The sequence below is a fragment of the Streptomyces sp. NPDC031100 genome, from assembly GCF_055570785.1.
This window is the reverse complement of record NZ_JBVIGN010000002.1, coordinates 504,946-561,991: the sequence shown is the minus strand read 5'-3', so window position 1 is coordinate 561,991 and position 57,046 is coordinate 504,946. Positions and strand designations below refer to the sequence as shown.

The window sequence follows — 57,046 nt, the reverse complement described above, 5'->3', positions numbered from 1 at the left end:
AGGTCGAACACCCGCAACCCCTTGTAGGTGTCGGCGACATAGAGCAGGTTGCCGTACCACATGATGCCGCCGGCGTGCTTGTGGATGGGCTCGAAGGAGTACTCCCCCGTGCTGGTCTTGACCGGCTCGACCAGAAGGATGTGCCGGTACGTCGGCGTGGTGGAGGTGGTGTAGTCGACGACCGTCAGCCGCAGGCCCTTGTCGAGCTCGTAATGCGCTCCGCTGTCGGGGTTCGTCTCGAAGTACCAGGAGACGAGGACGACCCTGTTGGTGCCGCCCGCCGGGTAGAGCCCGTTGCCGTAGGCGTCGGCGCTGGTCGTGACGCCTTGCGGGATCCAGTAGTCGACCGTCTGGTCGCCGCTGTCCCAGGTGAATCCGGTCGAGAACGCCTGGACGGTGCTGGGGGCGCTGGTGAGGTGGGTCGCATTGCGGTTGGTGTCGGCTATGACGGTCGTCACGTCGACCTTGGTCAGCTTGGTCGCCAGACCGGCGTTCAGGTCGGCGAACTCGCCGTGACTGTTTGCGGATCGGCTGGTGAGGCTGAACTGTCCCGCGTCGATGGTGGCCGCCTCGGCGGCGGTGGGGGCCAGCAGGCTGCTGCCGGCTGCGACGAACGGCGCGGCGGTCAGCCCCTTGAGAACAGTTCTTCGTGTCATGGTCATGGGGCGGTAAACTATGTGTAACCGATCAAGCGGCACAACCTGGCTTACCTGCACCTCGTCGCTTGTCCGGACAAAGGGCCGAGCGCCACGGGCGTGAATCCAGCTCAACTCCCGCCCGCGAAGTGCTCCCCCACCAGCTCCTGCACCACATCCAGGTCACGGGCGATCAACGCCTCCAGCAGAGCGGTGTGCTCCGCCGCGTCCGCCACCAGCTCCGCCCGGCCGTGGCGCACCGGTCCCCCGACCAGGGGCCACTGCGAGCGTCGGTGCAGATCCTCCGCGATCTGGACCAGCTGCTCATTGCCCGACAGGGACAGCACCGCCCGATGAAAAACCCTGTCGGACTCCGCGTACGTCGCCGCACAGCCGGAGGACGCGGCGCGTACCGTCGCCTCCGCGAGGGGCCGGAGCTCGGCCCACCGCTCGACCGGCACCGTACGGGCCAGCCGCAGCATCACCGGCACCTCGATCAGCCCCCGCACCTCGGCCAGCTCGGCCAGCTCCCGTGTGCCCCGCCGGACGACCCGGAAGCCGCGGTTGGGCACGACCTCGACGGCGCCCTCCAGCGCGAGCTGCTGCATGGCCTCCCGCACCGGTGTCGCCGACACCCCGAAGCGCTCGCCGAGGACCGGCGCCGAGTACACCTCGCCGGGCTTCAGCTCGCCCGCCACCAGCGCCGTACGCAGCGCGTCCAGGACCTGCCCGCGTACCGAGGAGCGCTGCACGACAACCCGCGGCTGCGGGATCGGCCGCTCAGCGTGCGTGTGCTCACCCCGCGCGCCCGGCACGGCCGCGTCCCGCTCCCGGGCCACGGCCACGTCCGCATCCACCGCGCGCTGCTGCTGCGCCGGCACCCGGGGGGAGCCCTGCACGCCCTGCTTCACGGGGGTCCTCCTCCGGCTTGTCGGCACATGGGTCATTAACGGCGGGTTGTCACTTGTCCGTCAAGCACCATAGGCGCACAAGGCGACAGTTCAAACTCCCCCAAGGCTAAGTAAGGTTAGCCTTCCCTTTTCAGCCACCTGCCGATCACCGTTCCGGGGCCCACTAAGATCATCGGAATCGAGCCGTCCCCGCCGGACAGGTAATTCACAACTTCCTCACGCGCCTCAGGAACTTTCCGAGGAACCATCCGTGCGGGTAGTCTTATTCGAACTCAACTCCCGCCCCTCAAGCGGCAGTTCGAGCAGAACGCCGCCCTGGGCATCCCCTTGCACTTCCTTGGCGGCCTCTTGCCCCGAAACCCCCTGAGGGCCGTCGGGTGTGGGCCACTATGGCGGGCGTTACGCCCTATCCCAATGCAAGGGACCCCTGATGAGACTGACCGACATATCGCTGAACTGGCTGCTTCCGGGCGCCGTACTGCTCCTGGGCATGCTGGTCGCGGTGGCGGTGCTCGCGCGCGGCAAGCGCTCCTCCGGGGAGAACGCGAGCAACGACGATTCGTGGGAGCGCAGCGAGGAGCGCCGCAGACGCAAGGAGGCCGTCTACGGCACCGCCTCCTATGTCCTTCTGTTCTGCTGTGCGGCGGTGGCGGCGGCCCTGTCCTTCCACGGCCTGGTCGGCTTCGGCGAGCAGAACCTCGGGCTGACCGGCGGCTGGCAGTACCTGGTGCCGTTCGGACTGGACGGCGCGGCGATGTTCTGCTCCGTCCTCGCGGTGCGCGAGGCCAGCCACGGTGACGCGGCCCTCGGCTCCCGCATCCTCGTGTGGCTGTTCGCCGCGGCGGCGGCCTGGTTCAACTGGGTGCACGCACCCCGGGGCGCCGGCCACGACGGCGCCCCGCAGTTCTTCTCCGGCATGTCCCTGTCGGCGGCCGTGCTCTTTGACCGCGCGCTGAAGCAGACCCGCCGGGCCGCCCTGCGCGAGCAGGGTCTGGTGCCGCGCCCGCTCCCGCAGATCCGCATCGTGCGCTGGCTGCGGGCGCCCATCGAGACCTACCGGGCCTGGTCGCTGATGCTCCTGGAAGGCGTGCGCAGCCTGGACGAGGCCGTCGAGGAGGTCCGCGAGGACAAGCGGCAGAAGGACGAGACGCGGCAGCGGCGGCGCGACCAGCAGCGCGTGGAGCGCGCTCAGCTGAAGGCGATCAGCCGGGGCCACCGCGGCTTCGTCGGCCGGAGCGGACCCCGGCAGGTCGAGGTCCAGGCCATGGAACGCGGCCCCGCCCAGGCCACCGCGGAGCCTGCCATATCGGCGCCGGAGCAACTGCCCGTACGCTCTCGGCCCTCCCTTCAGCCGGCCCGCAGGGGTACTGAGCCGGTCACCGTCGACCTCACCGCGGAGGACGACACGATGGCCCTGCCGCGCCTTGAGTCGCTCGAACGCAAGCTGAAGGACCTGGAGCAGCAGTTCGGCTAGGACGTCCGGCCGGGCTCAGGCTCATCACGGGACGGGGCGTGACCCACGCGGGTCACGCCCCGTCCCGTTTCCGTGTCCGTCCCGTTTCCGTCTCGGCTGCCGCCCGTCTCACGCGGCCTCGGCGCCGAGTTCGAACCACACCGACTTGCCCACCCCGTGCGGCCGTACGCCCCAGGCGTCCGCGAGGGACTGCACCAGGACCAGCCCCCGGCCGTGGGTGTCCTCGCCCGCCTCCGGCGCAGCGAGGCGCGGCCTGCGGGCCACGAAGTCCCGTACCTCCACGCGCAGTCCGCGCGGTGAGACCACGGCGATCAGGACGGCGTCGTCGTCGGTGTGCACGAGCGCGTTGGTGACGAGTTCACTGGTGAGCAGTTCGGCTATCTCCGAGCGGCCCGGCCTGCCCCAGTGCCGCAGCAGCTCGCGCACCTCCCGGCGGGCCTCGGGCACCGCCCTGAGGTCCGCTCGCCCCAGCCTGCGCCTGAGCTGGGGCGGGTGCGCCCGTTCCGTGATGGTGTCGGCCTTTTCCCCCGCCTTCGCCGGACGGGCCCCGATGGCCACGGGACCGCCCCTTCGTGCCTGCCTCTTCATGACCCCCGCCCGCACGCTGCTTGGCCCTGCCCCTCCTGGTCGAACAACTTCACGGGAATCCATGCCCAGCGAGTCCGGGGGCAGTCCTGGAGACGGGCGGACGACCTCCTTGGCCGAGAATCTGGCCGGAAAGTCCCCCCTCCCGATTCATGGCCTCGGGACGTTCCGCAGGTTGGAGCGGGCCATCTGGAGCATCCGGCCGACCCCGCCGTCCAGCACGATCTTCGAGGCGGACAGCGCGAATCCGGTGACCATCTCGGCGCTGATCTTCGGCGGGATGGACAGGGCGTTGGGGTCGGTGACGACGTCCACCAGGGCCGGACCCTTGTGCTTGAAGGCGTCCTTGAGCGCCCCGGCGAGCTGCTTGGGCTTCTCCACCCGCACCCCGTGGGCGCCGCAGGCACGGGCGACGGCGGCGAAGTCGGGGTTGGTGTTGGCGGTGCCGTACGAGGGCAGACCCGAGACCAGCATCTCCAACTCGACCATGGAGAGCGAGGAGTTGTTGAACAGCACGACCTTGACCGGCAGGTCGTGCTGTACGAGCGTGAGGAAGTCGCCCATCAGCATGGCGAATCCGCCGTCCCCGGACATGGAGACGACCTGCCGGCGCCGGTCGGTGAACTGGGCGCCGATCGCCATGGGCAGCGCGTTCGCCATCGAGCCGTGCGAGAAGGAACCGATGATCCGGCGGCGGCCGTTGGGCGAGATGTAGCGGGCGGCCCACACGTTGCACATGCCCGTGTCGACGGTGAACACCGCGTCGTCGTCGGCGACTTCGTCCAGCACGGCGGCGACGTACTCCGGATGGATCGGCACGTGTTTCTCGACCTTCCGCGTGTACGCCTTGACCACGCCCTCCAGCGCGTCGGCGTGCTTCTTCAGCATCTTGTCGAGGAAGCGCCGGTCGGTCTTCTCCGTCACCCGCGGGATCAGACAGCGCAGGGTCTCGCGGACGTCGCCCCACACCGCGAGGTCGAGCCGGGAGCGGCGGCCGAGGACCTCGGGCCGTACGTCGATCTGCGCGATCTGCACGTCGTCCGGCAGGAAGGCGTTGTACGGGAAGTCGGTGCCGAGCAGGATCAGCAGGTCGCACTCGTGGGTGGCCTCGTAGGCGGCGCCGTAGCCGAGCAGTCCGCTCATGCCGACGTCGTACGGGTTGTCGTACTGGATGAACTCCTTGCCGCGCAGCGCGTGCCCCACGGGCGACTTGATCCGCCCCGCGAACTCCATCACCTCGGCGTGCGCGCCGGCCGTGCCGCTGCCGCAGAAGAGGGTGACCCGGCCGGCCTTGTCGATCATCTCCACGAGCCGGTCGATCTCGGCGTCGCCCGGCCGGACGGTGGGCCTGGAGGTGACGAGGGCGCTCTCGGGGGCCTTGTCCGGGGCGGGTTCGGCGGCGATGTCGCCGGGCAGCGAGACCACGCTCACCCCGCTCTGGCCGACCGCGTGCTGGATGGCCGTCTGCAGCAGCCGGGGCATCTGCTTCGGGCTGGAGATCAGCTCGCTGTAGTGGCTGCACTCCTGGAAGAGCCGGTCCGGATGGGTCTCCTGGAAGTAGCCGAGGCCGATCTCGCTGGAGGGGATGTGCGAGGCGAGGGCGAGCACCGGGGCCATGGAGCGGTGGGCGTCGTACAGGCCGTTGATCAGGTGCAGGTTGCCCGGGCCGCAGGAGCCGGCGCAGGCGGCCAGCCTGCCGGTGATCTGGGCTTCGGCGCCGGCCGCGAACGCGGCGGTCTCCTCGTGGCGTACGTGGATCCAGTCGATGGCGGAGTTGCGGCGGACGGCGTCCACGACCGGGTTGAGGCTGTCGCCGACGACACCGTAGAGGCGGCGCACGCCGGCGCGGACGAGGATGTCGACGAACTGTTCGGCGACGTTCTGTTTGGCCATGGCTGTCGTCTGCCCCTTCGCTGTCCCGGAACGCTCCCCTCCCGTTCCATCAATCCACAGGGGCCGCGGTTACGCCTCCCAAACGGCCGCCGCCGTGCGGTCGTCGGCGTAGCCCTTCACCCGCACCTGGGTGTCCCCGAGGAAAGCGGCGAGGCCGGGCGGGGTACGGCCGGACCAGCGGCGGGCCAGGTAGGCGCAGAGGGCCGGCTCGCCGCGCAGCGGGTCGGCGAGGCCGCAGGTGCCCATCACCAGCACGTCACCCGGGCGGGCTACCGAGGCGCGGAAGCGGAAGGGTTCGCGGGGCGGCTCGGGGGCCGGCTCGTACGGGCTCGGCGGGGTCGGGATGCCGAGGTCCATGGTGAGCCGGTCGCCCTCGGGGGTCTCGGAGGGCGCGGAGCCGAAGCCGAGGACCGGTTCGCCGGTGGTGTCGGCGGGCGAGACCTGCGGCTCGATGTCCTGCCACTCGCCGTCCCGCAGCCGGAACAGGCCCCCGTCGCCGACGCCGAAGAACACGCGGGTACGGCAGTCGGGGTCGGCGGGCAGCAGCAGGCAGCGCAGGCTCGCCGTGTACTCCTCGGGGTCCAGGTCCTGCTCGACGGCGCCGGCGCGCAGCTTGCCGAGGCTGCGGTCGGTCAGCCGGTGCAGCCCCGACTTCAGGTCGCCGCGCCGGGCGGCCCGGATGTCCGCGGCCAGCCGCTGATGGGTACGGCCCACGGCCTGCCCGATCAGCTCGCACGCCTCCGCCGCCGCCAGGTGCGCACCCGGCGTGGCCCGCGCGCCTGTCGCCATGGCGACGAGCACCAGCGCGTGCTCCCCCGTCCCGAAGCGGGCGGTGAGCAGCGCGTCCCGCCGCGGCTCCCCCCGGTAGCGCGCCGAGTCCCCGCGCAACGACACGGCCCGCAGGGTGCAGGCCCCGTACCGGGCGCCGTCCAGCACGGTGTCGGCGACCAGTTCGTCGAGCAGATCGGGGTCGGCGGGGGGCAGAGCGGTGGGCTCGGGGTCGTAGGTGGGCGGGCCGGAGCCGACGTAGTCGAGGGAGGAGAGGAGTGGGGACGGTGGGGAGGGCGGGGGTGCGCCGGAGTCGGGCGGTGCGGTGGGCGCGGCGGGCAGGGCCGCTTCGCCCAGGGCCTCCCTCGGGTCCCAGGACTTGCCCGGTGCGGGTGGCCACACGCCGCGCGGCTCGGGCTCGGCGACGGGCGCCTCGGTCCGCTCGCCCCCGGCTCCGTCCGGCGCGGGCGGGAAGGTGAAGGGTGCCTCGGGCTCGGCGGGCGCGGGTTCCCAGGGGTCGCGTTGCCTGCGGGGTGTGCCGCGTGAGGTGCCCCGGGACGGCTCGGCGGGCTGGTCGGGCGGCGTCGACGGGCTCGGGGCGCGGGGAGAGGGCGGCGCCGGCGGGCTCGGCGGGGTGGGGGCGGGCGGTGGTGAGGCGGCGCGCTGGGGTGGCACCGCGGGCTCGCGCGACGGCTCCTGGCGCGGCCTGCGGGGCGTCGTGCCGCCGATGGGCCCCGTGGTCCTGCCGATGGGCTCGGCGGTCTCACCGGTGGGCCCGGCGGTCTCGCCGATGGGCTCCGCCGTCTCCCCGGGCCGCCCCGCCACCGCGTTCTTCGCCGAGGTGAAGCGGTCGTCCAGGCTGTCGGGTGCGGTCGTGGGGCCCGTGTCCTCGGTCGAGTCGTCGTACAGCTGCCCCCACCAGTCGTCCTCGGGACGGGCGGGCCTACCCCCCTGCTGGCTCATGCCCCTAATTGTCCACCGCACGGGCCGCGGGAAAACGGGGCATCAGGAAATTCCGGCGCACGCGGCCCCCTCGAACGACAGGGCGGGGGATAGCGCGAACGGCCGTACGACAGGCGGTTGATGGCCGCCGGGCGGCCCCACCCCCCACGGGAGGGCCGCCCGGCGACATCCGAAGTGACCCGGCCCCGCATCCCCTCGTGCGCTCGCGCACGTACGGGCCCGGGTCACCGTCTCGCCCGACCGGGTCGCCGAAAGCGCCGGCCGAATGGCCTGATTGTGGCTTGGTTTCCTGGGAGGCGGCTGTGGACCGTGAGCACGGTCCCGCGTCCTTCCGCGGCCCCACCTTGGCAGACCCACCACCGGTACGGCGATGATGTACGGCGGCGGGTTTGCGCCGTGGCCGGTTTCCGCCAGCCCTTCGCGCGTGGACGGCTTGTTCTCAGGGGAGGGGCACAGGCAGATGCTGGCAGCGATAGGCCTGGACGAGACGCACGAGTCGGCGTACCGGGCGCTGGTGTCCGTGGGCGCCGCCGAGGTGGCCGATCTGGCGCGCCGTCTGTCGCTGGCCGAGCCGGACACCGAGCGTGCGCTGCGCCGGCTGGAGCGGCAGGGCCTGGCCGCCCAGTCCCCTGCGCGGCCGGGCCGCTGGGTGGCGGCCCCGCCCGGGGTGGCGCTGGGCGCGCTGCTCACCCAGCAGCGGCACGAGCTGGAGAAGGCGGAGCTGGCGGCGGCGCTGCTGGCCGAGGAGTACCGGGCGGCGGCGGGCGAGCCGGAGGTGCACGACCTGGTGGAGGTGGTGACCGGCGCCTCGGCCGTCGCCCAGCGCTTTCTCCAGCTGCAGCTGGGCGCCGCCGAGGAGGTGTGCGCGCTGGTCACCGGCAACCCGGTGGTGGTCTCCGGGACGGAGAACGACGCGGAGGAGCAGGCGGCCGGGCGCGGGGTCCGCTACCGGGTGGTGGTGGAGCGGTCGGTGCTGGACCTGCCGCACGGGCTCACCGAACTGGCGGCGGCGCTCGGCCGGGACGAGCAGGTGCGGGCGGTGGACCGGGTGCCGACCAAGCTGGTGATCGCTGACCGTTCCCTCGCCATGGTGCCGCTGGCCTCCCGGACGGCCGGGCCGGCCGCGCTGGTGGTGCACGCGAGCGGTCTGCTGGAGCTGCTGGCCGGGCTGTTCGAGTCGGTGTGGCGGGAGGCGCTGCCGCTGCGGCTGGGCGCGTCCGGGGTGACCGAGCAGCAGCCCGACGGTCCGGACGCCACCGACCTGGAGGTGCTGTCGCTGCTGCTGGCCGGGCTCACCGACGCGAGCGTGGCCAAACAGCTCGATCTGGGCCTGAGGACCGTGCAGCGCCGGGTGAAGCGGCTGATGGAGCTGACGGGTGTGACGACCCGGCTCCAGCTGGGCTGGCACGCCTACGAGCGGGGCTGGGTGTCCCGAGAGGGCTCCCTGTGACCTGCGGTGTCCTTCCGCCTCCGGCACTCTGGGCAGATGGGAGCGTGGGAACTCCTGCCGGTCGGCGTGGTGCTGGTGCTCGGCCTGTGCGGAGTGCTGGTGCCCGGCGTGCCGGGGTCGTGGCTGGTGTGGGCCGCGATCCTGTGGTGGGCGCTGAAGGACCCGCGCCCTGTGGCCTGGGGGGTTCTGGTCGGGGCCACCGGGGTGCTGCTGCTGTCGCTGGTGGTGCGCTGGGCGCTGCCGCCGCGCCGGCTGCGGGCGAGCGGCGCCACGCCCCGCATGGGCGTCTACGCCGGTGTCGGTGCTCTCCTCGGCTTCTTCCTGATCCCGGTGGTGGGCGCGCTGCCGGGTTTCATGGCCGGCATCTATGTCCACGAGCGGCTCCGGCTCGGCGGCCACGGCGAGGCCATGGCGGCCCTGCGCACGACGATGCGGTCGGGCGGCTCCAGCGTGCTCGCCGAACTGTTCGCGTGTCTGCTGATCGCGGGGGCGTGGCTGGGGGTGGTGCTGTGGGGCTGACCTGCCGGACGGGGGCGGGGCGGGCCGGGGGTGGCTGACGGTCAGCCGACGGCCGGGGCGGGCCCGGGGGTGGACGACGGTCAGCTGGCGGCCAGGGCGGGCCCGGGGTGGATGAGGGTCAGCCGACTGGCGAGGCGGGGCCCGGGGGGCTGACGGTCAGCCGACAGCCGAGACGGGACCGGGGGGCTGACGGTCAGCCGACAGCCGAGACGGGACCGGGGGGCTGACGGTCAGCCGACAGCCGGGGCAGGACCGGAGGTGGCTGACGGTCAACCGACACCCGAGACGAACCCGGGGTGGATAAGGTCAGCCGACAGCCGAGGCGGGGCCCAGGAGTGGCTGCTGGTCAACGGACTGCCGAGGCGGGACAGGGGGGCTGCCGATCAACCGACCGCCAAGGCAGGACCGGAGGCGGCTGACGGTCAACCGACACCCGAGACGAGCCCGGGGTGGATGAGGGTCAGCCGACAGCCGGGGCAGGCCCGGAGCGCCCGGCGGTCAACCGACCGCCGAGGCGAAGCCGGCGGTCGCCGTCGGTCGGCCCGCCAGGGCTCGGGCCACGGTGGCGGCGATCGCGCTCATGCCCGCGTCGTTGAAGTGCAGGTGGTCGCCGGGGTCGTAGCCGGGCAGGATCTGCTCGGGGGCGGACGGGTCGCGGACGGCGGCGTCGGCGTCGGCGACCGCGTCGAAGGCGCCGCCGGTGCGGATGAACACGTTGACCTGCTGCCGTACCGCCTCGCGGGCCGCCGTGTAGGCGGAGAACCCCCGGTACGGGGTCAGGGTGACACCGATGACCCGGATGCCGCGGGCGTGGGCGCGGGCGACGAGGGTCCGGTACGCGGCGGCGAAGGCGGCGGGGTCGTTCGCCTCGGGGGTGCCCTTGATGTCGTTGATGCCCTCGAACACGATCAGGACCCGGGCCCCGGCCCGGTCCAGGGCGTCGGCGTCCAGGCGGGCCAGGGCGCTCGGTCCGGTGCCGTCGCGCAGCAGACGGTTGCCGGCGATGCCGGCGTTGAGGACGCCGATCCGGTCGCCGCGCAGGCGCTGGGCGAGCAGGTCGGGCCAGCGGTGGTTGGTGTCGGGGGTGGAGCCGTTGCCGTCGGTGAGGGAGTCCCCGAAGGCGACCACGCTGCCGGCGGCGGGGCCGAGGACGTCGACGCCGGTGACGTAGTACCAGGAGCCGATGGCCTTGGTGTACGCGGTGCCGTCCTCGTCGGCGGCGTGGACCGCGCCGACGAGGGCCACGTAGCTGGTCTGCAGGGCGGTGCGGTGGTTGGTGGCCGGGCCGGAGTCGACCGGGGTGAGGACGGTGACCAGCAGGTCGGCGGCGGCCGGTACGGCCAGCGGAACGGGGTCGGTGAGCAGGTCCTGGCCCGGCGGGACGGTGGCCGTCGGGGCGCCGTCGAAGGTGGCGATGTGCAGGGTGCCGGGCACGGCGTCCGGTCCGGCGGCCCGCCGCAGCGCGACGGTGACCGCGCCGAGTCGGAGGGGCTGGGTACCGAGCCGGTTGCTGAGCCGGATCCGCAGGGCGCTCCCGCCGAGACTGAGGTGGACGACGTTGCGGATGGCGGCGCCGGGCAGCGCGGCGGCGGTGCCGGAGGGGGCCGTCTCCCAACTGCCGGTCCACGGGGGCGCGGCGGGTGCGGCGACGGCCGCCGCCGTCGTGCCCGGCAGCACCGCGAGCAGGAGCGCCGCGAGGAACCGTCCGACCTTGCCCATGTGTGCGCCCGCCCTTCCCGTGCCCGTCGGAGGCGAAGGTGCCACACGGCCGCCGCGCGATGCCGGAACATCCCCGCAGGTCCACCCGCTCGGCGTAGCCGTACTCCTCGCCGGCTCAGACGAGTTGGGGCTAGGGGATGTCCGGCCGCCAGCGCGGCGCCTGGTCGTCCGGGGTGTCCGGGCTTGCGAAGTGGAAGGGGACCGAGAGGTGGGCGGCGAGGGCTCGGCCGGCCCTGTCGGCGGCTGCTGCCGACGGGTGCAGCGGGCCGGGATCCTCGCCCTCGCCGAGGTGCCGTACAGCCGTCCCCCGGTAGATGGTGGCCAGCCGATGCTCGTCCGTGGGGTCCGTGGTGACGGCCAGCAGTTCCACGAACCAGTCGTGGACGGTGTCGCCGTCCCAGACCGCCTCGATCGCCAGGATGCGGCCGGGGCAGCCGGCCGCACGGGCAGCGAGGGACTCCAGGTCGAGGGGGCTGTCCGGGGTGCGGGCGATTCGATCGCCGTGGTGGAGGTAACGGTCGTGGACGACGAGCTGGGCTTCATGGAGGCCCAGACCCCGCGCTCGGCCGGCTTCCCAGGCGACGCGAAGCGCCTGCATCCGGGCGTCCTGAAGGACGTACCCGTCCACCTGTTCGCGGATCCCGGCCGGCAGCAGCTCCCACCACTCGGTGGTGTCCATGTCGGTCATCCAGAGCCCCCTGTCTTCCATGATCGGACAGGGGAGATCCTAGGCCGGGAGCACTCCCTCCCATGTCAGCAGCCACACCTTGCGCTCAAGTCCGCCCGCGTACCCGGTCATCGAGCCGTCCGCGCCGATCACCCGGTGGCAAGGGCGCACGATCAGAAGGGGGTTGGCACCGATGGCGCCGCCGACGGCCCGAACCGCCGTGCGGGGCGCGCCGATTCGGGTGGCGATCTCGCCGTACGTGGTGGTGGTGCCGTACGGAACAGAGTCGAGCGCGGCCCACACCCGCTCCCGGAACTCGGTGCCGTGGGTGCGCAAAGGCAGTCGGAAGTCCTTGAGTTCGCCGGCGAAGTAGGCGGCGAGCTGTTCCTCGGCCGCGCGGAAGGGGCCGGGGTCGTGGCGCCAGCCGTCCTGGACGGTCCGGCCGCCCTTCTGCCCGGGCACGGACAGCGAGGTGAGGGCGCCGTCCGCGTCGGCGGTGAGCAGCAGCCGGCCGATGGGCGTGTCCGTGCCGGTCCAGTAGGTCGTCTCCATCAGTCGGTCAACTCCCCTGCGATGCGCAGATGCTGGGCGGCGTAGGAGCGCCAGGGCCGCCAGGTGTCGGGTGCGTCGAGGCCGGGCGGGGCCACGTCCGGGTCGCCGAGGGCGCGGACGCGGACGGTGGCGACGACGGCCGGGGTCATGCCGGGCAGCGCGAGCAGGGCCCGCTGGGCGTCCTCCCGGTCGGCGCCCGGATCCAGGTGCACGGTGCCGTCGGCGAGGGCGGCGGCCAGCGCGCCGAGCGGCCCGCCGATCCCCGCCTCGGCGAGGACGGACGGCTCCGGGAAGAGGTGGGTGAGGCTGCCGCAGGGGGCGTCGAGTGCCTTTCCGTACCGGCGGACCAGGTCCTCCGCCCCGGCGACCCCGGCGAGCGCCCGTACGGCGGGCTCCAGGGCGTCGACGGCGCCGGGCGAGCGCAGTCCGGGCCGGGCCGCGACCAGCGGGGCGAGCCTCGGGTCGGTGCCGAGCCGCTCGTCCACCGCGTACGGGTCGGCGTCGAGGTCGAACAGCCGTCGCAGCCGCTGCACGGCGGTGGTCAGGTCCCGTGGGCCGGTGAGGTGCAGCCGGGCGTCGAGCCAGCCGCCCGGATGCGTGCCGCCGCCGTTCCTCGGCCCGCGGGTGTGCTCCTCGACGGCGACGAGCGCGGTGCCGTACGGCAGCCGCAGCGTGCGCCGGTAGGTACGGCCGCCGGAGGTGCCGCTCACCTCCTCGACGCCGGGTACGGCCTCTCGCGCCAGCTGGTCGAAGACGGCGGCGGCCTGGTAGGGGCCGCGGTGGGCGAGCCGGAGAGGGATGCCCGCGGCCGGCGTGGCCCGGCGGGCGCCCCTGCCCCGGGGTGCGGCGTCCCGTACCTCGGTCGGCGTCGAGTCGTACACCTCGCGGACGGTGTCGTTGAACTGCCGCACGCTGGCGAACCCGGACGCGAACGCGATCTCGGTGATCGGCAGGTCGGTGGTCTGCAGCAGCACCCGGGCGGTGTGCGAGCGCTGGGCGCGGGCGAGCGCCACGGGTCCGGCGCCGAGTTCGGCGGTGAGTTGCCGCTGCACCTGCCGGGCGCTGTAGCCGAGCCGGGCGGCGAGGCCCTGGACGCCCTCGCGGTCCACGACGCCGTCGGCGATCAGCCGCATGGCCCGGCCGACGGAGTCCGCGCGGACGTTCCACTCGGCGGACCCCGGCACGGCGTCCGGCCGGCAGCGCCGGCAGGCCCGGAAGCCGGAGCCCTGTGCGGCGGCGGCCGTCGGGAAGAACCGCACGTTGCGCCGCTTCGGGGTGACCGCCGGGCAGCTGGGCCGGCAGTAGATCCCGGTCGTCTCGACGGCGAAGAAGAACGCCCCGTCGAACCGCCCGTCCCGGCTGCGCACCGCCTCGTACCTGGTGTCCTCGTCCATCACGTGTTCCAGTGTGGGACCCGGCGGCCGGACCGGCTGGCGGAAATCGGACGTGCAGCTGAGCGGTGCGGTGGCTAGAGGGCGAGGTCGTCCCACTGGTCGAGGACGTCGTCCCCCGATTGGGCGGCCGGTGCGCCGCGGTCCTCGTGCAGGGACAGCTCCGCCCAGATCACCTTGCCGCGGGCGGTGTAGCGGGTGCCCCAGCGGGCGGCGAGCTGGGCGACCAGGAACAGGCCGCGGCCGCCCTCGTCGGTGGCCGCCGCACGCCGTAGATGCGGGGCGGTGCTGCTGCCGTCGGAGACCTCGCAGATCAGGAAGCGGTCGTGCAGCAGCCGGACCCGGATGGGCGGGGAGCCGTACCGGATCGCGTTGGTGATCAGCTCGCTGAGGATCAGCTCGGTGGTGTACCCGATGTCCGTGAGCCCCCAGGCGTCCAGGGTGCGGGCGCACGCGGAGCGGACCGGGGCCACGGCCGCCGGCTCGGCGCGCACCTCCCAGTCGGCGATGCGATCGCGGTCCAGCAGCCGGGTGCGGGCCACCAGCAGGGCGACGTCGTCGTTCGGCCGGGCCGGCAGCACCGCGCCGAGGACGTCCGCGCAGGTCTCCTCCGGGGTACGGCCCACCGTGCCGGCCAGCGTGGTGTGCAGCTGCTTCAGGCCCGTGTCGATGTCCCGGCCGCGGTCCACCACCAGCCCGTCGGTGTACAGCACCAGCCGTGATCCCTCGGGCAGCGCCAGCTCGCGCACCTCCACGGGCATGCCGCCGCCCAGGCCCAGCGGCGGGGAGACGGGCACCTCGGGGAAGGAGGCGGTGCCGTCGGGCAGGACGAGGGCGGGCCCGGGGTGGCCGGCCCGGGCGACGGTGACCTGCCCGGACACGGGGTCGTAGAGGGCGTAGAGGCAGGTGGCCCCGGTGACGGCCGCGGCGTCGTGCTCGCCCGTCTCGTCGCTGTCGATCCGGCTGACCAGCTCGTCCAGGCGCACCAGCAGCTCGTCGGGGCTCAGGTCGAGGGCGGAGAAGTTGTGCACGGCGGTGCGCAGCCGGCCCATGGTTGCCGCCGCATGCAGCCCGTGCCCGACGACGTCGCCGACGACCAGGGCCACCCGCGCTCCCGGCAGCGGGATGACGTCGAACCAGTCCCCGCCGACGCCGGCCTGTGCGGGCAGATAGCGGTGGGCCACGTCGAGCGCGGTCTGCTCGGGGACGCCGCGGGGCAGCAGGCTGCGCTGGAGGGTGACGGCCGTGGTGTGCTCGCGGGTGTAGCGGCGGGCGTTGTCGATGGCGAGCGCGGCCAGGGCCAGCAGCTCCTCGCCGACGGCCACGTCCTCCTCCTCGAAGGGTTCCGGCTGCTCGGAGCGCCAGAAGCTGGCCACGCCCATGAGGATGCCGCGGGCCCGCAGCGGGATGACCATCATCGAGTGGATGCCGTGGGCGATGATCCTGCGCGCGTTGACGGGATCCTGTTCCTGCCATCCGGCGAGGTCGCGCAGGCGCGCCTCGAGGACGGGCTCGCCGGTGCCGAAGCCGATCGCCTGCGGGGTCTCGGAGCCGAAGTCGATGAGCCTGCCGACCGGGTACAGCGGATGGTCCTCGCGGATGCCGGTCAAGGCCGTACGACGCATCAGCGTGCCCTCGGGCTCGTCGCCGCCCCGCAGGATCGAGTCGACCAGGTCGACGCTGGCGTAGTCGGAGAAGCGGGGGACCGTGAACCGGGTGAGTTCCTGCGCCGTCCGCTCGACGTCGAGGGTGGTGCCGATGCTGGTCGCGGCGTCGTAGAGCAGCATCAACCGCCGCTCCGCGACATCGGCCTTGCCGGGCAGCGCCCGCAGCCGGCCCGGTTCCATGCCGTGGGTCTGGCGCCGCAGTCGGCGGTTCACCAGCGCCGATGCGGCCGTCGCGAGGAGCAGGCCGCCGGCGGCGGCGCCGAACAGGAGCGGCAGTTGCTGCGCCACGCGCGCGTGGACGGCGCGGACGGTGATGCCGACGGACACCAGCCCGACGACCTTGCCGTGGCTGTCGGTGACCGGGACGGTCGAGTCCACCGCCCGGCCCACCGGTGTCCGGAAGGTCGAGGTGTACGGGTGCCCGGCGAGCGCCTCACGGTACGTGCCGGTCACATGCTTGCCGATCAGGCTCGGGTCGGGGTGGGTCCACCGGATGCCGGCCGGGCTGAACGCGACGATGTAGTCGACGCCCGTCCTCCTGCGGGCCGCCTCGGCCCGTGGCTGGAGCAGCGCACTGGGGTCGGCGGAGCGCATCGCGTCGAGCGTGCCCGGGGCACTCGCGAAGGTCTCGGCACCGACGAGCGAGCGCGCCCGCGCCTCGGCCAGGCTCGCCTGCTGCGCCTGGAGCACCAGGGCGGTCACGGCCGCCGCACAGAGCAGAAGCACAATGACGAGCTGCAGAACGAACATCTGCCCCGCGACACTGCGCAAGCCCGGCGGCAGCCGCCTCGGCCGCCCCCCGCCGACCGGGGACGCCTCGGCGGAAGCGGGATCTCCCTGCACCCCGAACAGGCCGAAACGCCTCGTCATGGTCTATTTCTACATCAGCAACAGGAAACGCACGTGGTTCCCGGCGGGCGCCGAGGCACCCGCCGGGAACCTTGCGCCGTACGTCACTGCACCCGGCCCCGCACTACCACCGCCCCCGCTTCGCCTCCATCGCGGCCCTGCCCTGCGCCCCCTTTCGCTTCCAGTCCTTCCTGATCTCGGACCGGAGTCGTGCATCCGTCTTGGCGACGATCCACTGGTTCTCGCGCAGCAGCTTGCGGTAGCTCTCCAGGCGGCGGACCGGGAGTTGGCCGCTGTCCACCGCTGCGCGGACCGCGCAGCCGGGCTCGGTTTCGTGGGCGCAGTCATGGAAGCGGCACTGCTCGGCCAGTTCCTCGATCTCGGCGAACACCTGCCCGACCCCGCTCTCGGCGTCGAACAGGCCGACGCCCCGCAGCCCGGGGGTGTCGATGAGCACGCCCCCGGAGGGCAGGGGCAGCAGGTTGCGGGTGGTCGTGGTGTGGCGTCCCTTGCCGTCGACGTCACGGGCGGCCTGGACGTCCATGACGTCCTCGCCAACCAGGGCGTTCGCGAGCGTGGACTTGCCCGCGCCGGACTGGCCGAGCAGCACGGAGGTGCCGGCGCCGACGAGGGCGACGAGCACGTCGAGGCCGTCGCCGTGCAGGGCGCTGACGGTGAGCACGGGCACGCCCGGCGCGGTCGTCTCGACGTCCTCGACGAGGTGGGCCAGCGTCACCGGGTCCGGCACGAGGTCGGCCTTGGTGAGCACGACCACGGGCTGTGCGCCGGACTCCCACGCCAGGGCCAGGAACCGTTCGACGCGCCCGAGGTCGAGTTCGAGGGCGAGGGACACGGCGACGACGGCGTGGTCGACGTTGGCCGCGAGGATCTGCCCCTCGGACCGTTTGGAGGAGGTGGAGCGCACGAAGGCGGTGCGGCGCGGCAGATACGCGCGCACATAGCGGGGGTTGCCGCCGGGTTCGACGGCGACCCAGTCGCCGGTGCACACGACCCGCAGGGGGTCGTGCGGGGTGACGAAGGCGGTGTCGGCGCGCAGCACACCGCCCGCGGTGACCACGTCGCACTGCCCGCGGTCGACCCTGATCACCCGCCCGGGCAGCAGCCCTTCGGACTCGTACGGGGTGAACGCGTCGGCCCAGGCGTCGTCCCAGCCGTAGGGAGCCAGCGCGGTGAAGTCAGCGGAGCTGGAAGTCAAGGGAGACCCTTCACAAGGGTGGCCCCGGCGCGCGCGTACAGCGCGGTTCGGTCGGTCAGCCGGTGGCCACGGAGGTGGACTTGATGAATTCCTGGATGAGGGCAGCGCCCAGCACAGTGACAGCCATCGGTCGACACCTCCTCATATGCTCACGCAGGACCACGGCAGCCGTCGGCTGCCCGGGAACACGCTCACCCTAGAGCGGCCCTTCGTCGCCGCGCCACCGTATTTCGCGACCGCGCGCCGACTGTCCTCGACGCGGAAGCCGGCGCCGCAACCGGTCGTCCCCTCCGGCGCGTTGCCCCTGACCAGGACTGCTCAGTCCATCGCGCAGGTCTCCCCGTTGAGCGTGAAGCCCTCCGGCGCCCGGTTCTCCCCCTGCCAGGTGCCGAGGAACCCGAAGCTCAGGGAGGAGTGGGCGGCGACGGACCTGTTGTAGTCGGCGGCGGTGGCGGTGACGCGGGAGCCGTTCTGGTGGACTGTCGCGTCCCACATCTGGCCGACCTGCTGGCCGTCGCGGAAGGTCCAGGCGACCTGCCAGCCGGTGAGGACCCGGTCGGTGGTGACGGTGACGGTGGCCTGGAAGCCGTCGGGCCACTGGCTGTCCAGGTGGTAGGCGACCCGGCAGGTCGGGGCGGGTGGGGTCGTGCGGCCCGGGCCACCCGGGCCGCCGGGGGTGGTGGCGGAGGAGGTGCCCTGGGGTTCGGGGTCGGGGTTCTTCCGGCCGGACCGGCCGCCCTTGCTCGCGGTCGCGGAGGGGGTGGCGTGGGGCGTACGGGAGGGGGCCGGGCCGGTGCCGGAGGCGGTGCCGGTGGTGTCGGGGAAGTCGGGGTCCGCGACGGGCTGCCGGTCGTCGCCGACGGCGGCCGCCTTGTCGTCGCCGGAGTCGCCCGAGCCGTCGAACGGCATCATCGACACCCCGAGCGCCAGCACCGAGAGCAGGACGGCGGCGGCGAGCAGGCCGTTGCGCAGGACCCGGCCGCGCCCCGCGCCCTCCTTCGGATCGCCGCCGTCGGTCTCCGCCGCGCCCGGCCGTCCCGCGCCCAGCCGGACCTCGGCGGCGCGGCGCCGTCGCTCCAGGTAGGCGAGGCCGCCCCAGCCGATGACCCCGCCGGCCAGCGCGGCCGGCAGGCCGCCGCCGTGCAGCCGCAGACAGGCGGCGGCCTCGGCGCACTGCACGCAGGTGGCGAGGTGCCGGGACAGGTCGCCCGGCGTGTCGGCGGCCGGCGAGCGGGTGACCGCGTCCAGCAGGCGGGCGTAGCTGCGGCACTGCGCGTCCATCGGCGTGTCGAGGTGCGCACGGTGACAGCGGTCCCGGAACAGGGCGCGGACCTGGTCGAGTTCCTCGGTGACGGTGGCCGGGTCGAGGCCGAGCCGGCGTGCCACGGTCGGCAGGGGCAGCGCCTCCACCTCGGCCAGCCACAGCAGCGAGGCGTCCGCGTCCTGCATGTCCCTGAGGCCGCGCAGCGCGACCGGGCGCTGCAGCGGCGGGCCGGTGTAGCGCCCGGCCTGGCCGGAGTTGAGCCACAGCCTCAGGTCGGGGTCCAGCTTGTGGCCCTCGCCGTCGGCCTCCCAGACCGCGGCCGTGTTGCGGACCGCGGTCAGCAGCTCGGGGATCATCGGCAGCCGTGCGGCGCGCCGTCCGGTTCCGCGCACGGGCACGGCCCCGGCGGCGCGCGCCTCGCGCATGCCGAGGGTGAACGCCTCGGTGGCCAGCTGATGTGCCGTCAGGGAGCCGGAGGTGCACAGGTCGGCGTAGGAGAGCACGGCGTCCCAGCACTCCGCGAACAGCGCGGCCTCGGTGGCGTCCTGGGGGGTCGGCAGGTCGGACATGGGGCTCCTGCATCCACGAGCGAGGTCAACTCACCATAGAGGGAATGGAGTTGGAGGGAACCTCGCGGAGGCAGGAGCCTTTCACGTCTTCGACACAACTGACAAGCGGCGTATTCAAATCCGGTGACCAGGGGGTCGCGTGACGTGACCGTATCCGCGCAGGGCCGCAACTCCGGCCTCTGATACGGATGCGGGCGCCGTTCTGCTCACCGCAGGCAGACTCACCAACCGGATTAGCGATCCGTAGCGATTCTGTGGCAGAGTGTCACACGCACACCCGGCGCCCAGGCGACGTCGGGCACCCTCCTCGGCGAGGTCGCGAGACCTCACCGACCAGCGTCCGGAGGGACGTGCCACGAGGGCTGACGGCTCCCGCCGTTCAGCACCAGGGCACGAAGGCGATTGGCCTCACGTTCCTGAGCAACACCGGGAACCACTGAGTCAATCAGAGACGCTGTCCATGAAGGAGCTGACGGAGAAAACCGCCCGGCCGGGGCCGGGCGGGCCGTAGCCAGGCGGGGACGACAGCCCGAAGTCGTCCATCGTGGCCCGGTAGGCCTCCAGGAGCCGGATGTGGTACTCCAGCGGCGCGCCCTGCGGGTTGGCCTTGCCGAGCGGGGTGGTGGGCTCCGGGCACCAGGTGGTGAAGCGCGGTGTGATGCCGTGCGACATGAAGAAGCGCAGGCCCTCGGTCGTCGACGCGATGGCCTCGTCGACCGTCGTGAAGCCGAAGGGTTCCGCCATCTCCACGCCCGCCACGAAGTTGGGGATCACGTTGCGCGCGCCGAAGACCTCCGCCGAGTCCAGGATCCGCCTGTGCCACTCGTCCCGGCCGACGTACCGCTCCTTGCCGGGGCAGTACAGCTCGAACAGTCGGCGGTCCCACACCTCGAAGTTGGGGTGGTAGATCTGCACGCCGTAGTCCTTGAACCGCTGCACGTCGGCCTTCGGCAGCGCCTGTGCGACGACCTTGCCGATCCAGCGGCCCGGGAAGCGCTCCTCGATGGCCTTGGCGTAGTGGCCGTAGAAGTCGGCCTCGTCCCGCCCGGCGACGGTCTTGGTGATCGCGCCGCCGGTCAACGTGTACGCGGTGGACGCCTTCTGGGTGTCGTACCGGTCGATGATCTCGAGGGCCTCCAGGACCTCCTCGACGTCCTTCACACCGGTGTACGGCCGCCCGGCCGCCTTGTGCTGGCGCCAGTTGTGGTTGATGTCGCAGTACTGGCACTCCTCCTTGGCGCCGAAGTACTGGCAGACCCGGAAGACGGTCAGGTAGATCAGGTAGCCCCACTGGATGGTGGGGGCCACCTCCATCACGGACTTCCCGTTGGAGAGGGTGTGCCGGTAGTACTCGGGCATCGGCGGCACACCGACGTCGGCGATCCGCTTCCCGTCGAGGTACAGCCCGAGCAGCCCCTCGTCGTCGGCGGCGACCCGGTACGGCGAGGCCGGGTTCACCCGTACGGAGACAACCGTACGGCGCAGGTCGTACGGGCCACCCGTGAGGATGATCTCCTCCGGGGGCCGGCGCAGCGCGGCCTCGCCCAGTTCGGGCAGGGTGCCGTGGTCGAAGGAGAAGATGAAGTACGACTTCGGCTTGACCTCGCCGCTCTCGTTGTCGCTGAGGGCGGACGGCTCGAAGGCGACGCCGCCGCGGAGCAGGTCCTCCTTGAAGACGGCCTCCCGTGGCACATGCGGGAAACGCTCCATCAGATCCTCGACCAGCGCGGTGCGACTGCCCATCCGTACTTCTCCTCCCGGCTCAGGCGTTCGCCTCTCACCGTATGCCCCCGCCGTCGCGTCAGCCGTGCCGGGTCCCCGCACGGCGCGCGATGTGCCCTGGTACGGCGGTGCCGGCGGGCAGCGCCGGGTCGGGCAGGGGCTCGCCCCAGACGGCGGTCAGCGGCAGGACCCCGGCCCACAGGCCGAGTTCGGCGTCGGGGCCGTCCCCGTCGTCGGGAGCGCCCGTGCGGATCTTGACGGAGGCCTCTTCCAGGGAGAGGGCGAGGAGGGTGGTGGCGGCGAGTTCCTTCCGGTTCGGGCGGCGGGCGTACGACCACTGCCCGGGCGTCGCATGCTCGGTGAGCCGGCGCAGTCCCTCCAGCTTCTCCTCGGGGTCGGTGACCCTGCGGGCCTCTCCGTGGATCATGGCGCTGTGGTAGTTGACGCCGTGCTCGAAGACGGACCGGGCGAGCACCAGCCCGTCGACGTGCGTGACGGTGACGCACACGGGGACATCGCCGGCCAGGCTGCGGCTGGCCACGGATCCGTGGACGTACAGCTGCCGCTCGTCCCGTCCGTACACGGTCGGCACGACCAGCGGCCGCCCTTCGACCACCACGCCCAGGTGACAGACGAAACCGGCGTCCAGGATCGCGTCGAGATCGGCCCGCTCCCGGCTGCCCTGCTCACGCAGGCGGCGGTGCCGGGTGCGGTCGGTCTCGGGGAGCTGCACGGGGAGGCCCTGTGAGGTCATGAGCGCTAAATCTACTGAAAGCGCAGTCGAAGGGCTATCCATTTAATGAAACAGTTCATCCAGCACCACTACTCAACGAAATCCGCAGATCTTTTCCGATGATCACGCGCCGGGCAGGGTCCGCGAGCGGAAGGTGCGGCGGTAGGTGTCCGGAGGTACGCCGACCGTGCGGTTGAAGTGCCGGCGCAGCGTCGTGGCGGTGCCCATGCCGGTGGCGGCCGCGATGGTGTCGATGCTGCCGTCGGTGGTCTCCAGCAGCTCCTGGGCGCGGCGGATCCGCTGGGTCAGCAGCCATTGCAGCGGGGTGGTACCGGTCGCCGACCTGAAGTGGCGGCCCAGGTTGCGCGAGCTCATGCGAGCCCGGCGGGCCAGGTCCTCCACGGTCAAGGGCTGGTCCAGCCGTGCGAGCACCCAGGGAAGCAGTTCGGCGAGCGGGTGATGGTCCGGGGCGGGCACCGGGGTGGTGACGAACTGGGCCTGTCCGCCGTCCCGGTGCGGCGGCACGACCAGGCGGCGGGCGACGGCGTTGGCGACCGACGAGCCGCGGTCGAGGCGGACGAGGTGCAGGCACAGGTCCATGGCGGCGGCCTTGCCGGCGGAGGTGAGCACGCTGCCGTTGTCCACGTAGAGGACGTCCGGGTCCACCTCGACCCGGGGATGGCGGGCGGCCAGGGCCCGGGTGTGCGCCCAGTGCGTGGTGGCGCGCCTGCCGTCCAGCAGACCGGCGGCGGCCAGTACGAACGCGCCCGTGCACAGGGAGGCCACGCGTGCGCCCGCCTCATGGGCCGCGCGCACCGCGTCGACCAGGTCGGCGGGCGGGTCCTCGTCGATGTCCGCCCAGCCCGGGACGATCACGGTGTCGGCGCGCGCGAGCCGGTCGAGGCCGTGGTCGGCCTCCAGCCGGAACCGGCCGGCCCGCACGGCGCCGGGCCCGCAGACGTCCACGTCGTACCAGGGGCCCGGCACGTCGTCCGGGGCGGCGCCGAACACCTCGTACGCCATGGACAGTTCGAAGTGCAGCATCCCGTCGGTGACAGCGAGCGCGACCGTGTTCACGTCCGGAATTGTACGGGTCATGTCGTTCCGGACACTCGTCCGGGGCACCTGCCCTTCGTCAGGATGGCCACGACGGATCACGGAAGACCGGTCGAGCGAGCAGGGGGAATCCATGGGGTCGACGCACAGGGTGGCGGTGTTCGGGGCGTACGGGCACACCGGGCGCTTTGTGGTGGCTGAGCTGCGGGAGCGCGGGTTCGTCCCGGTGCTCTCCGGCCGCGACGCCGACAAGCTGAAGACGATGGCTGCGTCCCGTCCGGGACCGGACGTCCGCCCGGCGTCGGTCGACGACCCGGCCTCGCTCGACCGCGCGCTGGCCGGTACGGCGGCCGTGATCAACTGTGCCGGGCCCTTCGCGGCGACGGCCGCCCCCGTGATCGAGGCGGCGCTGCGCGCCGGGATCCCCTATCTGGACGTGGCGGCCGAGATCGAGGCCAACGTCGACACGTTCACGCACTTCACGGACCGCGCCCGCGCCGCAGGAGCGGTGATCGTCCCCGCGATGGCCTTCTACGGCGGTCTCGGCGATCTGCTGGTCACCGCCGCGATGGGTGACTGGACGGCTGCCGACGAGGCGCACATCGCGTACGGGCTGAGCAGTTGGCACCCCACGGCCGGCTCGCGTGCCACGAGCGCGGTCACCCGGGAGCGGCGGGGCAGCCGACGCATCGTCCATGTGAACGGCCGGCTGGCGTACCGCGACGACAGCCCGCCGACCCTCGAGTGGACCTTCCCCGAGCCGTTGGGCACCCGTGCCGTCATCGGGGAGTTCACGATGGCCGATGTGGTCACCGTTCCCAGCCACCTGTCGGTTCCCGAGGTGCGCACGTACATGACCGTCGAGGCGGCCAGGGAGGTGGTTGCCCCGGACACACCGCCGCCGACCGCCGTCGACGAGCGCGGGCGGTCCGCGCAGACCTTCCTCGTGGATGCCGTCGTGCGCTGCGCAGGCGGCGAACGGCGCGCTGTGGCGAGAGGCCGGGACATCTATGCCGTCACCGCGCCGCTCGTGGTGGAAGCGGTCGACCGTGTCCTCACGGGGCGGACCAGGGCGGTCGGTGTCGCCTCCGCGGGCGAGATCTTCGACGCGCCGGACTTCCTCCGCGCACTGTCTGCGCACCTGTCCCTGGACCTGCGTCCGTAGCGGACGGAAGACCGTCGATCAAGCCGTCCGCTGAAGCTCCGCATGGTCGACCGCAAACAGAAGGTCGTCACCGGCCGACAGCCGGCCGGCCTCCTCCACCACCGTCCGCCCGAGCCGGGCCAGCTCGTTCCCCTGGGAACCGGCGAGGTGCGGGGTCACGAAGGCGTTGGGCAGGTCGAACAGCGGGGAGTCGGCGGGCAGCGGCTCGGGGTCGGTCACGTCCAGTACGGCGCTGAGGCGTCCGGTGCGCAGTTCCGCGATCAGCGCGTCATGGTCGACCAGCGCGCCGCGCGCGGTGTTGATGAGCACGGATCCGGCGGGCATCAGGGCGAGTTCGCGGGCGCCGAGCAGGTGGTGGGTCTCCGGGGTCTGGGGGGCGTGCAGGGTGACGATGTCCGAGGTGCGCAGCAGGTCGTCCAGGGGCAGCAGGGGCACGCCGAGCCGGGCGGCCTCGGCCTCGTCGACGTACGGGTCGGCGAGGCTCGCCCTGAGGTCGTGGGGGCGGAGCAGGTCGAGCAGACGGCGGCCGATGCGGGAGGCGCCGACGATGCCGACGCGGCGGCCGAAGTTGCCGATGCCGGGCACGAGATCGCCGTGGGGGAAGGTGCGGCGGGTGCGCAGCAGGTCCCGGTGGGTGAACACGTCCTTTCCGGCGAGCAGGATCATCGCGAGGGTGTATTCGGCGACGGGCAGCGCGTTGGCGGCGGCGGCCGAGGAGACGACGATGCCGCGCCGCCAGACCTCCGGGGTGGTGAAGCCCTTGACCGAGCCGGCCGCGTGCAGCACCGCGCGCAGGCGTGGCGCCGCGTCCAGGGCGGCCGCGTCCAGGCGGGGGCAGCCCCAGCCGGTGATCAGGACCTCGGTGCGGGCGAGGGTCTCCTGGAGCCGGGGGTCGGTGAAGTCCTGCGCCACCCGGGCGGGATCGATGTCCACGTGCTCGCGCAGGCGGGCGAGCAGATCCGGCGGGAACAGGTGCTGCACGTTCTGGGCCGTCATGGCGAACAGTGCCTTGGGACGCTCGGGCAAGGAGGTGACCTTCCGGCTCGGTGACCTGCGGACAGCAACCGCTCTCTAAATTAGGTGCCGGGGAAAGAGAGGGTCAACGGACACACGCTCCGGGAGGGACGGCAGGGATGACAGACTCGGCGCAGGCGGTCAGGGCCCTGGCGGCCGGCAGCGCACGGGTGCGGGTGCTGGGCAGCGGCCGCTCCTTCAAACGGATCGCGAGGACGCCCGACGCGGCGTTCCAGACCCCGCCATGCGTCAGGAAGCGGTTGCGACAGCTCCGATCGGAATACAGTTGTGACCGGAGAGCTGCGCCTCGCAGAGGGAGGCGCCGGTCAGGTTCGCCTTCTCCGAGACGATCTGCCAGACCCACTGGTAGTACACGGTGTTCGCCTGCAGGGCGCCGAACACCGGGTCGATGCCTTCGACGCCGTCGTCGCCGTACAGCATCTGATCCTCGGTCAAGTAGGACGTAGCGTCGTCGATCACGTCCCCGATGTGCTGGTCCTTGTCGGTCTCCAGGCTGGGATACTCGATTCCCAGGTTCGCGTAGGGCGCGTGGATGCCGCGGTTCCGCGGCTCGGCCTCCACCCGCAGCAGCAGGGCCAGTGCCTTCGTTCCGGCCGGTGGCGGATTGTCCGGCACATCCACCCTGGTCTCGGCCTTGAGGATCTGCACCTTGTACGTGTAGTTGCCGCGCACATGCAGCACCTGCGGACGCGCCGGGGGCAGCGTGGGCTTCGACGGCTGGTCGGTCGGGTTCTTGCCCGGCGATGGGGCCTGTGTCGTATCCGCCGGCCCGCCTGCTTGGGCGCCGGCCTTGCCGCCACTGTCACAACCCGACACCGCACCAACAGCAATGACTACTGCGCACGCCCACCGCTTGGACACGCCGATCCGTCGAGCCCCGCTCACTCTTCCCCCGATCCAACGCACTGATCAACCAACTGGATGATCACTCTAGAGCTCCGGTCCTGACCCAATCGCTGGACCCCACCGGCAAGTTGGCCAACGCCTTCGTCCGGGGCGTCCTGGGCGCCTGATCCCCGCCACCGAGCACAGGGACTTTCTACAACCCCTTTCCAAATCCCTTGTCGAAAGTCCCTCCCAGCCCATAGCCTGACGCCGCGCCGGCGCCCACCTCGCCCCGGCCTGGCCTGACGGGATGGGAGGGGCAGCTCCGTGAAGCGCACATCACGTGACATCCGCACCGCGAACCGCTACGAGGTGTTGCGCCAGATCATCGCCGATTCTCCCACCTCCCGCCAGGAACTGGCCGCCGCCACCGGACTGAGTCTGGCCACGGTCGCCACGCTCGTCGGCGAGCTGCTGGATCTCCGCATGATCACCGAGGTCGGTTTCGAGGACTCCGCGGGGGGCCGCCCGCGGGGCCTGGTCGCCGTCAACGCGTCGGGGGGCGCGTTGATCGGTGTCGACATCGCGGAGACGTACGTCCATGTCGAGCTGTTCGACCTGGCGCTGAACGTGCTGGCCCGCGCCGACGAGGACATGCGGCCCGGCGAGAGCCGACCGGAGCAGGTGGTCGGCCATGTCGCCGCGGCCGTCGGCTCGGTGGTCGCGCAGGCCGGGGTCGAGGCGGCCCGGGTGCTCGGCGTCGGGGTGAGCGTGCCGGGCCAGGTGGACCGGGACACCGGGGTCGCCGAGTACGCGCCCAACTGGAACTGGCACGACGTGCCGTTGCTCGACCTGCTCGCCGAACACATCGCGTATCCCCTGTACCTGGACAACCCGCTGCGCGCCTGCGCGGTCGCCGAGCTGTGGTTCGGGGCGGCGCGAGGCCGCGGGGACGCCGTGGTGGTCAACCTCGGTACGGGCGTCGGCGCCGGTCTGGCCCTCGGCGGCGGCCTGCACCGGGGCGTGACCAACAGTGCCGGCGAGTGGGGGCACACCACGCTCGTGCTGGACGGGCGGCTGTGCCACTGCGGCAACCAGGGCTGCGTGGAGACGTACGTCGGTGCGCCCGGCATCATGCTGAACCTGCGCGAACTCAGCCCGCAGTCCGCGCTGTTGCACCCCGAGGACCAGACGGCCACCATCGACGCGCTGGCCCGGGCGGTCGCCGCGCAGGATCCGGTGGCGCTCAAGGTGGTCCGGGACACCGCCCGTTACCTGGGCGCCGGGATCTCCGACCTGATCAACCTCCTCAACCCCGAAGTGGTCGTGCTCAGCAGCTGGGTGGCGTCCCGGCTGGGCGAGCCGCTGCTCGACGAGGTGCGCGCGGCCGTCTCCCGGCACGCGCTCCGGCGGCCGCTGGCCGCCACCGAGATCGTCCTCTCCCCGATCCCCACCGACCCGGTGTCCCTCGGCGCGGCCACGTTCGCGCTGGAGGGGGCGCTGCAGTCCGTCGGCCAGAGGACCAGCACCACCAAGCGCACCACCGCACCCGCAAGGAGCCGTACCGCACCGCCTTCATGACGACGGAAGGGATGCACGTGTCTCACCCCCGCACCGTTCACCCCCGCACCAGGAGATCCGCCCTGCTGACAGCCGCGGCCGCGCTGGCTGTCACCGGAGGGCTCCTCACCTCCCCGCCCGCGAAAGCCGTCGACGCCCCGGCCGCCGCCGAGGTCTCCCCCCACGCCGCACAGACCATCGACGACATCGGCGCCTCGGGCGCCTGGTGGGTCAACGATCTGAAGAACTTCGCCCCCGAGGTCCAGGCCCGGGTCGCGAAGCTGCTGTTCTCGAAACAGGGCCTGGATCTGAGCGCGTACCGCTACAACATCGGCGGAGGCGGCACCGGCGTGACGTACGCGCCGCGCGCCCCCGAGGACTTCCTCAAACCGGACGGCGGTTACGACTGGAGCAAGGACAGGGCGGGCCGGTACTTCCTGTACGCCGCCGCCAAGTACGGCGTCGAGGACCTGATCGGGTTCGTCAACAGCGCGCCCGCGGCATGGAAGACGAACGGCAAGAGCTGCGGCGGCTATCTGAAGGCGGAGAACGAGCAGGACTTCGCCACGTACATGGCCGACGTCACCGACCACTTCGCCCGGCAGGGCGTGCAGCTGGACTACATCAGCCCCTTCAACGAGCCGACCAACAGCTTCGACTCCTGCGGCCAGGAGGGCATGCTCGTCGACCCCTCCCAGCGGGACGACATCGTGCGCGCACTCGGCGCCGAGCAACGGGCCCGGCACCAGCGGACGGGCATCATCGCCGACGAGTCCACCAGCACGGTCAAGTTCAACGAAGAGGTCCCACAGTGGATCTCGCAGCCGGGCACGGCCCAGTACGTCTCCAAGCTGGCCCACCACACGTACGACAACCCCAGCGACGCGAACCGGGCGAAGGTCCACGAGACCTCCAAGGCGGCCGGCAAGGAGTCCTGGTCGACGGAGATCTGCTGCTTCGGCAAGGGCGGCACCGGCTGGGCGCAGGAGTACGACCCGACGATCGACGGCGGGCTGAACCTGTCCCGGATCATCTACAAGGATTTCGCGACCGCCCACGACTCGGCGTTCCAGTGGTGGGTGGCGCTGTCGGAGATGATCGGCAGCGACCCACTGGCGAAGAACGGCGACGGCTGGAACGACGGCCTGCTCTACTACGACCCGAACTACGCCACCAACGGCAACCAGACCCTGTACTTCACCAAGCGCTACTACGCGCTGGGCCAGTACAGCAAGTTCGTGAAGCCGGGCTCGGTGGCGCACAACGTGACCGGGGCGCCGGACGGCGTGGAGGTGTCCGCCTACGACCGGGACGGCACCTGGGTGGTCGTGGTGAACAACCACAACACCACCGACACCGCGCTGAACCTGCACTTCAACAGCCGGACGCCGGTGCGGGCCACCCAGGCGGTGCGCACCGCGGCCGACGAGAACTGGGCGCAGGCCGCGAAGCCCGCCGTGCGCGGCGGCACGGTCTCGGCGACGCTCGCGGCCCGTTCGATCACGACGTACGTCTTCGACCAGAAGAGGCACGGCAGTTAACTCCAGCGGGCAGATCGTCAACGAGGCCTGGACCAGGCAGTAGCACCCCTCAACTCCTCTACCTTTTCTGATCGTTCGGGATTCCGAACCAGTCACAACACTTCGAATGACTTCGTCTAACCCCTTGCCGAAGTATTAGCCGAAGGTAACGTCCCCGCACCGCAACCCAATCCGAGCCATGACAAGGACGTCAGCATGTCGGCACAGAGCAGCACCTGGGACCGCCGATCGATACTCCGGGCCGCAGCGGGCCTGGCCGCAGCGGGCACGCTCGCCGCGTGCGGCAGCAACAACGGCCGTGGTGGCGGCTCCGGTTCGGGCAAGAACCTGGTCCAGTACTTCCACGCGTACGGCGAGGCGGGCACCGAGCAGGCCATCAAGCGCTATGCGAAGGCGTACTCCAAGGCGAACGTGACCACGCAGTGGATCACCGGCTCGAACTTCGAGAGCAAACTGTTCGCGACGCTGCTGACCGACCAGGCGCCGGACCTGTTCGAGTTCCACCCGCAGATCCAGCTCGTCAGGAGCGGGCAGGTGGCGGACCTCACCGACCTCATCGAACCGGTCAAGAGCGACTTCAACCAGGCCGACATCACGTCGCACACCGTCGACGGCAAGATCTACGGCGTTCGGATGATCGACGACCCGCAGTTCTTCTTCTACCGCAAGTCCCTGCTGGAGAAGGCGGGCATCCAGCCGCCCACCACCCTCGACGAGCTGATCGAGGCGGCCGCCAGGCTCACCACGAGCAAGGTCAAGGGCTTGTTCCTCGGCAACGACCTGCACGCGGTGATCAACCCGCTGATCTGGTCGGCCGGCGCGGACACCCTGAGCGAGAAGAACGAGATCGCCTACCACACGGACGGCGTGGTCGAGGGCCTGAAGAAGATGCGCAAGCTGTTCACCAGCGGCCATCTGCTACTGGACGCCCCGGCCGACTTCTGGGACCCCTCGGCGCTCAACCAGGGCCTGTGCGCGATCCAGTTCTGCGGGATGTGGGCCATGCCGCAGTTCCAGCAGACCCTCGGCGACGACCTCGGCATCATGCCGTTCCCGAAGGTCACCGACGCGGGCAAGCCGTCCGTCTACAACGGCGGCTGGTCGATGTTCGTCAACGCCAAGGGCAAGAACGTCGACGCGGCCAAGGAGTACGTGAAGTGGCTGTGGATCGACCAGAAGAGGGACCAGGAGGACTTCGCGACCTCGTACGGCTTCCACATCCCGCCGCGCGCCTCCCTCGCACAGTCGGCGAGCAAGCTGACGTCGGGCCTGCCGGCGGAGGGCGTGAAACTCTTCGACGAATACGGGCACTTCGACAACATCGGCTGGACCCAGGCGATGATCACCGCCACGGAGAACGTCTTCGCCGACTGCGTGCGCAAGGACGGTGACCCCGAGGCCGCGCTCGACAGGTGCGACAAGGCCGTGGGCGCCGAGCTGAAGAAGCTGTTCGGATAGGCCGCCGGACGGACCACGACATGTCGACGACCACCACGCGCGGTGTCGCGAGCCCCGCCCCGGCCGAGGTCACCCGGGCCCGGCCGCGGCGGGGGCTGCGCGGCAGCCGCACCGTCAACTTCTGGCTCTTCACCAGCCCGTTCCTGCTCGGGCTGATCGTCTTCGTCTACATCCCGATCGGCTGGAGCCTCTACCTCAGCTTCTTCGAGGCCCGCTTCACCGTCACGCCCAGCGACTTCGTCGGCCTGGACAACTACCGGGACATCCTGACCGACGGCAACTTCACCGGATCCCTCGTCACCTTCACCGTCTTCGCGGCCTTCATCGTGCCCACCACCTGGGCCCTGTCCCTGGGCCTCGCGCTGCTGGTGAACCGGCTGCGGTTCATGCGGGCGTTCTACCGGTCGGTGTTCTTCCTGCCGACCGCGTGCAGCTATGTGGCCGCCTCGCTGATCTGGAAGATGTCCCTCTTCAACGGCGTGCGCTTCGGCCTGGCGAACACCGTCCTCGGCCTGTTCGGCGTGGACAACATCGCCTGGCTCGCCAACCCCGACCCACCCTGGTACTGGCTGGTCATCGTCACCGCCCGCCTGTGGCTGCAGTCCGGCTTCTACATGATCCTGTTCCTGGCCGCGCTGCAGAACATCCCGCAGGAGCTGTACGAGGCCGCCGCCCTCGACGGCGCCAAGCGCGGCTGGCAGACCTTCCGCCACATCACGCTGCCGCAGCTGCGGGCCACCTCCACGGCCGTGGTCCTGCTGCTGCTCGTGGCCGCCTACCAGGCCTTCGACGAGTTCTTCAACCTGCTGTCCAAGACGACGTGGGGCCGCCCGCCGCTGGTCGAGCTGTACTACACCGCCCTCGGCCAGGACCAGAACTACGGCAAGGGCAGCGCCGGAGCCGTGGTGCTGACGCTGCTGATCTGCGTCGGCACCCTGTTCCAGGGCCGGATCATGGGGTTCGGGAGGGGTGAGGAGTCCACGTGACCACGACCGCACCCGACGTCAGGAAGCACGCCCGGCGCGGCGGATTGATGAGCTCCACCGGCCTGTACATCGCCACCAGTGTCGCCGCGCTGCTCTTCCTCATCCCCTTCTACCTGCTGGTCCGCAACGCCCTCTCCACCGACCCGGAGATCACCGGCGAGAACTGGAAGTTCTTCCCCACCCACCTCCAGTGGGGCAACATCACCGAGCCGTTCGACGACCCGACGGTCGACTTCGGCCGGTCGATGGGGAACTCCCTGGTCGTCGGCATCCTGCACACGGTCGGCACCCTGTTCGTCTGCTCGCTGGCCGGTTACGCCCTCGCCCGCATCCCCTACCGGCACGCCAACAAGATCTTCTACGCCGTCCTGGTGACCCTGATGGTCCCGGCCGCCGTCACCTTCGTACCCAGCTTCGTGCTGGTGTCGTCCCTCGGCTGGGTGGACAGCTACCGGGGTCTGATCATTCCGGGCCTCTTCAGCGGTTTCACCTGCTTCCTGTTCCGGCAGTACTTCCTCGGGTTCCCCAAGGAGCTGGAGGAGGCGGCGCGCGTGGACGGGCTCGGCTACTGGGGCGCGTACTGGCGTGTCGTGGTGCCGAACTCGCTGAACTTCTTCGCGGCGATCGCCACGATCACCTTCATCAGCGGCTGGAACGCCTTCCTGTGGCCGCTGGTCATCGGCCAGGACCCGAGCGCCTGGACGGTCCAGGTCGCGCTGTCGTCGTACATGACCAACCAGACCGTGAACTACCACCTGATCTTCATGGCGACCGCCATGTCGATCCTGCCCCTGCTGTTCGTGTTCCTCTTCCTCCAGCGCTGGCTGGTGCAGGGGATCGCGCAGACCGGTATCAAGGGCTGAGCTAGGAGACCCATGTCCGTCCGCACCACCATCGAGTACGTCGAGGACGTCTCGCCAGGCTCGGGGGCGCTGCCGCCCCGCGCCTGGTACGCGTCCTCGGACGCCAAGTCCCTCTCGCTCAACGGCAGCTGGCGTTTCCGGCTGTCGGACACGGCCGACGCCGAGGACGACTCCTTCGCAGAGGAGGGGTACGACGCCGATGGCTGGGCGGAGGTGTCGGTCCCCGGCCACTGGGTCCTCCAGGGGCACGGCTCCCCCATCTACACCAACCACCTCTACCCGTTCCCGGTCGACCCGCCGCGCGTGCCGACCGAGAACCCGACCGGCGACCATCTACGCGTCTTCGACCTGCCCGAGGACTGGCCGGCCGACGGCGGTGCCGTGCTGCGCTTCGACGGTGTGGAGTCCTGCGCCCGGGTCTGGCTGAACGGCACGGACATCGGCGAGTTCAAAGGCTCGCGGCTGCCGCACGAGTTCGCGGTCGGCCACCTGCTGAAGGCAGCGGGCAATGTACTGGCGGTCCGGGTCCACCAGTGGTCGGCGGGCTCGTACCTGGAGGACCAGGACCAGTGGTGGCTGCCCGGCATCTTCCGTGACGTCACCCTGCTGCACCGCCCGGCGGGCAGCGCCCTCGACTTCTTCGTGCACGCCTCCTACGACCATGTCGCCGGCACCGGCACCCTGCGCGTCGACTCCGACGTGGACGGCCGGGTGACCGTCCCCGGCCTCGGCATCGACGTCGCGACCGGCGAGCCGGTGACGGTGCCGGTCGAGCCGTGGACGGCGGAGAACCCGAAGCTGTACGACGGTGTGCTGGCCACCGAGGGCGAGCGGCTGCCGCTGCGCATCGGGTTCCGCACGGTGGAACTGTCGGACGGCCTGATCAAGGTCAACGGCAGGGCGGTCCTGTTCAAGGGCGTCAACCGGCACGAGTGGCACCCGGAGATGGGCCGGGCGCTCGACCTGGAGACCATGCGCGAGGACGTGCTGCTGATGAAGCGGCACAACATCAACGCCGTCCGCACCTCCCACTACCCGCCGCACCCCGCCTTCCTGGACCTGTGCGACGAGCTGGGCCTGTGGGTGATCGACGAGTGCGACCTGGAGACGCACGGCTTCACCGAGCAGGCGTGGCGGGACAACCCGGTCGACGACGACCGCTGGACCCCGGCCCTGCTCGACCGCGCCGCCCGCATGGTCGAGCGGGACAAGAACCACCCCTCGGTCGTCATCTGGTCCCTCGGCAACGAGGCCGGCACCGGCCGCGGTCTGACGGCGATGGCCGAGTGGATCCGCGGCCGGGACTCCTCGCGGCTGCTGCACTACGAGGGCGACCTCGACTGCCGTGACACGGACATGTATTCGCGGATGTACGCCGACCACGCCGAGGTCGAACGGATCGGCCGCGGCCAGGACGGCGGCACCCACAAGCGCCGCCAACTCCCCTTCATCCTCTGCGAGTACGCGCACGCCATGGGCAACGGCCCCGGCGGACTCGCCGACTACCAGCGGATCTTCGAGCGGTACGACCGGCTCCAGGGCGGCTTCGTCTGGGAGTGGATCGACCACGGCATCAAGGACGAGCGGTACGGCTACGCGTACGGCGGCGACTTCGGCGAGGAGCTGCACGACGGCAACTTCGTCTGCGACGGCCTGCTCTTCCCGGACCGGCAGCCCTCCCCCGGCCTGGTCGAGTACAAGAAGGTGATCGAACCGGTCGCGCTCGACGGCGACGCCGCGGGCGGGACCATCCGCGTCACCAACACGTACGACTTCGCCGACCTGTCGGCGCTGGCGTTCACGTGGTCGTACCAGGTGGACGGCGAGACGGTCGGCTCCGGCGCCCTGTCGGTGCCCGCGCTGGCGCCCGGCGAGTCGGCCGAGGTGAAGCTGCCCGAGCCGCCGGCCGCGGCCCCGGCCGGCGAGGCCCACTGGACGGTACGGGCACAGCTCGCCGACGACACCCCGTGGGCGCCGAAGGACCATGTCGTCGCCTGGGGCCAGTTCGCCGTGTCCGCACGGCAGGCGCCGTCGGTCGCGGCGACCGACGGTCCGGTGCTCGGGGACGGCCTGATCACCCTCGGCCCGGCCTCCTTCGACGCCCGCACGGGCGCGCTGCGGACGATCGGCGGTGTGCACGTCTCCAGGCTGCGCCTGGACGTGTGGCGGGCGACCACCGACAACGACGACGGCGCTGCCTGGCAGACCGACACCCGCTACGGCCTGCTGTGGCGCCGGCTCGGCCTGCACCGCATGCGGCACCGGCTGGACGCGGTGGAACTGGCCGACGACGCGCTGACCGTCCGCACCCGGGTGGCGCCGGCCGCCCGGGACATCGGACTGGCGACCGTGTACCGCTGGACGTCGGACGGAAATCGTCTCCGGCTGACCGTCTCCATGACACCGGAGGGCGACTGGACGGTACCGCTGCCCCGGCTCGGCATCCGCTTCGGACTGTCTGCGGCCGACCGTGTGCAGTGGTACGGCGGCGGCCCAGGCGAGGCGTATCCGGACAGCAGGGCGGCATCGATGGTCGGCCGCTGGCGGTCGACCGTGGACGATCTGCAGACCCCGTACGTCCGTCCGCAGGAGAACGGCGCCCGTGCCGACGTCCGCTGGGCGGAGATCGGCGGCCTGCGCATCGAGGGCGACCCGGAGTTCTGCTTCACCGCCCGCCGCTGGACCACCGAGCAACTGGACGCGGCCACCCACCTGACCGACCTCACACCCGCCGAGACGGTATGGGTGAACCTTGACCACGGCCGGCACGGCCTCGGCTCCCAGTCCTGCGGCCCCGGCCCCCTGCCCCAGTACTACCTGAGGGCCGAGCCCGCACAGTTCTCGTTCGTCCTCTCGGAGACCCGGTCGCCGAATCCCTCTTCGGAGACCAGTTGACCGACACGGTCCTGACGATCCCCGCGGCCGGCCGGCGGATGTTCTCCCGGCCGGCCGCGGTCGCCTCCTGCGTGGGCTTCGTCCTCGTCGGCATGCTCCAAGCGCTCTACGGCCCGGCGGTCCCCCGGCCTGCGCGCCGAGTTCGGGCTGTCCCCCTCGGGCGCGGGCCTCGGTCTGAGCCTGCACTTCACCGGCGGGGTGGCGGGTGTGCTCGCCTTCAAGGCCGTCCACTCCCGGATGAGCAACCCGGCCCTGTTGGCGGCGGGTTATGCCCTGATGGGGGCGGGCGGCGAGGGCTTCGCGCTCGCTCCGGGCTGGCCGACGGCCCTTGCCGCCGCCTTCCCTGGCTGAACAGGGCTCTGCCGCAGGCCCGGCGCGCGGGGGCCTGGGTGATCGCCGCCTCGATGATCGGCGGTGTGGCCGCGCCGCCGCTGCTCGGGGCGGGCATCGAGGCCTCGGACCGCGACGGAGGCTGACGTCACAGGCCTGGTCGAGGTCGCGCCCGAGCGCGTGAACGCGGCAAGAGGTACCTCTGCGTGGCGTTGCGTCTCATCCGCCCCTCTGTCCCCTCCGCGTGCCGGCTTCCCTACGGCGCGCTCGATGCTCGCCGCCAAGGCCGGTGTCCGAGTGCTGACGAGTTCGCGCCACGGTGGGAAGATATGGGTAAACATCACCCTACTGATGGGGGTGTGGGCCGTGGCCGTATCAGAAGACAAGTCGGCCCAGGAACAGCACCGGCCGGGACTGCGGCGTGAGATCGGCTTCGTCGGGCTCATCTGGGCCTCGGAGGGGTCGATCATCGGATCCGGGTGGCTGTTCGGCGCGCAGGGGGCCCTGGCGGCCGCCGGGCCCGCGGCGATCATCTCGTGGTGCATCGGCGGCCTGGCGATCCTGATCCTGGCGCTGGTGCACGCGGAGCTGGGCGGCATGTATCCGGTCTCCGGCGGCACCGCGCGCTTCCCGCACTACGCGTTCGGCGGGGCCGCGGGCGCGTCGTTCGGCTGGTTCTCCTGGCTGCAGGCCGCCACGGTGGCGCCCATCGAGGTGCTGGCGATGATCACCTACGCCCAGCACTACTCCTGGGCGAGCGGCTGGGAGAAGATCCAGGGCGGCGAACACGTACTGACCGGGCCGGGTATCGCCGTCGCGGTCAGCCTGATGGCGGTCATCACCGCGGTCAACTTCCTCAGCATCCGCCTGCTGGCCCGCACCAACAGCGCGGCGACCTGGTGGAAGGTCGGCGTCCCACTGCTGACGATCTTCGTGCTCGCCCTCGCGCAGTTCCACACGAGCAACTTCGCCGCGGCCGACGGCTTCGACCCCTACGGCACCAAGGGCATCCTGTCCGCGGTCTCCACGAGCGGCATCATCTTCGCGCTGCTGGGCTTCGAGCAGGCCGACCAGCTCGCGGGCGAGAGCGCGAACCCCAAGCGGGACATTCCGCGGGCGGTGATCGGGTCGATCGTGCTCGGCATCGTCATCTACGTCCTGCTCCAGGTCGCCTTCCTCGCCGCACTGCCCGCCTCGCAGATCGGCAGCCACTGGGCGACGTCCGCGTTCAACACCCTGAGCGGGCCGTTCGCGCAGCTCGCCACGCTGATCAGTCTGGGCTGGCTGGCCACGGTCCTCTACATCGACGCAGTGGTCTCGCCAGGAGGCACGGGCCTGATCTACATCACCGGCTCCTCCCGGGTGTCGTACGGGCTCAGCCGCAACGGATACGTCCCGACGGTCTTCGAGACCACCAACCGGCGCGGCGTCCCCTGGGCCGGACTGCTCATGGCCTTCGTGATCGGCTGCGTCTGCTTCCTGCCCTTCCCGAGCTGGCGCTCCCTCGTGGGGCTGATCACCAGCGCGAGCGTGCTCATGTACGCCGGCGCCCCGCTGTCCTTCGGCGTGTTCCGCCGCCGGCTGCCGAACGCCGACCGCCCCTACCGGCTGCCCGGCGGCAGCTGGATGTCGCCGCTGGCCTTCGCCGTCGCCAACCTGCTGATCCTCTGGTCCGGGTGGACCACCGACTGGAAGCTCGGTGTCGCGATCCTCATCGGGTACGTCATCCTGGTCGCCAACCGAGTGTTCAAGATGAACCCCATCCAGCCGCAGCTGGACCTGCGGGCGGCCTCGTGGCTGCCCGTCTACCTGGTCGGCATGGGCCTGATCGTGTACCTGAGCGACTTCGGGCCCCTGAAGCACCCGTGGTTCCCGCTGTGGTGGGACATCGGGGTCACCGCGGCCTTCAGCCTCGTCATCTACTACTGGGCCCTGGCGGTCGCGCTGCCGTCGGAGCAGATCCAGGCGATGATCGACAAGGTCGTCGTCCCGGAGGAGGAAGAGATCCTCTGACGGGATCCTGAGACGGGCACCGCCCACTGACGGCCGTACCACGCGGCCGGCCTCCCGAGGGGCCTCAGCTCCAGCCACCCGGCGACCAACACCCCGGTGCTCTCGCCCGGTTGGCGGGGTACGACATCGTGAACGTCCAGGAGGACTTCAACTACAACTACCACGCAGCGCTGCGCCGGACCCGGGCCAGGGCCAGCACCGAGCCCGCCGCGAGGAGGATCGCCAAGGAGGCGTATCCGTGGGTGAGGGTGGTCAGGGAGGCGACGGTGGCGACGAGGAGCGGGCCGCCCGCGTCGCCGAGTTCCCTGCCGAGTTCGGCGGCGCCCATGGTCTGGCCGAGGCGTTCGGTCGGTGTCGAGGCGGCGAGGGCTGCGAAGCCGAGTGGGGTGATCAGCCCGGTGCCGGCGCCGATCAGGGCGGCGCCGACCAGGACTCCGGTCAGGCCCGGCAGCATGGCGCAACCGAGGCCGGCGGCGGCCAGCAGCAGCCCGGCGCCCATGCCGCCGCGTGCGGTGAGGCGCCTTTCGTCCAGGGCTCGCCCGGCGCGCGGCTGTACGACGGCCGCGCAGGCGGCGAGCACCGACACGGCGGCGCCGGTGGCGACCGTGCCGAGTCCGGCGGCCCGGCCGGAGACGGGCAGGAAGCCCACGCCCACCGACAGTGCGGCGGTCGCCGCGGCCAGCGCCGAGGTCGGTGCGAGGAAGGCGGGATCGGCCAGGCGCCGGGCCAGGTCGAGCACCGTCTGCCGGGCCTTGGGCAGCGGAGGTACGACGGGCACGGCGAGCGCGGCCCAGACGGCGACCGCCGCGCCGAGCACCGCGAGGACCGCGAACAGCAGCCGCAGGCCGCCGGCCCACACCAGCACTCCGCCGAGCAGCGGGCCCAGCGTGTAGCCGATCGACTTGTAGAAGCCGTAACTGCCGAAGGCCCGCCCGTGCTTGGCGGCCGGGTTCAGCCGGGCGACCAGCGCGGAGGCCGACGGGGAGAAGGCGGAGGCCGCGGCGCCCTGGCCGAGGCGGGCGGCCCACAGCCAGCCCGGGCTGTCGGCCGCCACGTACAGCGCGGAGGCGGCGGCGAAGGCGACGAGCCCGCCGAGCAGCACGGGACGGGCGCCGATCCGGTCGGCGAGGGTGCCGAACACCGGCTTGAGCAGCACCTCGGCGCCGTCGTACAGGGCGAGCAGGCCGCCCAGCACCAGCAGGGAGGTGACCGCGTCCGCGGAGAATCCGCCGAGGTTCGCGGCGATGCCGTGCGCGCCGAAGGCGGTGGTGAACCCGGCCGCGTACAGCGGCCACATCTGCCGGGCGGGCGCGGTCTGTGCCGTCGCTGCGTTCACTGGTCCCGCTCCGGGGTCTGGTGCAGGGCCGCGAAGACGCGTTCGGCGTAGTCCTCGCAGGCGGCCGTGCACTGCTTGAGTCGTTCCGCTGCCCGGACCGCCTCCGGCGTGCCGAACACGTCCCGGGCGGTGAGGTCGCGGTGCCAGCGCCGCAACCTCTCCAGCGACTGTTCCTCCTCCTCCAGTTCGGCGAGGGTGAACTTGGCGATGCGGATCTCCTTGGCCAGCTCTTCCTCGAGCTTTCCGCAGTCGGCGAGGAATTCGGTCCAGTCCGCGGACCGGGCGGCGGTGAACAGCGCCTCCAGGCGGGCGGCATCTTGCGGTCCGCGCCCCGACGCGCTGAGCGTCACCGCCTGGCCGCCGGCCTGCTCGGTCAGCGCGAGCGCCCGTGCGATGCCGTCGCTGAAGACGGGCACGTCCGGTACGGCCCAGATGACCTGCCTACATTCGTCACATCAGAAAATGTAGCCGTTACATTCGCCGTTAATGTTGAACATTTTTCGTAACTATCCTTCAAAATCCAACACATTGGCATGAACATGAATGCCATGCGACCCATGAGACGACTCCTCACCGCCCTCGCGGCGGGCGCGCTGGCCCTCGCCGGGCTGTCCGCCTCCACCGGCACCGCCCAGGCCGCGACCTCCGGCACGTTCACCGTGCTGACCTACAACGTGGCCGGCCTCCCGGAGGGCCTCAGCTCCAGCCACCCGGCGACCAACACCCCTTTGATCTCGCCCCGGTTGGCGGGATACGACATCGTGAACGTCCAGGAGGACTTCAACTACCACGCGGCGCTGTACGCGGGCGACAACCACCCGTACCGCACGGCGACCAGCGGCGGCGCCGGCATCGGCGACGGACTCAACACCCTCTCGGCCTACCCCTTCGAGGACTTCGAGCGGGTCAAGTGGAACGACTGCACCGGCACCAACTGCCTGACCCCGAAGGGCTTCACACTGGCCCGGGTGCGTCTGGCCGAGGGTGTCTTCGTCGACCTGTACAACCTGCACCCCAACGCCGACGACACCGACGACGCCCTCGCCGCCCGCCGCGCCAACATCGCCCAGCTGTCGGCGTTCATCAAGGCCAACTCGGCGGGCAACGCGGTGATCGTCATGGGCGACACCAACACCCGCTACACCCGCACCGGCGACAACATCCGCACGCTCGTCGACGACAACGGGCTGACAGACGCGTGGGTGAAGCTGGTGAAGGGTGGTACGGCTCCCACGCAGGGCGCCGACCCGCTGCTGTGCCCGACGTCGGCTCCGCCGAACGACTGCGAAGTGGTCGACAAGGTCCTTTACCGGGGCAGCAACCTGGTGAACCTGACAGCCACCCGGTACAACGACGAGTGGGCGAAGTTCCTGGACTCGTCCGGCGGCAACCTCTCCGACCACTTCCCGCACACCGTCGACTTCTCCTACACCCTCAACCCCAAGCTCCGCGCGAGCGACTTCTTCGGCGGCCCGCACGGCACGGCCTTCAACGACGCCGACGACCTCCCGGCCGCCCTCGCCCCGCGCACGCTGACCCTGCGCGGCGCCGCCCGCCTGGACGCGGTCTCCCTCACCCACGACGGCGGCACCGTCCTCGCCCACGGTGGCACAGGCGGTACGGCGACCTCCCTGACCCTGGCCCCCGGTGAGCACCTCACCTCGGCGAAGCTGACGCAGGGCCAGAAGGACGGCCGCACCCGGATCTTCTCGGCCGCCTTCGGAACCGACAAGGGACGCACCCTGTCCGCCGGTACGGCGACCACGGACACCGACACCTTCACCGCGCCGTCCGGCTGGCAGATCGTCGGCTTCACCGGCCGCTCCGGCGACGAGATCGACAAGCTGGGAGTGTTGTACGCGCCGATCAGCTGAGCGGGACGTCCGCCCAGACCGCCTTGTACACGCCGTCCGGGCGGAGTTCCACACCCCACTTCTCCGCCAGCGCCTCGACCATCAGCAACCCGCGCCCGCCCTCGTCCGGCTCCCCATGCGCCCGCATAGGGAGCCGTTCCACGCGCGCGTCCAGCACCTCCACGCGGACGACGTCCCCCTCCAGCAGCAGGCGCAGGCGGAAGCCTCGCCCCCGGACCCGTCCGTGTCGTACCGCGTTCGCGGCGAGTTCGGCGGCGACGAGTGTGACGGCGTCACTCACCTCGCTTCCGTGTGCGAACCCCCATACAGTCATCCGGTTCGCCACCAGTTGCCGCGCCCGCCGGGCGCCGTGCGGTGTCGCGCTGAAGAGCTGGGTGAACGTACGTCGCATGCCTCAACCGTCCCGCCGGGCACGGGAGTCGACCAGCGACAGAACTCGTACGCTGCGCGCTGTGCGAGTTCACGCTCTGGACAGTCGCCGTGACTTTCCGTGACCCTTGGTCGACATGACCGACAGCACCATGAGCATCGCGCAGACCACCAACGAGCCCGAACCGTCCGACAGCCTGAAGGCGTTCGGCGCGGCACACAAGGCCTTTCGCAAGCGGGCGGGTTACACGCAGGAGCAGTACGCGCCGCTGGTGGGGTACCAGCCGGGGACTGTCGCCTCGATCGAGCAGGGGCGGCGGTTTCCGCCCCGGGTGTTCGTGGAGCGGGCGGAGGAAGTCCTGGACGCGTTCGGCGTGTTGAAGGAGGTGTACAAGCACGCGACGAGGGAGAAGGGGCTGGCTTCGTGGTTCCGGCAGTGGGCGGAGCTGGAGGAGCAGGCGATCAGCCTGTACACGTTCGAGAACCGGTTGGTGCCGGGGTTGTTGCAGACGGAGGCGTATGGGCGAACGTTGTTCCGCGACCGAGTGCCGATGCTCAGCGACTCGGAAATCGAGGCTCAAGTAACGGCTCGTCTTGAACGCCAGTCGCTGCTGAGGGAGCGCCCCAACACGGCGTTCAGCTTCATTGCCGAGGAGCATGTGCTCCTGCGGCAGACCGGCGGCGCGGAGGTCATGCGCGAGCAGATCGACCACATCCTGGAGGCGACGGAAGCGCGCAACGTCGAGTTCCAGGTGATGCCGATGTCGCGCGGCAATCACGCGGGGACCGACGGCCCCATCCAGCTGCTGGAGACGCCGGAAAACGAGTGGTTCGCCTACTGCGAGGGGCAGGAGAACAGCCAGTTCCTCACCGACGCGAAGAAGATCAGCGTGCTCCACATGCGCTGTGCGAAACTGCGTTCACAGGCTCTGACACCGGAGGATTCCCGGAGCCTGCTGGAGCAGATGCGAGGAGCACTATGACCACCACTGAACTGGCCTGGTTCAAGAGCAGCTACAGCAGCGGCAGCTCCGGCGACTGCATCGAAGTCGCCACCTGCCCCACCACCATCCACATCCGCGACTCCAAGAACACCACCGGCCCCCAGCTCGCCCTCACCCCGGCCTCCTGGACGGAGTTCGTGGCGTTCGCCGCCCGCGACCGCGGGTGATGCGGGAGCCGTTCAACCGCAGGGTGCGCCTGGTCGTCGAAGTGCGCGACGACCAGGACGAACTGGAACTGGCGACAGGCGCGTTCGCGGCTCAGGGATGGCGGGTACGCCCGGCGCGGGACGGCGACGCGGTCAGGGCGGACGACGGATACTCCGCGCTGATCGTCGAAGTCCCGCTCCGTGGCTCCCGCTTGACCGCGAGGTCGATGGCCTGCGAGCAGGTGACGACACTCGCCGCCCGGCGCAAGCTGGACGTCTGGGTGCGCGAGGCCAAGCTCGTACGTCCCAAGCCTGCCGAGCCGAACACGACGTACCACATCCACCACAAGGTGCCGGACGGCGCGGGCCAGGGCGTCGTCGCAGTGGTTCCTGCCCGTACTCGCGGCGCCGTTGCCGTTCGTCCTGCCCTGGGCCGGTTCATTCCTGCACTCCATGTCCTCGTCTTCCAGGCGAGCGGCGACACCGTCTGACTCTGGGACCCGGATCCGGCCCGGGGCAAGGACACCTCCCGCCACGCCCTTCGGCTGAGGGCGGAGGACGTGGCACTGGTCTCGGCCCACGGCAAGCACTGCTGAGGAGCAAACTCCGCAGACTCCTAGAGGTCCTAGGATCATCCCTAGGTTTCCAAGGAGGTGGCTCATGGCCCGTGCGGGACTCACCGTCGACCGACTGGTCGCGGCCGCCGCCGACCTCGCCGACGAGGTGGGCTTCGAGGGCGTCAGCCTGTCCGCGCTGGCCCGGCGCTTCGGGGTGAAGGACGCGAGTCTGTACTCTCACGTCCGCAACCTGAACGACCTGCGCACCCGGCTCGCCCTGCATGCGGGCGGCGAGCTGATCGACCGGATCGCGGTCGCCGTGGCGGGCCGGGCCGGGAAGGACGCGCTGGCCGCGTTCGCGGGCGCGTACCGGGCGTACGCGCTCGACCACCCGGGCCGGTACGCGGCCACCCAGATCCGCATCGACCAGGCCCTGATCGCCGACTCCCCCGCCATGCGCCGCACGGCCGAGATCACCTACGGCATGCTGCGCGCCTACGGCCTCGACGAGCCGGATCTCACGGACGCCGTACGCCTCCTGCGCAGCACCTTCCACGGCTACTGCGCCCTGGAGTCCGCGGGCGGCTTCGGCGCGGCCCGGGACGTACAGACCTCCTGGGACAAGGCGGTCGATGCCCTGCACCTCGCCCTCACGCACTGGCCCCGGGAGAAGAGGAACGGAGAAGAGCGATGAGCGCTGAGCCTCGCCGGCGCGACGGAGCCCCGCTGTTGGTCAGCTGTCGGGGGCTGTCGGTCCGATGTCGGTGACTTGTCGGCAGGCGCTGGCACCTTTCCGGAGAAGGTCGGCCGGAGCTCACCGGGCGGCCTGATCCCGAAGGAGCCACCATGCGCATTCCCGTCACGATCATCGGCGCCGGACTCGGCGGACTCACGCTGGCCCGCGTCCTGCACGTCCACGGCATCCCGGTCACGGTCTACGAGGCCGATTCCTCCCCGTCGGTGCGCACGCAGGGCGGGATGCTCGACATCCACGACTACAACGGGCAGCTCGCCCTCGAGGCGGCCGGCTTGATGGACGAGTTCCGCGCCATCGTCCTGGAGGGCCGCGAGGCGATGCGGGTCCTCGACCGGGACGGGACCGTCCTGTTCGAGGAAGGCGACGACGGCACGGGCGGACGCCCCGAGGTGATGCGCGGGGAGCTGCGACGGATCCTGCTCGAATCGCTCCCGGACGGCACCGTCCGGTGGGGGCACAAGGTCAGCAGCGCCCGTGCCCTCGGCGAGGGTCGCCACGAGGTGACGTTCACCGACGGCGGTACCGTCGTCGCCGACCTGCTGGTCGGCGCGGACGGCGCGTGGTCACGGGTGCGACCGCTGCTTTCCACCGCCACACCCGAGTACACCGGCACGTCGTGCGTCGAGATCTATCTGTACGAAGCCGACACCCGGCACCCAGCCGCCGCGAAGACGGTCGGCGGCGGGTCGATGATCGTGCCATCGCCAGGCAAGGAGATCTTCGCGCACCGGGAGAGCGGCGACACCCTGCACATCTACGTGGGGCTCAGCAAGCCGCAGGACTGGTTCGCGGCCATCGACTTCACCGATGCTGCCGCGGCGACCACGCGCATCGCGGTGGAGTTCGACGGCTGGGCGCCGGAGCTCACCGCGCTGATCACCGACGGCGACACCGCGCCGGTTCTTCGCTCCCTCCACGCTCTGCCGGCCGGGCTCCGGTGGGACCGGGTGCCGGGCGTGACCCTGCTCGGCGACGCCGCCCACCTCCAGGCCCCGAACGGCGAAGGCGCCAACCTGGCCATGCTCGACGGCGCCGAACTCGGCAAGGCTCTCGCCGCACACCCCGACGACATCGAGGCCGCGCTCACCGAGTACGAGCAGGCCATGTTCCCCCGCAGCACCGAAGTCGCCGCTTTTGAAGGTGTCGAGATCCACAGGATCGACTCCGACAACAACACACCCCACGGCCTGATCGCCCCGTTCACCCAGGACGAGCAGACCCCATGAGTCGCCGACCGAGGTCACCACGGTGATGTCACCTCGTGGGAGCGGGCGGCCACCGGCCGAGGGCGCCGGTTGGTGGAGTTCCCGGGCGGGCATCTCGGCACCCTGGATCACCCCGTGGAGTTCACCGACGTCCTCGCGGACACACTCCTCTCCAGCGCACACACCTCGTCGTAGGAGGGTGTCGTACCGCCCGGCGCCCGTCCCGCGGCGATGTCGGCCACCGCGTCCAGGGCCGCGCCCAGCGCCCGCCGGTAGAGCAGCGAGCCGAGGCTGACCCGGCGGACACCGAGGTCGGCAAGCTGGGGCACGGTGGGTCCGGCGGGCGAGTACAGGATGTTGAGCGGGGCGTCGACGCGCCGGACGAGGGCGTCGATCCGGCCGGGGTCGGTCAGGCCCGGCACGAACACCCCGTCGGCGCCCGCCTGTTGATAGGCGTCCAGGCGGCGCAGGGTGTCCGTCTCGTCGCCGTCGCCCAGCCAGTACGTGTCCGTACGGGCGTTGACGAACAGGCCGGGCACGGCCGCCTTCACCGCGGCGATCTTCGCGGCGTGCCGCGCGACCGGCCCGAGCCCGTCTTCCAGGTTGATACCGACGGCTCCGACGGCCCACAACTGGCTCGCCAGCGCGGCGACTTCCTCCGGGTCGTCGGCGAAGCCGTCCTCGGCGTCGACGGAGAGCAGGTAGGGCCCCGAGCCGAGGGTGAGGGCGAGGCGCAGGGTGTGCTCGCGGGTCGCTGCCTGACCGTCGGGCAGTCCGACGCCCGCCGCCACCGCCAGACTCGTCGTGGCGATCGCGGGAAACCCGCGGGCCGCGAGGGCGGCGGCCGAGGCGTGGTCCCAGGCGTTGGGCAGGAGCAGCGGCTCGCCGGGGCGGTGGTGAAGTCCGGCGAAGGGCGTCACGACAGGCTGTGCGGTCATACGTCCACGCTAGGCGCCGCTTGTTTCGGCGCCCGCCGAACTGTGCGAGCCGGCGCTGGGCCGACCGGCTCCGGCCGCGCCACGGCGGTTCACCCGCCGGGAGGTGCCAATGTGCGCCGCCGGCAGCCGCCGATCACACTGGCGGCAAGAGCCCCGACCGCGCGAACGGAGCCGGAGAACCACGATGGCAGACCATCTGCTGCGGGTGAGCGATCTGGGCCCACGGACCCTGGCGGGGCTGCTGGACCTGGCGGAGCAGATGAAACAGGAGCCGCTGGGGTGGGAGCGCGACCTGCGCGGGGGCGCCATCGGATGCGTCTTCGAGAAGCCGTCCACCCGGACCCGCGTATCGCTGGCCACCGCCGCCCACCGCCTCGGCATGGCGGCCATCGTGCTGAACCGTCAGGACCTGCAGCTCGGCCACGGCGAGACCGCTGCCGACACCGCCCGCGTCCTGTCGTCCTATCTCGACGCGATCACGGTGCGCACCTTCGACCACGCCACGGTGGAGCAGATGGCCGATGCCGCGACGGTGCCGGTCATCAACGCCTTGTCCAACACCCACCACCCCTGCCAGTCCCTGGCCGACCTTCTCGCGCTGCGCGAGCACTTCGGCACCCTGGCCGGCCTGACCGTGGCGTTCATCGGGGACGGCACGAGCAATACGTGCAACTCGTTCCTCGGGGCGTGTGCGGCCTCCGGGATGCACCTCGTCATCGCCACCCCACCCGGCTACGAGACGGACGAGGGCATCCTCGGCGAGGCCCGTGAACTGATGAAGCAGACCGGCGGTTCCGTGTCGCTCACCACCGAGCCGATCGAGGCCGTCGGCGCCGCACAAGCCGTCTACGCCGAGGTGTGGGTGCCCATGGACCGACACCACGAACGCGACGAACGGACCGAACGCCTGGCCACCTACCGGGTCGACGACGCCCTGCTGGCCCATGCTCCCCGCGAGGCGGTGGCCATGCACTGCCTGCCCGCCGTCCGCGGGCAGGAGATTGCCTCAGAGGTGCTCGACGGCCCACGGTCCCTGGTGTGGCGCCAGGCGGCGAACCGGCTGCCCACGGCCCAGGCGCTGCTGTACACCCTCATCCTCGCAGCCCGCCGCCGCACGCCCTGACCACCGAGGTGGCCGCGTCCCCGGACTCGTCCGCGCCGTACGGCGTTCGGGAAACTGCCTAGGTCCAGTTGCTTGTAGTTGGTGTCGGCGTCATCGAAGCCCTTGTCGCTGGGAAACCGTGGCGCGGATGTCCCCGACGACCTGGTGGCCGCAGACGGGCGGGACGTCGTCGGCGGAGGCCGGGAGTGCCTGCACGGTGAGTGTGGCTAGCACGGTGGCGCAGACGACGGCCGCGCTTTTGCAGGGGAGGCGTGTGCGATTGCTGCTGCTCAACTCTGTTCCGCCTGTTGCCTGTTGAGTGCTGACGCCACATGATGCCCCGTACACCGACTTGCCATGCACGCGAGCGGCCCCCGTCTCTTCTCCGGTCGGGAGAGGAGACGGGGGCCGCGTGGTGTGCCGTCAGACCCTCGGGTCAGCTGTCGGTGGTGTGGCGGCGGCGCCACCAGACGAGAGCTGCCCCGGCCGCGAGGAGCGCGGCGGCGATCCCGGCGACGGTGAGCACCTGAGTGCCGGTGTCGGCGAGGCCGCCGCCGTCATCGTCCTTCGGCGGTTTCGGCGCGCCGGTGGGGCTCAGGGTCGCCGTGGGCTGCGGTGCCGGGGTGGACGTGCCGGTCGGCTGCGGGCTGGGCTTGCCCCCGCCGCCGGTGTGGGTCGGAGTCGGGGTGGGCGTGCCTCCGCCGCTGGTGTCGATGCTGCCGCCCCCGCCGAGGTAGGTGGTGTCGGAGTCGCGGGCGGAGGTCTGTGACCGTACGGAGTCCTTGGTGGTGCGGGGAAGCGTGCGGTGCTGGGTGGTGAACTCGACGCGGGTCACGTTCCGCTTGGGCGCCTTGGAGAAGTCGACGCCGCCCACACCCTGGTTGTAGGCCTGGCCGCCGTATTCGAGCTTGAACCACTCGATGCCCTCGCGCAGGGACTTCATGTACCGGTCGTAGACGGACTGCTTGGTCCACGTCGCGTTGGGAGCGCGCAGCGGCCAGCGCTTGACGTTGTCGGAGTTGATGATGGGGTGGAAGTCGGTCGGCTTCTTCGCGTCCTGCTGACGGATCCACTCGGCCGCGACCCGGGAAGCGTAGACGCGGCGCAGGTCCTTGTAGGCGTCGCCGGTGTTGACGGCCTTGTCCACGCCCGGCATGACGTACTGGCGCAGCAGACGCTCCGACTGGCGCTTCTGGGCATCGGTGAAGGTGCAGGTACGGGCGCCCGGCGCGTGCCAGGCCATGTCCATCCACTCGGTGGAGACCTTCAGCGGGGCGTCCAGGATGTAGATCCCGCCGTCCTGCTCACGCACCTTCGCCGGCTTGGGCTCGATCCACAGCCGCACCTCGGGGAAGCAGGGGATACCGTCCTTGTCCTTGGCCTCCCCGTCCCAGAAGTTCTTCGCCGCCGGGTTCTTGTTGGGGTTCATCTGGTGGGCGAAGTCAGCCTTCATGGCCAGGTCGGCTTCCAGCAGGATGCGGCCCGCATCGGTGGAGGCGAACGTGGAGTCCATGATCTTGTCGGGCTGGTCGGGGTTCAGGTTGACCCAGAACTTGTCCGGCGTCAGCGCCAGCCACGTGAACATGGAATCGCTCGCGAGCTGAAGACTGGCCTTCCCGCCCCAGCCCGGATTGGTGTCCTCGTCGGGCGTGAAGTCGGCCTTGAAGGAGTAGTCGAGAGCCTTCCCCCTGACCGGGTTCCCCACGTACTGAAGCTGGAGGGTGGAGAAGTCGACGCCACCCGGACCACGGCCGAGCGCGCTACGGGTGTTGATCTTGTTGAAGTCCTTCTGGATGCGCTGGCCCTCGGCCGGGGTGCGCCCGGACTGCCAGGCGATGTCGTTGATCGGTCCCTGGGTGCCGGTGTTGGGGCGCGGGTTGAAGACCGGGTAGGTCTTGGTCCACTTCGTCTGCGGCCACAGGGCACGCGCGGTGGCGCGCTTTTCCACGATGCGCACCTGGTTGCGGAAGGTGCTCCGCTCGCTCTTCAGCGCGTTGTTGAGGCTGTTGTACCGCTTGACGGTGGTGTCGGAGGCCTTCTCACCGGCGAACATCGACATCCGCGACTTGGTGAAGTCGTACTTGTCGTCCTTGTGGCGGAGGATGATCTGGTCGGCCTTGTACTGGTGCGGCTTGTACTTGCCGTTCGACTTGAACTCGCCGAGTTCGCCGCTGCGCTGGTTGTAGGCGTCGTAGCGGCGGGAAGCGATGAGCTTGTCGTCCTTGTCACGGATCTCGATCGTGACTTCGCACAGCCAGTCCGGTCCGATCAGGTTGAAGTCCTGGACCGTCTTCCTCTCGAAGACACCGCCCTTGGAACTGTTGGCCTGTCCGTTGATCAGGTAGCGGGGAACCCAGTCCCGGAACGGCTTGGGGCTTCCCGACGTCTTCTTGTGACGGTTGTACCGCGCATAGATCGCGTTCTTCATGTCATCGATGTCGTGGGACTTGGCGTACTTGGCGTCCCAGGCATCGATCTCCGCCCGGCTGAACCCGGCCGCGTCCAGGTCGGCCTGGGTGGGGGCGGGGACGTTCTCGAAGCCCTTGAACTCGTTGTTGTAGTAGTACTCGCCATCCGGCCCGGGTGCGACCCAGTGCGCGTCCGGCATCGGCGCCCCGGACAGCGGCGGCGTGGTCGGGTAGGTCTTCTTCAGGTGCATCTCGTCGCACCGCTTGCCCGTCGTGATCTTCGCGTAGTCACCGGGCGCGGCATGTGCGGTGGCGGGCAGCCCGACCAGCATCATGCCGGTGGCCGCCAGGAGAGTGAGCGCGGTCTTCAGGCGCCTCGGAAGGCGGGCGCGTATCGGTGTTCTCACGTACGTGTCCCTGGTCGTGGGGGCCACGGGACGAGTGGTGGTTGGGCGGCGGGAGGTGGGGCCCCCGTGTCATGTCTCCGTCCGCCAGCGCTCCCCACCCTAGAGGCACCCAAGGGCTCATGTGCAAAGGGTTGTTGACGTGGCGGCGTGTCAACTCGGCGACAGGCGGCGCGGTGTTGTCGTACGAGTCGGCTACGGTGCGGGCATGACTGCGCCTTCCGGGAACCCCTACGACCCGACCCGCAACCCTGACCTGTTGGCATGGCTGACCGAACGGCAGACCGACTTCGACCGGTGGGTGGACGAGGCCGACGGGGGCGGCCTGTTCGACTTCTCCCCCGCCTCGCTGGACGGTCTGGAGGATCTCATCCGGGAAGGCTTCGAGACCCCGGAGGAAGTCACCGAACAGCGCCGCACCCCGTTTCTCCAGGGCGCCGTGTGGTACCTCGGCGAGGTGTTCTGCCGCCACAGGGGAATGGTGTGGAAGTACGAGCCCGACTTCGACACCGGCCGGCTGGCGCCGTTCTTCGCCGCCGAGGAACCCGTCGGGGTGTTGGACACACCGTGCGTGGGCCTTCCCGGAGCGCGCCCGGGTGAGAACTGGTTCCCGCTGAACATGATCCGACGTCTGCTGATCGATGAGGACGAGGTCGGGAATCCGGTCGATGAGCGGCTGCTGGGCATGCTGGAGGGCTGGTACGACGACGAGGACGACGAGGAGTAGAGCAGGCCGGCCGTGTCGCTCACCGGACGCGGCGCCGGCGGAGTTCCCCCCGGACGGATCAGCCACGGGGTGGGCCGTACCCGCTCCGGACCCGCCGGGGCCGTGCTGTCCGGCCCTGCGCAGGATCGGCGCCCTCGCGGCCGCCGAGCTGTTCGCCGGTGCGTGGTACGCCGCCACCGCCGGGGCGACGACGACAACGGCCCGCCGAGACCTCCGGCGCCTTCACCTCCCAATTCCCCAGCCGCACCGGCGACCTGGTCAAGGTTCGCGAGTGTCGACAAGGTGGTGGGCGCGCGGATCACCGGTGACCTGGCGGTCTCCAAGGACGGCTCCCAGACCTGGGCGTACGCGCCCGTGACCCCGTCCTACGCGACCAAGCTCAGTGGGGCGTCACCGACCACGACGACGCTGCGGATCGCGCGCCTCACCCCTTGAGAAGGCAAGGGGGAACACCCACTCCTCGCCACTCTCAACGTATAGCGCACCGGGGGGCTTGCGGCAAGGCCCCCGTCGTACCGCAGAATCGTCCGCCGAAGCCAGAACCTGCGGGAAAAAGGGAGTTTCATCAGGTGCGTGTACTGCTCTCGATCTATGGCTCGCGCGGGGACGTCCAGCCGATGACGGCGTTCGCGGTGCAGTTGCGGGCGCTCGGCGTGGAGGTGCGGGTGTGTGCGCCGCCGGACGAGGAGTTCGCGAAGCTGCTGGCGGGGCTCGGTATCGAGATGGTGCCGGTCGCCCTGTCGGCGCGCGTGATGGCGACCACGGCGCCGAAGTCGCCGGCGCAGGCCCTGCCCGAGCGCGCGGCCGCGATGCTCGCCGCGCAGTACGACGCAGTCGTCGCCGCGGCCGAGGGATGTGACGCGGTGGTGGCGACCGGCATGCTCCCGGCCGCGGCCGGGGCGAGGTCGGCGGCCGAGCAGCTGGGCATCCCCTACGTCTTCGTGGCCGTCTTTCCGTCCTATCTGCCGTCGCCCTACCACCGACCTCATCAGAAGCCGGGCCAGACCTTCCCCCCGGACGTGACCGACAACCGGGTGTTGCACGACCTGGACGCCCGGTTCATGAACCAGGCGTTCGGCACGGGACTCAAGACCCACGGGGCGGCCGTCGGCCTGCCGCCCGTGGCCGACTTCCGCGACTACGTCCTCACCGACCGGCCCTGGCTGGCGTCGGACCCGACCCTGGGTCCCTGGCCGGAGCCGGCGGACCTGGACGTCGTACAGACAGGTACGTGGTTCCTGCCCGACGAACGGCCGCTGCCGGACGACCTGTCGGCGTTCCTGGACGCCGGCGAACCGCCGGTGTACGTCGGCTTCGGCAGCATGTCCATGCACGGCTCGGAGGACGCCGCCCAGGTGGCCGTCGAGGCGGTCCGGGCCCAGGGCCGCCGCGTCCTCGTCTCCCGCGGCTGGGCCGACCTCGGCCCGATCGACGACCGGGACGACTGTTTCCGTGTCGGCGAGGCCAACCACCAGGCGCTCTTCCGGCGGGTGGCCGCCGTCGTGCACCACGGTGGCGCGGGTACGACGGCCACGGCCGCCCTGGCCGGGGCGCCCCAGGTGATCGTGCCCCAGTTGGCGGACCAGCCGTACTGGGCCGAGCGGGTCGCCGCACTGGGCATCGGCGCGGCGCACGACGGCCGGACCCCGACCTTCGACTCCCTGTCGGCCGCGCTCGGTATCGCCCTGGCCCCCGAGACGCGTGCCCGGGCGACCGCCGTCGCCGCCACCATCCCCACCGACGGAGCGACGGTGGCCGCCAAGCGGCTGATCGACCTGGTCGGCGGCGACAGGCCGTCCGGGTCCGCGTGAAGCACGCGGGCCCGGACGCAGCACCCACGGCCGCAAGGCGTCCTCCGATCGGAACCGATGAGATGAGTCATCCCCTGACCGCGAACACCAGCGCCTTCGACCTCCCCGACCGCCTCTCCGCCAAGGCCGACCCGGCACTGATCGCCGGTGACGAGCAGCACTTCGCCGCCATCGCGCGGTGCCTCGAGGAACAGATCGCCGAGCTGACCGACCGCCTCGATGCCGCGCGCAAGGCGCCCGGTGGCGCGGGCCGGCAGGCGATGGACCGGGACGCGGAGGTCCACCGGCTGACCGCCCGCCTGCGCACACTGCGTCGCTTCGGCCTGGATCTGTGCCTCGGGCACATGGTCGCTGCGGACAACCCCGAGCCCTTGTACGTCGGACGACTCGGCCTCACGGACAGCACCGGCCGCCGACTGCTGGTCGACTGGCGCTCCCCCGCGGCCGAGCCGTTCTTCGGCGCCACCCACGGCAACCCGATGGGGCTGGCGAGCCGCCGCAGGTACCGCTGGACCGGCGGCCGTGTCAGCGACTACTGGGACGAGGTGTTCACCCCGGACGGGCTGGAACGGCACGCCGCGCTCGACGACCAGTCCGCCTTCATCGCCGGCCTGGGCAGCGACCGTTCGCCCCGGATGCGGGACGTGCTCGGCACCATCCAGGCCGACCAGGACGCCATCATCCGCGCGGGATCCCGTGGCGCGCTCGTCGTGGACGGCGGTCCGGGCACGGGCAAGACGGTGGTCGCCCTGCACCGCTCCGCCTATCTCCTCCACTCCGACCCCCGTCTCGGTCACCGCCGGGGCGGCGTCCTGTTCGTCGGCCCGCACCGGCCGTACCTGGCCTACGTCTCCGACGTGCTGCCCAGCCTCGGAGAGGAGGGCGTGCAGACCTGCATCCTGCGGGACCTGGTCGACGAGGGAGCCGCGACCAAGGCCGAGGCCGACCCGGAGGTGGCCCGTCTGAAGTCGTCCGCGGACCTGGTGAGGGCGATCGAGACGGCCGTACGGTTCTACGAGGAGCCGCCCACCGAGGGGATGACGGTCACGACCGCCTGGTCCGACATCCGGCTGAGCGCACACGACTGGGCCGCGGCGTTCGACGCGGCGGAACCCGGTACCCCGCACAACGAGGCGCGCGACCAGGTCTGGGAGGAACTGCTCACGATCCTGGCGGACCAGCACGACGGCGACGACGTCTCGCCCGAGCTGCTCCGCAAGTCGCTGCGGCTGGACCGGGAGTTGCGCACGGCGTTCGACCGCGCGTGGCCGCTGCTCGAAGCTGCCGACCTGGTCGGCGACCTGTGGTCGGTCCCCGCCTATCTGCGGATGTGCGCGCCCTGGCTCAGCCGCGAGGACGTCACGAGGCTGCAGCGCGCGGACCCCCAGGCCTGGACGGTGTCCGACCTGCCGTTCCTCGACGCGGCCCGGCAGCGGCTCGGCGACCCGGAGGCGTCCCGGCGCAAGCGCCGGCAGGAGGCCGCTGCCGCCGCCGAACGCGAGCGCATGGCCTCGGTCATCGACAACCTGCTGGAGGCGCACACCTATGACGACGGCGAAGGCGTGCTGGTCATGCTGCACGGGCAGGACATGCGCAACTCCCTGGTCGACGAGGCCGCCCTGCCCACCGCCGACCCGGACCTGCTCGCCGGTCCCTTCGCGCACATCGTCGTCGACGAGGCGCAGGAACTGACCGACGCGGAGTGGCAGATGCTGCTGCTGCGGTGCCCGTCCCGGAGCTTCACCATCGTCGGAGATCGTGCCCAGGCCAGGCACGGGTTCACCGAGTCGTGGCAGGAGCGGCTCGAGCGGATCGGGCTCGACCGGATCAGCCTGGCCTCCCTGAACATCAACTACCGGACGCCGGAGGAGATCATGGCCGAGGCCGAGCCGGTCATCCGGGCCGTGCTCCCGGACGCCAACGTGCCGACCTCCATCCGCAGCGGCAACGTCCCCGTCGTCCACGGATCCGCTGCGGATCTGAGCTCGATCCTGGACACCTGGCTCGCCGCCCATGCCGAGGGGATCGCCTGCGTCATCGGCGATCCCACGTTCCGGCCGACGTCCCGCGTCCGGTCGCTGACCCCGGAGCTGTCGAAGGGTCTCGAGTTCGACCTGGTCGTCCTCGTCGACCCGGAGCGGTTCGGCGAGGGCATCGAGGGAGCGGTCGACCGCTATGTCGCGATGACCCGGGCGACCCGGCAGCTCGTCGTCCTCACGAGCTCCTGACGCCGGCCGGCCGAGCCCGCTCCCGGCAGCGGGTCAGCGGGGCGTCACCGTCCACGAGGACCCTGCGGATCGCGTGTCCGAAGCCGTGAACCGGAAGTGCCTGAACCGTCCCGCGGCCCAGCGGACGCACAGGTCATGATCCCCCTGCACCTCGACGGTCACCAGGTCGGCGAGGGGCAGGGGGTCGGGTTCCGCGGTGAGGCGGGCCAGGGCGACGAACAGGGTCGGGACGTCGCCCGTCGTGCCGGACAGGGCGAAGCCGGCCGCCGACAGGCCATGCACCGGGACCAGTTCCGCCGACTCGTCCTCCCCCGGCACCCACCCCATGACGTGCACCTCGGTGCCGGGAGCCGCCCCCGCCACCAGGTGGGCCCGCACCTCCACCGCACCCTCGGCCACGACCAGACTGGTCACCTCGGCCCCCGAGCCCGAACCCACCGGGTACCGGGAGGCCGCCCAGTCCTCCCCCACTCCCAGCGGCACGATGCCCGTGCGAACGGATGCACCGCCGACCATGACGACGTTGTCGGGCGGCGACCCGAGGGGGCGCGTGACCGTGGAGTACGCGAACCGCGTGTAGTACGGGTCGTAGCGAACGTCCTCGCTGCCATGGTTGTGGAGGCGGACGACACCGTCCGAACGCGTCGCCTGGAGCAGCCAGTTGGGGCTGGCGATCGGCGTCACCGCGTCGGCCCGCTCCGCCGGTCCCGGCTGCTCGGTCGCCGTCCACACCTCGTGATCGGGGGGCAGGAGGAGGCCGAGGAAGCCCTTGCTCGCCCAGTAGGGGGAGGCCGGTCCCGAATAGTCCTGCAGAACGGCCTCGTCGGGGCCGTGCCAGCCGAGGGTGAGCAGGCCACGGGAGTCCACGGCACCCCGGTCCAGGAAGTACTTGAGCGCCCCGGAGGCCAGCCGCCGCGTCTCCCCCGCCGCCAGGGGCGTACGTCCCGTGAGCGCGCCCAGCCACAGCGGGGCCGCCGTCGCGAACCGGTACGTGAGCGAGCGGCCCTGGTGCATCGGTGCGCCGTCTCCGCCGAACAGGCGGGCGTAGTCGGCGAGATGGTGTTCCAGCCGGCCGCCGTACCACTCCAGCAGTTCGGCGTCGCCGGCCAGCCAGGCGTGCAGCACCGGGTACAGGTGCATGGCCCAGCCGTTGTAGTAGTCGTACTTACGGCCGTCGCCATCGGTGTACCAGCCGTCGCCGACGTACCAGCCCTCGATCCGCTCCAGACCACGGTCGACGGCTTTACGGGCCGCCTCGACCTCATGGCCGATCTCGGCGAGGAAGCCGCCGACGGTGACGGGGAACAACTCCCAGTTGCAGGGCCAGGGTTCGGCGCTCAGCGCGTCCGTCAGCCAGACAGCCGTCCGCTCACGCACGGACTGCTCCAGACGGTCCCAGAGCAGAGGCCGGGTCAGCCGCAGAGCGAGGGCGATCGAGGCGGCCTCGACCAGGGGTTGGCTGCGGTCGGCAACCCGTGGCCAGACACCACCGGGACCGGCCGCGAGTCCCTCGGCGTAGCGGCCGAGCACAGTCTCGTCCCGGCGAAAGGCCGCCAGCAGAAGGGTCCTGGCGTACCCCTCCAGACCGTCGGAGAGGCGGCCCGACCGGCTCACATGCTCGCCGGGGAGGTGGTAGAGGGCCCGATCGGCGGTGGCGTACGACTCGACGGCAGCAAGCAGGCCGTCGGCGGCGGCCTCCCAGTGGGCACGGGTGTACCCGGTGTACGGGCTCGCGACATGGTCGGCGGCGGGCAGTTGGATCACGACGGTGACTTTCCTTCCTGGCGGAGCCTGGGACGCCCCGGTTCCGGTCGGGGCGTCCCAGGGATTCATCCCACCCGCACCGTGCCCTTCGGCACCAGATGCCGGGCGAGGAGTTCATCGCGGACCAGTCCCGCAGCTTCCCAAGCTCAGGTTTCGTCTACGCAACCGTTCAGATGGAAGAGGAGCCACTCGAGCCAGTCCGGTGTGACGCCAAGAGACGAGGCCCAGCCGTGCATGGAACTTACGTAGGTGGCGTATCGGGTGGGCCAATGGCGGGTGCCGGCCGCCTTCCAGCTGGACCAACCGAGGGCGTTCAGCGAGCGAAAGACCCGGTCGTCGAGGATCAAGGCCCGATCACATGTGGTTTCACGGTCGTCCACGGCCGCGAACCATTTGGTGAAGAAGGATCGCCCCACTCCCTTAAGGGCGAACTGCCGGTAGGCCCCGCTCAGGTCTCCGCCTCGGACCGCTTCGCGCGTGGTCCGGAGGACTCTGGGCAGGCGCGGGTCGGACAGGGCCGCTTCGGTGTACCGCGGCCCACGTCCGTTGGTGGTACCTGAACCCCAGATCATGACAGCCACGAACAGGTCGCGCAGGCCATCGGCGTCGTCACCAGCGTGGTCACGAAGACGGGCCAAGTCGCCCCGCTCGATGAGACGGTCACCGCCCGGCCCACTCGCAGATTCAACGCCGATATCGAGTACATGCGCCGCCCCGTGCGACACCAACCGCGGGCGCCACGTTCCGGGACGGAAACGCACGGGCTTCTGTACGGATTCGCCGTAGCGGGCAACGAGCCTCTGAAGCTGCTCCACCATGCTCCCTCTGGCCATGACGGCGGTGTGCCGTGGGCCGTAGCGTATGGAAAGCCGACCATGAATGCAGGTGAACGACCTCGTACACGGCGTCTTGGAGCACCAACAAACGCTGAAAGCCTGCACGCACGACGTGCTGTACCGACTCGCACGCGCATGGAGGTTTCACACCGTTGGCTATGAGCCCTACCCAGTGCTTGCACGGCGCTGCACGCTGAGTGCCGGCCGAGATTTCGAGCGAAGTACCGGGGGGCAAACGGTGGGCGAGTGGAAGCAGAGCAAGTGCGGCTGGCCGACGGCGTCTGGAAGGCATTGCCGGAACAAGAC

The 57,046-nt window shown here is 71.2% G+C and carries 46 protein-coding genes and 1 pseudogene (1 of these 47 cut by a window edge); 23 read left to right on the top strand and 24 right to left on the bottom strand.

Going from position 1 to position 57,046, the window contains the following annotated elements:
* Both ACZ5DS_RS06740 and ACZ5DS_RS06735 read right to left on the bottom strand, forming a co-directional pair.
* On the bottom strand, positions 1-662 hold the 5' portion of the coding sequence (locus ACZ5DS_RS06740) for a hypothetical protein (protein WP_468234747.1). The gene continues 610 nt to the left of window position 1, outside the view; 662 of the gene's 1,272 nt are visible here — the first part of the coding sequence; its start codon is at positions 660-662; its stop codon lies off the left edge, out of view.
* 104 nt (positions 663-766) lie between these two features.
* Complete coding sequence (locus ACZ5DS_RS06735) at positions 767-1,546, bottom strand: GntR family transcriptional regulator (RefSeq protein ID WP_468234745.1); 780 nt, start codon at positions 1,544-1,546, stop codon at positions 767-769.
* Positions 1,547-1,976: 430 nt separating this feature from the next.
* Between ACZ5DS_RS06735 and ACZ5DS_RS06730 the strand changes: the two genes are divergently transcribed.
* The gene (locus ACZ5DS_RS06730) at positions 1,977-3,020 is read left to right on the top strand and encodes a DUF2637 domain-containing protein (protein WP_468234743.1); all 1,044 of its coding nucleotides are present in this window, start codon (positions 1,977-1,979) and stop codon (positions 3,018-3,020) included.
* A gap of 108 nt (positions 3,021-3,128) precedes the next feature.
* Here the strand turns inward: ACZ5DS_RS06730 and ACZ5DS_RS06725 are convergent, their stop codons facing one another.
* The 3 genes from ACZ5DS_RS06725 to ACZ5DS_RS06715 form a co-directional block, all read right to left on the bottom strand.
* The gene (locus ACZ5DS_RS06725; RefSeq protein WP_468234742.1) at positions 3,129-3,608 is read right to left on the bottom strand and encodes an ATP-binding protein; all 480 of its coding nucleotides are present in this window, start codon (positions 3,606-3,608) and stop codon (positions 3,129-3,131) included.
* 147 nt (positions 3,609-3,755) lie between these two features.
* Positions 3,756-5,498, bottom strand: coding sequence for a pyruvate dehydrogenase (locus tag ACZ5DS_RS06720; RefSeq protein ID WP_468234740.1), 1,743 nt, complete (start codon positions 5,496-5,498; stop codon positions 3,756-3,758).
* A 69-nt stretch (positions 5,499-5,567) separates the two neighbouring features.
* Positions 5,568-7,229 carry a protein phosphatase 2C domain-containing protein gene (locus tag ACZ5DS_RS06715; protein WP_468234738.1) on the bottom strand — a complete coding sequence of 554 codons (1,662 nt, stop codon included), beginning with the start codon at positions 7,227-7,229 and terminating at the stop codon, positions 5,568-5,570.
* Positions 7,230-7,689: 460 nt separating this feature from the next.
* Here ACZ5DS_RS06715 and ACZ5DS_RS06710 point away from each other — a divergent pair, with 460 nt between their 5' ends.
* A complete protein-coding gene (locus ACZ5DS_RS06710; RefSeq protein WP_468234737.1) occupies positions 7,690-8,679 on the top strand; it encodes a helix-turn-helix domain-containing protein in 990 nt (329 codons plus the stop codon).
* A gap of 36 nt (positions 8,680-8,715) precedes the next feature.
* A complete protein-coding gene (locus ACZ5DS_RS06705) occupies positions 8,716-9,198 on the top strand; it encodes a DUF456 domain-containing protein (RefSeq protein WP_468234735.1) in 483 nt (160 codons plus the stop codon).
* A gap of 498 nt (positions 9,199-9,696) precedes the next feature.
* Here the strand turns inward: ACZ5DS_RS06705 and ACZ5DS_RS06700 are convergent, their stop codons facing one another.
* The 10 genes from ACZ5DS_RS06700 to ACZ5DS_RS06655 all read right to left on the bottom strand — a co-directional run bounded on the left by ACZ5DS_RS06700 (position 9,697) and on the right by ACZ5DS_RS06655 (position 22,624).
* On the bottom strand, positions 9,697-10,917 hold the full coding sequence (locus tag ACZ5DS_RS06700; protein ID WP_468234733.1) for an SGNH/GDSL hydrolase family protein: 1,221 nt from the start codon (positions 10,915-10,917) through the stop codon (positions 9,697-9,699).
* 130 nt (positions 10,918-11,047) lie between these two features.
* Positions 11,048-11,605, bottom strand: coding sequence for a hypothetical protein (locus ACZ5DS_RS06695; protein ID WP_468234731.1), 558 nt, complete (start codon positions 11,603-11,605; stop codon positions 11,048-11,050).
* A 39-nt stretch (positions 11,606-11,644) separates the two neighbouring features.
* The gene (locus ACZ5DS_RS06690; RefSeq protein ID WP_468234730.1) at positions 11,645-12,136 is read right to left on the bottom strand and encodes a methylated-DNA--[protein]-cysteine S-methyltransferase; all 492 of its coding nucleotides are present in this window, start codon (positions 12,134-12,136) and stop codon (positions 11,645-11,647) included.
* Positions 12,136-13,530, bottom strand: coding sequence for a DNA-3-methyladenine glycosylase 2 family protein (locus ACZ5DS_RS06685; protein ID WP_468235110.1), 1,395 nt, complete (start codon positions 13,528-13,530; stop codon positions 12,136-12,138). The genes ACZ5DS_RS06690 and ACZ5DS_RS06685 overlap by 1 nt, the downstream gene beginning before the upstream one ends.
* A 74-nt stretch (positions 13,531-13,604) precedes the next feature.
* The gene (locus ACZ5DS_RS06680) at positions 13,605-16,064 is read right to left on the bottom strand and encodes an ATP-binding SpoIIE family protein phosphatase (RefSeq protein WP_468234728.1); all 2,460 of its coding nucleotides are present in this window, start codon (positions 16,062-16,064) and stop codon (positions 13,605-13,607) included.
* Between the two features lie 103 nt (positions 16,065-16,167).
* On the bottom strand, positions 16,168-17,259 hold the full coding sequence (gene rsgA, locus ACZ5DS_RS06675; RefSeq protein WP_468234726.1) for a ribosome small subunit-dependent GTPase A: 1,092 nt from the start codon (positions 17,257-17,259) through the stop codon (positions 16,168-16,170).
* Between the two features lie 318 nt (positions 17,260-17,577).
* Positions 17,578-19,092, bottom strand: coding sequence for a cellulose binding domain-containing protein (locus ACZ5DS_RS06670; protein ID WP_468234725.1), 1,515 nt, complete (start codon positions 19,090-19,092; stop codon positions 17,578-17,580).
* A 441-nt stretch (positions 19,093-19,533) separates the two neighbouring features.
* Positions 19,534-20,835 carry a radical SAM protein gene (locus ACZ5DS_RS06665; protein ID WP_468234723.1) on the bottom strand — a complete coding sequence of 434 codons (1,302 nt, stop codon included), beginning with the start codon at positions 20,833-20,835 and terminating at the stop codon, positions 19,534-19,536.
* A gap of 58 nt (positions 20,836-20,893) precedes the next feature.
* Positions 20,894-21,568 carry a pyridoxamine 5'-phosphate oxidase family protein gene (locus tag ACZ5DS_RS06660; RefSeq protein ID WP_468234722.1) on the bottom strand — a complete coding sequence of 225 codons (675 nt, stop codon included), beginning with the start codon at positions 21,566-21,568 and terminating at the stop codon, positions 20,894-20,896.
* A 102-nt stretch (positions 21,569-21,670) separates the two neighbouring features.
* Complete coding sequence (locus ACZ5DS_RS06655; RefSeq protein ID WP_468234720.1) at positions 21,671-22,624, bottom strand: helix-turn-helix domain-containing protein; 954 nt, start codon at positions 22,622-22,624, stop codon at positions 21,671-21,673.
* Between the two features lie 112 nt (positions 22,625-22,736).
* Here ACZ5DS_RS06655 and ACZ5DS_RS06650 point away from each other — a divergent pair, with 112 nt between their 5' ends.
* Positions 22,737-23,768 (top strand): saccharopine dehydrogenase family protein, encoded by a 1,032-nt coding sequence (locus tag ACZ5DS_RS06650; RefSeq protein WP_468234718.1) that lies wholly within the window; start codon positions 22,737-22,739, stop codon positions 23,766-23,768.
* Positions 23,769-23,786: 18 nt separating this feature from the next.
* Here ACZ5DS_RS06650 and ACZ5DS_RS06645 read toward each other — a convergent pair whose 3' ends face one another.
* A complete protein-coding gene (locus ACZ5DS_RS06645; protein WP_468234716.1) occupies positions 23,787-24,794 on the bottom strand; it encodes a hydroxyacid dehydrogenase in 1,008 nt (335 codons plus the stop codon).
* Between the two features lie 237 nt (positions 24,795-25,031).
* The gene (locus ACZ5DS_RS06640; RefSeq protein ID WP_468234715.1) at positions 25,032-25,664 is read right to left on the bottom strand and encodes a hypothetical protein; all 633 of its coding nucleotides are present in this window, start codon (positions 25,662-25,664) and stop codon (positions 25,032-25,034) included.
* 291 nt (positions 25,665-25,955) lie between these two features.
* On the opposite strand from ACZ5DS_RS06640, the gene ACZ5DS_RS06635 reads away from it, so the two are divergent.
* The 8 genes and pseudogenes from ACZ5DS_RS06635 (at position 25,956) to ACZ5DS_RS06600 (ending at position 37,274) form a co-directional block, all read left to right on the top strand.
* Positions 25,956-27,209 carry an ROK family transcriptional regulator gene (locus ACZ5DS_RS06635; RefSeq protein ID WP_468234714.1) on the top strand — a complete coding sequence of 418 codons (1,254 nt, stop codon included), beginning with the start codon at positions 25,956-25,958 and terminating at the stop codon, positions 27,207-27,209.
* 11 nt (positions 27,210-27,220) lie between these two features.
* Positions 27,221-28,729: a glycoside hydrolase family 30 protein gene (locus tag ACZ5DS_RS06630; protein WP_468234712.1), complete on the top strand. Its 1,509-nt coding sequence runs from the start codon at positions 27,221-27,223 to the stop codon at positions 28,727-28,729.
* A 195-nt stretch (positions 28,730-28,924) separates the two neighbouring features.
* Positions 28,925-30,187, top strand: coding sequence for an ABC transporter substrate-binding protein (locus ACZ5DS_RS06625; protein ID WP_468234711.1), 1,263 nt, complete (start codon positions 28,925-28,927; stop codon positions 30,185-30,187).
* 20 nt (positions 30,188-30,207) lie between these two features.
* On the top strand, positions 30,208-31,173 hold the full coding sequence (locus ACZ5DS_RS06620) for a carbohydrate ABC transporter permease (protein ID WP_468234709.1): 966 nt from the start codon (positions 30,208-30,210) through the stop codon (positions 31,171-31,173).
* Positions 31,170-32,036: a carbohydrate ABC transporter permease gene (locus ACZ5DS_RS06615; protein ID WP_468234708.1), complete on the top strand. Its 867-nt coding sequence runs from the start codon at positions 31,170-31,172 to the stop codon at positions 32,034-32,036. Before ACZ5DS_RS06620 ends, ACZ5DS_RS06615 begins: the two co-directional genes overlap by 4 nt.
* A 12-nt stretch (positions 32,037-32,048) precedes the next feature.
* Positions 32,049-34,931: a glycoside hydrolase family 2 TIM barrel-domain containing protein gene (locus ACZ5DS_RS06610; protein ID WP_468234707.1), complete on the top strand. Its 2,883-nt coding sequence runs from the start codon at positions 32,049-32,051 to the stop codon at positions 34,929-34,931.
* A 38-nt stretch (positions 34,932-34,969) separates the two neighbouring features.
* Positions 34,970-35,270: pseudogene (locus ACZ5DS_RS06605) on the top strand (MFS transporter); the annotation flags it as partial.
* A gap of 357 nt (positions 35,271-35,627) precedes the next feature.
* Positions 35,628-37,274, top strand: coding sequence for an APC family permease (locus ACZ5DS_RS06600; protein WP_468234705.1), 1,647 nt, complete (start codon positions 35,628-35,630; stop codon positions 37,272-37,274).
* 157 nt (positions 37,275-37,431) lie between these two features.
* On the opposite strand, the gene ACZ5DS_RS06595 is transcribed toward ACZ5DS_RS06600, so the two are convergent.
* Positions 37,432-38,571, bottom strand: a complete 1,140-nt coding sequence (locus ACZ5DS_RS06595; RefSeq protein WP_468235108.1) for an MFS transporter — start codon at positions 38,569-38,571, stop codon at positions 37,432-37,434.
* A gap of 35 nt (positions 38,572-38,606) precedes the next feature.
* Positions 38,607-39,044 (bottom strand): Chromate resistance protein ChrB, encoded by a 438-nt coding sequence (locus ACZ5DS_RS06590; protein WP_468235107.1) that lies wholly within the window; start codon positions 39,042-39,044, stop codon positions 38,607-38,609.
* A gap of 123 nt (positions 39,045-39,167) precedes the next feature.
* Between ACZ5DS_RS06590 and ACZ5DS_RS06585 the strand changes: the two genes are divergently transcribed.
* Positions 39,168-40,484, top strand: a complete 1,317-nt coding sequence (locus ACZ5DS_RS06585) for a jacalin-like lectin (protein WP_468234703.1) — start codon at positions 39,168-39,170, stop codon at positions 40,482-40,484.
* Here the strand turns inward: ACZ5DS_RS06585 and ACZ5DS_RS06580 are convergent.
* Entirely contained in the window at positions 40,477-40,875 is a 399-nt protein-coding gene (locus tag ACZ5DS_RS06580) for an ATP-binding protein (protein WP_468234702.1), read from the bottom strand. The genes ACZ5DS_RS06585 and ACZ5DS_RS06580 overlap by 8 nt on opposite strands.
* Before the next feature lie 115 nt (positions 40,876-40,990).
* On the opposite strand from ACZ5DS_RS06580, the gene ACZ5DS_RS06575 reads away from it, so the two are divergent.
* The 5 genes from ACZ5DS_RS06575 to ACZ5DS_RS06555 all read left to right on the top strand — a co-directional run bounded on the left by ACZ5DS_RS06575 (position 40,991) and on the right by ACZ5DS_RS06555 (position 44,543).
* Positions 40,991-41,836, top strand: coding sequence for a helix-turn-helix domain-containing protein (locus ACZ5DS_RS06575; protein WP_468234701.1), 846 nt, complete (start codon positions 40,991-40,993; stop codon positions 41,834-41,836).
* Positions 41,833-42,024 carry a DUF397 domain-containing protein gene (locus tag ACZ5DS_RS06570; RefSeq protein ID WP_468234699.1) on the top strand — a complete coding sequence of 64 codons (192 nt, stop codon included), beginning with the start codon at positions 41,833-41,835 and terminating at the stop codon, positions 42,022-42,024. The genes ACZ5DS_RS06575 and ACZ5DS_RS06570 overlap by 4 nt, the downstream gene beginning before the upstream one ends.
* The gene (locus ACZ5DS_RS06565; protein WP_468234698.1) at positions 42,024-42,494 is read left to right on the top strand and encodes a hypothetical protein; all 471 of its coding nucleotides are present in this window, start codon (positions 42,024-42,026) and stop codon (positions 42,492-42,494) included. The genes ACZ5DS_RS06570 and ACZ5DS_RS06565 overlap by 1 nt, the downstream gene beginning before the upstream one ends.
* A gap of 169 nt (positions 42,495-42,663) precedes the next feature.
* On the top strand, positions 42,664-43,254 hold the full coding sequence (locus ACZ5DS_RS06560) for a TetR-like C-terminal domain-containing protein (protein ID WP_468234696.1): 591 nt from the start codon (positions 42,664-42,666) through the stop codon (positions 43,252-43,254).
* 152 nt (positions 43,255-43,406) lie between these two features.
* Complete coding sequence (locus ACZ5DS_RS06555) at positions 43,407-44,543, top strand: FAD-dependent oxidoreductase (RefSeq protein ID WP_468234694.1); 1,137 nt, start codon at positions 43,407-43,409, stop codon at positions 44,541-44,543.
* Positions 44,544-44,650: 107 nt separating this feature from the next.
* On the opposite strand, the gene ACZ5DS_RS06550 is transcribed toward ACZ5DS_RS06555, so the two are convergent.
* On the bottom strand, positions 44,651-45,460 hold the full coding sequence (locus ACZ5DS_RS06550; protein ID WP_468234692.1) for an isocitrate lyase/PEP mutase family protein: 810 nt from the start codon (positions 45,458-45,460) through the stop codon (positions 44,651-44,653).
* 184 nt (positions 45,461-45,644) lie between these two features.
* Here ACZ5DS_RS06550 and argF point away from each other — a divergent pair, with 184 nt between their 5' ends.
* Positions 45,645-46,583, top strand: a complete 939-nt coding sequence (argF, locus tag ACZ5DS_RS06545; protein WP_468234691.1) for an ornithine carbamoyltransferase — start codon at positions 45,645-45,647, stop codon at positions 46,581-46,583.
* Positions 46,584-46,998: 415 nt separating this feature from the next.
* Here argF and ACZ5DS_RS06540 read toward each other — a convergent pair whose 3' ends face one another.
* Complete coding sequence (locus tag ACZ5DS_RS06540; protein ID WP_468234689.1) at positions 46,999-49,377, bottom strand: LPXTG cell wall anchor domain-containing protein; 2,379 nt, start codon at positions 49,375-49,377, stop codon at positions 46,999-47,001.
* 205 nt (positions 49,378-49,582) lie between these two features.
* Between ACZ5DS_RS06540 and ACZ5DS_RS06535 the strand changes: the two genes are divergently transcribed.
* The 4 genes from ACZ5DS_RS06535 to helR all read left to right on the top strand — a co-directional run bounded on the left by ACZ5DS_RS06535 (position 49,583) and on the right by helR (position 54,140).
* Positions 49,583-50,101 carry a hypothetical protein gene (locus ACZ5DS_RS06535; protein ID WP_468234687.1) on the top strand — a complete coding sequence of 173 codons (519 nt, stop codon included), beginning with the start codon at positions 49,583-49,585 and terminating at the stop codon, positions 50,099-50,101.
* Between the two features lie 282 nt (positions 50,102-50,383).
* Positions 50,384-50,536, top strand: a complete 153-nt coding sequence (locus ACZ5DS_RS06530; RefSeq protein ID WP_468234685.1) for a hypothetical protein — start codon at positions 50,384-50,386, stop codon at positions 50,534-50,536.
* Between the two features lie 134 nt (positions 50,537-50,670).
* On the top strand, positions 50,671-51,912 hold the full coding sequence (locus tag ACZ5DS_RS06525) for a glycosyltransferase (protein ID WP_468234683.1): 1,242 nt from the start codon (positions 50,671-50,673) through the stop codon (positions 51,910-51,912).
* 62 nt (positions 51,913-51,974) lie between these two features.
* Positions 51,975-54,140, top strand: a complete 2,166-nt coding sequence (helR, locus tag ACZ5DS_RS06520; protein WP_468234681.1) for an RNA polymerase recycling motor ATPase HelR — start codon at positions 51,975-51,977, stop codon at positions 54,138-54,140.
* Between the two features lie 33 nt (positions 54,141-54,173).
* Here helR and ACZ5DS_RS06515 read toward each other — a convergent pair whose 3' ends face one another.
* Complete coding sequence (locus ACZ5DS_RS06515; protein ID WP_468235105.1) at positions 54,174-55,901, bottom strand: DUF2264 domain-containing protein; 1,728 nt, start codon at positions 55,899-55,901, stop codon at positions 54,174-54,176.
* Positions 55,902-56,050: 149 nt separating this feature from the next.
* Positions 56,051-56,722, bottom strand: a complete 672-nt coding sequence (locus tag ACZ5DS_RS06510; protein WP_468234679.1) for an 8-oxoguanine DNA glycosylase OGG fold protein — start codon at positions 56,720-56,722, stop codon at positions 56,051-56,053.
* Positions 56,723-57,046 lie beyond the last annotated feature (324 nt).

What these genes read in the sequence shown, in the direction of transcription:
- ACZ5DS_RS06730 (WP_468234743.1), top strand. Translation starts at nt 1,977, where the DNA reads ATGAGACTGACCGACATATCGCTGAACTGGCTGCTTCCGGGCGCCGTA.
- ACZ5DS_RS06725 (WP_468234742.1), bottom strand. Translation starts at nt 3,608, where the DNA reads ATGAAGAGGCAGGCACGAAGGGGCGGTCCCGTGGCCATCGGGGCCCGT.
- ACZ5DS_RS06720 (WP_468234740.1), bottom strand. Translation starts at nt 5,498, where the DNA reads ATGGCCAAACAGAACGTCGCCGAACAGTTCGTCGACATCCTCGTCCGC.
- ACZ5DS_RS06715 (WP_468234738.1), bottom strand. Translation starts at nt 7,229, where the DNA reads ATGAGCCAGCAGGGGGGTAGGCCCGCCCGTCCCGAGGACGACTGGTGG.
- ACZ5DS_RS06710 (WP_468234737.1), top strand. Translation starts at nt 7,690, where the DNA reads ATGCTGGCAGCGATAGGCCTGGACGAGACGCACGAGTCGGCGTACCGG.
- ACZ5DS_RS06705 (WP_468234735.1), top strand. Translation starts at nt 8,716, where the DNA reads ATGGGAGCGTGGGAACTCCTGCCGGTCGGCGTGGTGCTGGTGCTCGGC.
- ACZ5DS_RS06700 (WP_468234733.1), bottom strand. Translation starts at nt 10,917, where the DNA reads ATGGGCAAGGTCGGACGGTTCCTCGCGGCGCTCCTGCTCGCGGTGCTG.
- ACZ5DS_RS06695 (WP_468234731.1), bottom strand. Translation starts at nt 11,605, where the DNA reads ATGACCGACATGGACACCACCGAGTGGTGGGAGCTGCTGCCGGCCGGG.
- ACZ5DS_RS06690 (WP_468234730.1), bottom strand. Translation starts at nt 12,136, where the DNA reads ATGGAGACGACCTACTGGACCGGCACGGACACGCCCATCGGCCGGCTG.
- ACZ5DS_RS06685 (WP_468235110.1), bottom strand. Translation starts at nt 13,530, where the DNA reads ATGGACGAGGACACCAGGTACGAGGCGGTGCGCAGCCGGGACGGGCGG.
- ACZ5DS_RS06680 (WP_468234728.1), bottom strand. Translation starts at nt 16,064, where the DNA reads ATGACGAGGCGTTTCGGCCTGTTCGGGGTGCAGGGAGATCCCGCTTCC.
- ACZ5DS_RS06670 (WP_468234725.1), bottom strand. Translation starts at nt 19,092, where the DNA reads ATGTCCGACCTGCCGACCCCCCAGGACGCCACCGAGGCCGCGCTGTTC.
- ACZ5DS_RS06665 (WP_468234723.1), bottom strand. Translation starts at nt 20,835, where the DNA reads ATGGGCAGTCGCACCGCGCTGGTCGAGGATCTGATGGAGCGTTTCCCG.
- ACZ5DS_RS06660 (WP_468234722.1), bottom strand. Translation starts at nt 21,568, where the DNA reads ATGACCTCACAGGGCCTCCCCGTGCAGCTCCCCGAGACCGACCGCACC.
- ACZ5DS_RS06650 (WP_468234718.1), top strand. Translation starts at nt 22,737, where the DNA reads ATGGGGTCGACGCACAGGGTGGCGGTGTTCGGGGCGTACGGGCACACC.
- ACZ5DS_RS06630 (WP_468234712.1), top strand. Translation starts at nt 27,221, where the DNA reads ATGCACGTGTCTCACCCCCGCACCGTTCACCCCCGCACCAGGAGATCC.
- ACZ5DS_RS06625 (WP_468234711.1), top strand. Translation starts at nt 28,925, where the DNA reads ATGTCGGCACAGAGCAGCACCTGGGACCGCCGATCGATACTCCGGGCC.
- ACZ5DS_RS06620 (WP_468234709.1), top strand. Translation starts at nt 30,208, where the DNA reads ATGTCGACGACCACCACGCGCGGTGTCGCGAGCCCCGCCCCGGCCGAG.
- ACZ5DS_RS06610 (WP_468234707.1), top strand. Translation starts at nt 32,049, where the DNA reads ATGTCCGTCCGCACCACCATCGAGTACGTCGAGGACGTCTCGCCAGGC.
- ACZ5DS_RS06595 (WP_468235108.1), bottom strand. Translation starts at nt 38,571, where the DNA reads ATGTGGCCGCTGTACGCGGCCGGGTTCACCACCGCCTTCGGCGCGCAC.
- ACZ5DS_RS06585 (WP_468234703.1), top strand. Translation starts at nt 39,168, where the DNA reads ATGAGACGACTCCTCACCGCCCTCGCGGCGGGCGCGCTGGCCCTCGCC.
- ACZ5DS_RS06580 (WP_468234702.1), bottom strand. Translation starts at nt 40,875, where the DNA reads ATGCGACGTACGTTCACCCAGCTCTTCAGCGCGACACCGCACGGCGCC.
- ACZ5DS_RS06575 (WP_468234701.1), top strand. Translation starts at nt 40,991, where the DNA reads ATGACCGACAGCACCATGAGCATCGCGCAGACCACCAACGAGCCCGAA.
- ACZ5DS_RS06570 (WP_468234699.1), top strand. Translation starts at nt 41,833, where the DNA reads ATGACCACCACTGAACTGGCCTGGTTCAAGAGCAGCTACAGCAGCGGC.
- ACZ5DS_RS06565 (WP_468234698.1), top strand. Translation starts at nt 42,024, where the DNA reads ATGCGGGAGCCGTTCAACCGCAGGGTGCGCCTGGTCGTCGAAGTGCGC.
- ACZ5DS_RS06560 (WP_468234696.1), top strand. Translation starts at nt 42,664, where the DNA reads ATGGCCCGTGCGGGACTCACCGTCGACCGACTGGTCGCGGCCGCCGCC.
- ACZ5DS_RS06555 (WP_468234694.1), top strand. Translation starts at nt 43,407, where the DNA reads ATGCGCATTCCCGTCACGATCATCGGCGCCGGACTCGGCGGACTCACG.
- ACZ5DS_RS06550 (WP_468234692.1), bottom strand. Translation starts at nt 45,460, where the DNA reads ATGACCGCACAGCCTGTCGTGACGCCCTTCGCCGGACTTCACCACCGC.
- argF (WP_468234691.1), top strand. Translation starts at nt 45,645, where the DNA reads ATGGCAGACCATCTGCTGCGGGTGAGCGATCTGGGCCCACGGACCCTG.
- ACZ5DS_RS06535 (WP_468234687.1), top strand. Translation starts at nt 49,583, where the DNA reads ATGACTGCGCCTTCCGGGAACCCCTACGACCCGACCCGCAACCCTGAC.
- helR (WP_468234681.1), top strand. Translation starts at nt 51,975, where the DNA reads ATGAGTCATCCCCTGACCGCGAACACCAGCGCCTTCGACCTCCCCGAC.
- ACZ5DS_RS06510 (WP_468234679.1), bottom strand. Translation starts at nt 56,722, where the DNA reads ATGGTGGAGCAGCTTCAGAGGCTCGTTGCCCGCTACGGCGAATCCGTA.